This window comes from Salinicola avicenniae (assembly GCF_023736115.1).
Lineage (GTDB): Bacteria > Pseudomonadota > Gammaproteobacteria > Pseudomonadales > Halomonadaceae > Salinicola > Salinicola avicenniae.
The window spans coordinates 111335-168442 of sequence record NZ_JAKQZC010000006.1 but is presented as its reverse complement, the minus strand read 5'-3'; the positions used below and the strand labels follow the sequence as shown (position 1 = coordinate 168442).

Annotated in this window: 51 protein-coding genes (2 of these 51 only partly in view); 17 read left to right on the top strand and 34 right to left on the bottom strand. The window is 65.0% G+C overall.

What is annotated here, in order from left to right; translation table 11 throughout:
• From MC381_RS15445 to MC381_RS15425, 5 genes are all read right to left on the bottom strand, one after another.
• Positions 1-561, bottom strand: the 5' portion of a protein-coding gene (locus MC381_RS15445; protein ID WP_251978652.1) for a fumarylacetoacetate hydrolase family protein. It extends 615 nt beyond the left edge of the window; only the first 561 of its 1176 coding nucleotides appear in the window; it begins with the start codon at positions 559-561; its stop codon lies beyond the left edge, outside the window.
• A gap of 116 nt (positions 562-677) precedes the next feature.
• Positions 678-1733 carry an Ldh family oxidoreductase gene (locus MC381_RS15440; protein WP_251978651.1) on the bottom strand — a complete coding sequence of 352 codons (1056 nt, stop codon included), beginning with the start codon at positions 1731-1733 and terminating at the stop codon, positions 678-680.
• Complete coding sequence (locus tag MC381_RS15435) at positions 1730-3247, bottom strand: tripartite tricarboxylate transporter permease (protein WP_251978650.1); 1518 nt, start codon at positions 3245-3247, stop codon at positions 1730-1732. The genes MC381_RS15440 and MC381_RS15435 overlap by 4 nt, the downstream gene beginning before the upstream one ends.
• A gap of 6 nt (positions 3248-3253) precedes the next feature.
• Positions 3254-3733 (bottom strand): tripartite tricarboxylate transporter TctB family protein, encoded by a 480-nt coding sequence (locus tag MC381_RS15430; protein WP_251978649.1) that lies wholly within the window; start codon positions 3731-3733, stop codon positions 3254-3256.
• Positions 3734-3759: 26 nt separating this feature from the next.
• On the bottom strand, positions 3760-4737 hold the full coding sequence (locus tag MC381_RS15425) for a tripartite tricarboxylate transporter substrate binding protein (protein WP_251978648.1): 978 nt from the start codon (positions 4735-4737) through the stop codon (positions 3760-3762).
• Between the two features lie 496 nt (positions 4738-5233).
• Here MC381_RS15425 and MC381_RS15420 point away from each other — a divergent pair, with 496 nt between their 5' ends.
• The 3 genes from MC381_RS15420 (at position 5234) to MC381_RS15410 (ending at position 9267) form a co-directional block, all read left to right on the top strand.
• Complete coding sequence (locus MC381_RS15420) at positions 5234-6268, top strand: TRAP transporter substrate-binding protein (protein ID WP_251978647.1); 1035 nt, start codon at positions 5234-5236, stop codon at positions 6266-6268.
• A 138-nt stretch (positions 6269-6406) separates the two neighbouring features.
• On the top strand, positions 6407-7399 hold the full coding sequence (araD1, locus tag MC381_RS15415; protein WP_251978646.1) for an AraD1 family protein: 993 nt from the start codon (positions 6407-6409) through the stop codon (positions 7397-7399).
• Positions 7400-7467: 68 nt separating this feature from the next.
• Positions 7468-9267 (top strand): IlvD/Edd family dehydratase, encoded by a 1800-nt coding sequence (locus MC381_RS15410; protein WP_251978645.1) that lies wholly within the window; start codon positions 7468-7470, stop codon positions 9265-9267.
• 131 nt (positions 9268-9398) lie between these two features.
• Here the strand turns inward: MC381_RS15410 and MC381_RS15405 are convergent, their stop codons facing one another.
• The 10 genes from MC381_RS15405 to MC381_RS15360 all read right to left on the bottom strand — a co-directional run bounded on the left by MC381_RS15405 (position 9399) and on the right by MC381_RS15360 (position 19865).
• Positions 9399-10187 (bottom strand): SDR family oxidoreductase, encoded by a 789-nt coding sequence (locus tag MC381_RS15405; protein ID WP_251978644.1) that lies wholly within the window; start codon positions 10185-10187, stop codon positions 9399-9401.
• Positions 10188-10276: 89 nt separating this feature from the next.
• Complete coding sequence (locus tag MC381_RS15400; protein ID WP_251978643.1) at positions 10277-11032, bottom strand: FadR/GntR family transcriptional regulator; 756 nt, start codon at positions 11030-11032, stop codon at positions 10277-10279.
• A gap of 138 nt (positions 11033-11170) precedes the next feature.
• Positions 11171-12454: a TRAP transporter large permease gene (locus MC381_RS15395; protein ID WP_251978642.1), complete on the bottom strand. Its 1284-nt coding sequence runs from the start codon at positions 12452-12454 to the stop codon at positions 11171-11173.
• Between the two features lie 20 nt (positions 12455-12474).
• On the bottom strand, positions 12475-12996 hold the full coding sequence (locus MC381_RS15390) for a TRAP transporter small permease (RefSeq protein WP_251978641.1): 522 nt from the start codon (positions 12994-12996) through the stop codon (positions 12475-12477).
• 105 nt (positions 12997-13101) lie between these two features.
• Positions 13102-14091, bottom strand: coding sequence for a C4-dicarboxylate TRAP transporter substrate-binding protein (locus tag MC381_RS15385; RefSeq protein WP_251978640.1), 990 nt, complete (start codon positions 14089-14091; stop codon positions 13102-13104).
• 74 nt (positions 14092-14165) lie between these two features.
• Positions 14166-15341 carry a mannitol dehydrogenase family protein gene (locus tag MC381_RS15380; RefSeq protein WP_251978639.1) on the bottom strand — a complete coding sequence of 392 codons (1176 nt, stop codon included), beginning with the start codon at positions 15339-15341 and terminating at the stop codon, positions 14166-14168.
• A gap of 11 nt (positions 15342-15352) precedes the next feature.
• Positions 15353-17029, bottom strand: a complete 1677-nt coding sequence (locus MC381_RS15375) for a UxaA family hydrolase (protein ID WP_251978638.1) — start codon at positions 17027-17029, stop codon at positions 15353-15355.
• Complete coding sequence (locus MC381_RS15370) at positions 17026-18087, bottom strand: zinc-binding alcohol dehydrogenase family protein (RefSeq protein WP_251978637.1); 1062 nt, start codon at positions 18085-18087, stop codon at positions 17026-17028. Before MC381_RS15370 ends, MC381_RS15375 begins: the two co-directional genes overlap by 4 nt.
• A 129-nt stretch (positions 18088-18216) precedes the next feature.
• Complete coding sequence (locus tag MC381_RS15365) at positions 18217-19059, bottom strand: fumarylacetoacetate hydrolase family protein (protein WP_251978636.1); 843 nt, start codon at positions 19057-19059, stop codon at positions 18217-18219.
• A 65-nt stretch (positions 19060-19124) separates the two neighbouring features.
• Positions 19125-19865, bottom strand: coding sequence for an SDR family oxidoreductase (locus MC381_RS15360; RefSeq protein WP_251978635.1), 741 nt, complete (start codon positions 19863-19865; stop codon positions 19125-19127).
• A 208-nt stretch (positions 19866-20073) separates the two neighbouring features.
• Between MC381_RS15360 and MC381_RS15355 the strand changes: the two genes are divergently transcribed.
• A complete protein-coding gene (locus tag MC381_RS15355; protein ID WP_251978634.1) occupies positions 20074-20829 on the top strand; it encodes a FadR/GntR family transcriptional regulator in 756 nt (251 codons plus the stop codon).
• 126 nt (positions 20830-20955) lie between these two features.
• Here the strand turns inward: MC381_RS15355 and MC381_RS15350 are convergent, their stop codons facing one another.
• Positions 20956-22278, bottom strand: a complete 1323-nt coding sequence (locus tag MC381_RS15350; protein ID WP_251978633.1) for an aspartate aminotransferase family protein — start codon at positions 22276-22278, stop codon at positions 20956-20958.
• Between the two features lie 265 nt (positions 22279-22543).
• On the opposite strand from MC381_RS15350, the gene MC381_RS15345 reads away from it, so the two are divergent.
• Positions 22544-23602 carry a phosphotransferase enzyme family protein gene (locus MC381_RS15345; RefSeq protein WP_251978632.1) on the top strand — a complete coding sequence of 353 codons (1059 nt, stop codon included), beginning with the start codon at positions 22544-22546 and terminating at the stop codon, positions 23600-23602.
• Between the two features lie 251 nt (positions 23603-23853).
• On the top strand, positions 23854-24945 hold the full coding sequence (gene qhpR / locus MC381_RS15340) for an AraC-like transcriptional regulator QhpR (protein ID WP_251978631.1): 1092 nt from the start codon (positions 23854-23856) through the stop codon (positions 24943-24945).
• A gap of 16 nt (positions 24946-24961) precedes the next feature.
• Here qhpR and MC381_RS15335 read toward each other — a convergent pair whose 3' ends face one another.
• The gene (locus MC381_RS15335; protein WP_251978630.1) at positions 24962-25354 is read right to left on the bottom strand and encodes a gamma-glutamylcyclotransferase family protein; all 393 of its coding nucleotides are present in this window, start codon (positions 25352-25354) and stop codon (positions 24962-24964) included.
• A gap of 94 nt (positions 25355-25448) precedes the next feature.
• A complete protein-coding gene (gene argE / locus MC381_RS15330; RefSeq protein WP_251978629.1) occupies positions 25449-26606 on the bottom strand; it encodes an acetylornithine deacetylase in 1158 nt (385 codons plus the stop codon).
• A gap of 274 nt (positions 26607-26880) precedes the next feature.
• On the opposite strand from argE, the gene wrbA reads away from it, so the two are divergent.
• Entirely contained in the window at positions 26881-27486 is a 606-nt protein-coding gene (wrbA, locus tag MC381_RS15325; protein ID WP_251978628.1) for an NAD(P)H:quinone oxidoreductase, read from the top strand.
• A 202-nt stretch (positions 27487-27688) separates the two neighbouring features.
• Here wrbA and MC381_RS15320 read toward each other — a convergent pair whose 3' ends face one another.
• Positions 27689-29263 carry a sugar porter family MFS transporter gene (locus tag MC381_RS15320; RefSeq protein ID WP_264297449.1) on the bottom strand — a complete coding sequence of 525 codons (1575 nt, stop codon included), beginning with the start codon at positions 29261-29263 and terminating at the stop codon, positions 27689-27691.
• Complete coding sequence (xylB, locus tag MC381_RS15315) at positions 29221-29973, bottom strand: D-xylose 1-dehydrogenase (RefSeq protein ID WP_251978626.1); 753 nt, start codon at positions 29971-29973, stop codon at positions 29221-29223. The genes MC381_RS15320 and xylB overlap by 43 nt, the downstream gene beginning before the upstream one ends.
• Before the next feature lie 273 nt (positions 29974-30246).
• Here xylB and MC381_RS15310 point away from each other — a divergent pair, with 273 nt between their 5' ends.
• Positions 30247-31437 (top strand): ROK family transcriptional regulator, encoded by a 1191-nt coding sequence (locus MC381_RS15310; protein WP_251978625.1) that lies wholly within the window; start codon positions 30247-30249, stop codon positions 31435-31437.
• A gap of 37 nt (positions 31438-31474) precedes the next feature.
• Here the strand turns inward: MC381_RS15310 and MC381_RS15305 are convergent, their stop codons facing one another.
• From MC381_RS15305 to MC381_RS15295, 3 genes are all read right to left on the bottom strand, one after another.
• Positions 31475-32782: a CitMHS family transporter gene (locus tag MC381_RS15305; RefSeq protein ID WP_335342015.1), complete on the bottom strand. Its 1308-nt coding sequence runs from the start codon at positions 32780-32782 to the stop codon at positions 31475-31477.
• A gap of 323 nt (positions 32783-33105) precedes the next feature.
• Positions 33106-36435 carry an AAA family ATPase gene (locus MC381_RS15300; RefSeq protein WP_251978623.1) on the bottom strand — a complete coding sequence of 1110 codons (3330 nt, stop codon included), beginning with the start codon at positions 36433-36435 and terminating at the stop codon, positions 33106-33108.
• On the bottom strand, positions 36432-37673 hold the full coding sequence (locus tag MC381_RS15295) for an exonuclease SbcCD subunit D C-terminal domain-containing protein (protein WP_251978622.1): 1242 nt from the start codon (positions 37671-37673) through the stop codon (positions 36432-36434). The genes MC381_RS15300 and MC381_RS15295 overlap by 4 nt, the downstream gene beginning before the upstream one ends.
• 245 nt (positions 37674-37918) lie before the next feature.
• On the opposite strand from MC381_RS15295, the gene nfi reads away from it, so the two are divergent.
• Positions 37919-38668: a deoxyribonuclease V gene (gene nfi, locus MC381_RS15290; protein ID WP_251978621.1), complete on the top strand. Its 750-nt coding sequence runs from the start codon at positions 37919-37921 to the stop codon at positions 38666-38668.
• Positions 38669-38690: 22 nt separating this feature from the next.
• On the opposite strand, the gene MC381_RS15285 is transcribed toward nfi, so the two are convergent.
• Both MC381_RS15285 and MC381_RS15280 read right to left on the bottom strand, forming a co-directional pair.
• Entirely contained in the window at positions 38691-39758 is a 1068-nt protein-coding gene (locus tag MC381_RS15285) for an alpha/beta fold hydrolase (protein ID WP_251978620.1), read from the bottom strand.
• A gap of 84 nt (positions 39759-39842) precedes the next feature.
• Positions 39843-40742: an aldo/keto reductase gene (locus MC381_RS15280; RefSeq protein ID WP_251978619.1), complete on the bottom strand. Its 900-nt coding sequence runs from the start codon at positions 40740-40742 to the stop codon at positions 39843-39845.
• An 88-nt stretch (positions 40743-40830) separates the two neighbouring features.
• Here MC381_RS15280 and MC381_RS15275 point away from each other — a divergent pair, with 88 nt between their 5' ends.
• The 5 genes from MC381_RS15275 to MC381_RS15255 all read left to right on the top strand — a co-directional run bounded on the left by MC381_RS15275 (position 40831) and on the right by MC381_RS15255 (position 45672).
• The gene (locus tag MC381_RS15275) at positions 40831-41406 is read left to right on the top strand and encodes a DUF1415 domain-containing protein (protein WP_251978618.1); all 576 of its coding nucleotides are present in this window, start codon (positions 40831-40833) and stop codon (positions 41404-41406) included.
• 157 nt (positions 41407-41563) lie between these two features.
• Positions 41564-42076 (top strand): thiol peroxidase, encoded by a 513-nt coding sequence (gene tpx / locus MC381_RS15270; RefSeq protein ID WP_251978617.1) that lies wholly within the window; start codon positions 41564-41566, stop codon positions 42074-42076.
• A gap of 211 nt (positions 42077-42287) precedes the next feature.
• Entirely contained in the window at positions 42288-42719 is a 432-nt protein-coding gene (locus tag MC381_RS15265) for an OsmC family protein (RefSeq protein WP_251978616.1), read from the top strand.
• A gap of 238 nt (positions 42720-42957) precedes the next feature.
• Positions 42958-44265 (top strand): MFS transporter, encoded by a 1308-nt coding sequence (locus MC381_RS15260; RefSeq protein ID WP_251978615.1) that lies wholly within the window; start codon positions 42958-42960, stop codon positions 44263-44265.
• 105 nt (positions 44266-44370) lie between these two features.
• The gene (locus MC381_RS15255) at positions 44371-45672 is read left to right on the top strand and encodes an MFS transporter (protein WP_251978614.1); all 1302 of its coding nucleotides are present in this window, start codon (positions 44371-44373) and stop codon (positions 45670-45672) included.
• Positions 45673-45732: 60 nt separating this feature from the next.
• Here MC381_RS15255 and MC381_RS15250 read toward each other — a convergent pair whose 3' ends face one another.
• The 3 genes from MC381_RS15250 to MC381_RS15240 all read right to left on the bottom strand — a co-directional run bounded on the left by MC381_RS15250 (position 45733) and on the right by MC381_RS15240 (position 48516).
• Complete coding sequence (locus tag MC381_RS15250; protein ID WP_251978919.1) at positions 45733-46461, bottom strand: gamma-glutamyl-gamma-aminobutyrate hydrolase family protein; 729 nt, start codon at positions 46459-46461, stop codon at positions 45733-45735.
• Complete coding sequence (locus MC381_RS15245) at positions 46461-47465, bottom strand: amidoligase family protein (RefSeq protein WP_374708186.1); 1005 nt, start codon at positions 47463-47465, stop codon at positions 46461-46463. The genes MC381_RS15250 and MC381_RS15245 overlap by 1 nt, the downstream gene beginning before the upstream one ends.
• A 208-nt stretch (positions 47466-47673) precedes the next feature.
• Positions 47674-48516: an EamA family transporter gene (locus tag MC381_RS15240; RefSeq protein ID WP_251978612.1), complete on the bottom strand. Its 843-nt coding sequence runs from the start codon at positions 48514-48516 to the stop codon at positions 47674-47676.
• Positions 48517-48805: 289 nt separating this feature from the next.
• Between MC381_RS15240 and MC381_RS15235 the strand changes: the two genes are divergently transcribed.
• Positions 48806-49621: a creatininase family protein gene (locus tag MC381_RS15235; protein ID WP_251978611.1), complete on the top strand. Its 816-nt coding sequence runs from the start codon at positions 48806-48808 to the stop codon at positions 49619-49621.
• Between the two features lie 64 nt (positions 49622-49685).
• Here the strand turns inward: MC381_RS15235 and ribA are convergent, their stop codons facing one another.
• Positions 49686-50825, bottom strand: a complete 1140-nt coding sequence (ribA, locus tag MC381_RS15230) for a GTP cyclohydrolase II RibA (RefSeq protein ID WP_251978610.1) — start codon at positions 50823-50825, stop codon at positions 49686-49688.
• Positions 50826-51046: 221 nt separating this feature from the next.
• On the opposite strand from ribA, the gene MC381_RS15225 reads away from it, so the two are divergent.
• On the top strand, positions 51047-51937 hold the full coding sequence (locus MC381_RS15225) for a RibD family protein (protein ID WP_251978609.1): 891 nt from the start codon (positions 51047-51049) through the stop codon (positions 51935-51937).
• 47 nt (positions 51938-51984) lie between these two features.
• On the opposite strand, the gene MC381_RS15220 is transcribed toward MC381_RS15225, so the two are convergent.
• The 5 genes from MC381_RS15220 to MC381_RS15200 form a co-directional block, all read right to left on the bottom strand.
• The gene (locus tag MC381_RS15220) at positions 51985-53115 is read right to left on the bottom strand and encodes a lysylphosphatidylglycerol synthase transmembrane domain-containing protein (protein ID WP_251978608.1); all 1131 of its coding nucleotides are present in this window, start codon (positions 53113-53115) and stop codon (positions 51985-51987) included.
• Positions 53112-54002, bottom strand: a complete 891-nt coding sequence (locus tag MC381_RS15215; RefSeq protein ID WP_251978607.1) for a class I SAM-dependent methyltransferase — start codon at positions 54000-54002, stop codon at positions 53112-53114. Before MC381_RS15215 ends, MC381_RS15220 begins: the two co-directional genes overlap by 4 nt.
• Positions 53999-55066 carry a glycosyltransferase family 4 protein gene (locus MC381_RS15210; protein ID WP_251978606.1) on the bottom strand — a complete coding sequence of 356 codons (1068 nt, stop codon included), beginning with the start codon at positions 55064-55066 and terminating at the stop codon, positions 53999-54001. The genes MC381_RS15215 and MC381_RS15210 overlap by 4 nt, the downstream gene beginning before the upstream one ends.
• Positions 55063-55461, bottom strand: coding sequence for a 6-pyruvoyl trahydropterin synthase family protein (locus MC381_RS15205; RefSeq protein WP_251978605.1), 399 nt, complete (start codon positions 55459-55461; stop codon positions 55063-55065). Before MC381_RS15205 ends, MC381_RS15210 begins: the two co-directional genes overlap by 4 nt.
• A 140-nt stretch (positions 55462-55601) precedes the next feature.
• Positions 55602-56573, bottom strand: a complete 972-nt coding sequence (locus tag MC381_RS15200; RefSeq protein WP_251978604.1) for a zinc-dependent alcohol dehydrogenase — start codon at positions 56571-56573, stop codon at positions 55602-55604.
• Between the two features lie 337 nt (positions 56574-56910).
• On the opposite strand from MC381_RS15200, the gene MC381_RS15195 reads away from it, so the two are divergent.
• Positions 56911-57108: the 5' portion of a CDP-alcohol phosphatidyltransferase family protein gene (locus MC381_RS15195; protein WP_251978603.1), read on the top strand. Its footprint extends 570 nt past the window's final position; 198 of the gene's 768 nt are visible here — the first part of the coding sequence; its start codon is at positions 56911-56913; its stop codon lies beyond the right edge, outside the window.

The window sequence follows — 57108 nt, the reverse complement described above, 5'->3', positions numbered from 1 at the left end:
CGCCTTGGAGAACACCTCGGCGTCGGGGCCGATGCCCACTTCCATGTACTGCGACCAGCCACCACGCGCCTGTAGCTCCGCCTTGAGCGCCATGGCCTCCGACGAACCGGGCTGGATGCGCGACAGGTCGCCGCCGATCAGGGTCTGAATCTCCTCCCGCAGGGTCTGTGCGCGGTGCGGGTCACCGCCGGCCTGCTCCTCGATCACCCGCTCGAGCAGGCTGACGGCGAAGGTCACGCCACACGCCTTAATCGCCTGGACATCGCAAGGGGCGAGCAGGAAGGGCGCGACCGGCGCCGTCTGTCGGCCGTTGGCCAGTACGGCCTCAAGGCTACCGATTTCCGGCGCGGGGGCCTCCTGCACCAGCCAGGCGGCGTCCGGGCGTTCCAGCAGGTCGGCCATGGTGGCCACCTGCGCCGACAGGTCGACCAGCGCATGACCCCGCAGGGCGACAACCGCGGGGCCGGGAGCCTGGCCTTCGCGGGCTAGCCAGACTCTGCCGACGAGCAGGGCTCGCGCGGCGTCGACGGGTAGGCAATCGAGATCATCGGTTGGCGTCATGGACAACGAACTCCGAAGGAAGGAAAAAGAGCGTCGGCAGGCTGCCGAGAGCATGACGACGCGGTATGCGGTTCACTCGATTCGAGATTCAGGGAAAGGTCTCGATCGAAAGGGGGCTAGCCGAAGGGCGTCTTGCCGGCCAGCGAGGAGCCGGCGAGGGCCTCTTGCAGGCTCGCGACCACGTCATCCGGCAGCGCGAGTCCGCTGGCGAGCGCGTCGTCGCGGCGCTTCAAGCCCGACTGGCCGGGCAGGCGTACCGGCCGTGCCGGATCTCGCGGCTTGGCATCCAGGCATCGCCGGGCGACAAAATCGGTCTCGTCGAGGAACGCCTCGGTGCCGCCAAACTTGGCCGGGTCGATCACCATCACCATGACCGATGCGCCCCATCCCTCAGGGGCATCCTTGCGACCAAAGCCCGACAGCGCCGACGTCAGCGCCTCCACCATCAGGCCCAGCGCAAACCCCTTGTGGCCGAAGGCCAGTCCGCCCAGTGGCAGAATGCTGCCCGGCGGCTCGGCGAAGTAATCGGCCGGATCATCGCTAACGTCGCCCGTACCGGAGAGAATCGCCGGATGCGCGAGTTTGTCGCCGGCGGCATGGGCCTTGCCGACCGTGCCATTGGTAAGGGTCGACATGCTGACGTCGATCAGCTGCGGCTGTTCGCGACCGGGAATACCGATCGCCAGGGGGTTGGGTGTATAGACGCGGTCCAGGCCGCCGAACGGGGCTACCGAGGCGACCGCCGGGTCGGAACTCAGGATCATCGGCACCAGGTTGGCGTCGACCAGCGGCTGCAGATAGGCGGCCAGGCAGGCGATATGATGCGAGCGCTTCACGCAGACCATGCCGATGCCATAGTGCTTGGCGGCCTCGCGACCGTGATCCAACGCCCGCTGCACCACGTAGGGCCCCAGCAGATAGTGGCCGTCGAACAGCGCCGCCACCGGGCTGTTGCGGTGAATCTCGAGGAGCGCGTCGTCGCCCTTGGCATGGCCCGCGCGCAGGTCCTTGAGATAGCCGTTGGCGAGTTTGACGCCGTGGGTATGGTGGCCGAGCAGGTCGCCCTCGACCAGGATGCGGGCCGTGGTCTCGGCAACCGTGGGCGTGGCGCCGTTCTCGGTAAAGAGCGTCGTCAATGTCTCGCGTAGCGTGGCGGCATCAAAGTGTGTCATGGGGACCTCGGTGTCTGTTGGGGGGCGGGCCGACCGCGCAGGCGACGCATCAGCCGCAGCAGCAATGGCAGGAACCAGATCAGGATGACCAGCGCGCCCAGCGCGGCGCTGATCGGGCGCTCGAAGAAGGCGAGCAGGTCACCGTTCGACTTGAGCATCGAGCTCATGAAGCTGTTCTCCAGCGTACCGCCGAGCACCAGGCCGAGGATGGCCGGTGCCATCGGGAAGTCGTTGCGGGCGAGCACGAACGCGACCAGGCCGATGACCAGCATGATCCAGATATCGGTGACCGAGTTGTTGATCGCGAACGCGCCGACGATGCAGAAGCTCAGGATCACCGGCATCAGCATCTTGCGCGGGGTGAGGATGAAGACCTTCGAGGCGCGGATTGCCAGATAGCCGAGCGGCAGCATGATGAGGTTGGCGACGAAGAAGACCGTGAACAGGGCATAGACCTGACCGCCGCCCTCCATGAAGATCGTCGGTCCCGGATTCATGCCCTTCATGTACAGCACGCCGATCACGATGGCAGTGATGGTGTCGCCCGGAATCCCGAACACCAGCGCCGGCACCCAGGCGCCGCTGATACCGGAATTGTTGGCCGAGCTGGCATCGACGATGCCCTCGATGTGGCCGCTGCCGTACTTCTCCTTGTGTTTCGAACGGCTCTTGCCCAGGGCATAGGCGATCCAGGCGGCGATGTCCGCGCCGGCACCAGGCAGGGCACCGATCAGTGTGCCCAGCGAACTGCCACGCAGCACGTTGCGCCAATAGTGGCGCAGGTGGCCGGGTACGCTGGCGAAAACGCTGTCGCGGGCCGTGACCGGCACCTGGCGCGACTCGTTCTTCGTGCCGTAGAACATCATGATTTCGTTGAGCGCGAACATGCCGATCATTACCGGAATGAAATTGATGCCGGCCATCAGATCAGGGATGCCGAAGGTGAAGCGCGGGGCGCCGCTCATCATGTCCAGCCCCACGGTCGACAGCAGCAGGCCGACGGTCAACGACAGGAAGGCCTTGAGGCGCGAACCGATGGCGATGAAGATCGAGCTGCTGAGCCCCAGCAGGGCCAGCCAAAAGTACTCGAACGAGCTGAAATTGAGCGCGATCTCGGCCAGCGATGGCGAGACCAGCACCAGCACGAGGGTGCCGAAGAGGCCGCCGATCACCGAACAGATCAGGTTGGTGCCCAGCGTTTCCCGGGCGCGGCCAAGTTGTGCCAGGCGGTGTGACTCGCCGACATACGCGGCGGAGGCTGGCGTACCGGGAATATTGAGATAGGTGCCGGGGATATCACCGGCGAAGATCGCCATCGCCGAAGTGGCGACGATCGCTGCGATCGCTGGCGTCGAATCCATGTAGAAGGTGATCGGTACCAGCAGGGCGACCGCCATGGTGGCGGTCAGCCCCGGGATGGCGCCGACAAAGAGGCCGAACACGGCGGCAGCGAGGATGACCAGTAAGGTCTGGGCATTGAAGACCATCCCCAGACCCTGCAGAAACGGTTCCATGGGCAATCACCAGGCAAGGAGGCTTGGGGGAAGGAGGGTGCCTTCCGGCAGGGGAATCAGCAGGTAGCGCGAGAACAGCAGATAGATCACGACGGCGATGACGATCGATACCAGTAGTGCCAGCCACAGTTTCGCCCCGCGGATCAGCATCAGCAGCAGCATGCCGAGCGCCATGCAGAGCGGTGCGCCGAGGGTATCGCTGGCCAGAATGTAGAAGACGATCAGCGCACAGGGCACCAGTGAGATCGCCAGGCCGCGATAGTCGTAGGCCGAGAGGGCACCGCCAGCGCTACGCCAGGCCGTTTTCACCGATGCCAGCCTCGTCAGGGCCAGTATCGCGCCGCCCAGCACCATGCCGGCGCCGATCAATGACGGAAACAGTGAAGGGCCGAACTGCAAGGTGGGCATCGTGGGGTAGGTGCGGGCGACGGCAATCACCACGCCGCCGCCGATCACGAATGCCAGCCCGAGCAGGAAATCTCTCATCGGGTTTCTCCTGTCGGTGCCTGGCGTTACTTGGCCAGACCGACCTGGTCGACGATCTCGCCGAAGCGCTCATCCTGCTCGGCCATGAAGGTGCCGAAAGCCTCGGCGCCGCGCCATTCGGTGCCAAAGCCCTGCCGGGACATGAAGTCCTGATAGGTATCGCTCTCGTAGGCCGCTTCGATGGCGCTTTCCAGCGTTTCGACGATGGCCGGGTCCATCCCTTTCGGACCGGCGATGCCACGCCATTCGCCGATGGTGTAGTCGCTGCCGATCGCTTCATTCAGCGTGGGCACGTCGGGAAAGCTGTCGAGCCGATCCGGGGCCATGATGGCCAGACTCTGCACCTTGCCGGCATCGATCATCGAGCGACCTTCGGGTACCGAACTCGGCACGATATCGATGCTGCCCGCGGCCATCTCGGTCATGGCTGGCGCCGCGCCCTGGCTCGGAATCCACGACACGCGCTGCGGTTCCATGCCCTGATCGAGCAGGAAGCCGGCAAACGCCAGGTGCCAGACGCCGCCCTGGCCGGTGCCGGAAGCGTTGTAGGTGCCCGCCGGCTCTTCGCGAATCTGCTCGACCAGCGACTCGACCGAACTGAACGGGCCATCGGCGGCCACCTGTATGCCCGCGTAGTCGTAGTTGATCTGGGCGATCGGGGTGTAGTCCTCGTAGGTCAGCTGGGTCAGCCCCTGCCAGTGCATCATGTTGATCTCGCCCGTGATCAGGCCAAGCGTGTAACCGTCCGGCTTGGCCATCGCCATCGCGGTATGACCCACCACGCCGCTACCACCGGTGCGGTTGACCACGTTGACGGTTTGGCCCAGCTCTTCCTCCAGGGCTGCGGCGATGGTGCGAGCCGTGGCATCGGTGCCGCCGCCGGCTGCCCAGGGCACGATCAGCGTGATCGGTTTTTCCGGATAGTCGGCCAGCGCCGGTAGCGGCAACAGCAGTGTCAGGCCCAGCAGACCGGCGAGATGTCGGCGTGGTATCGAAAACGTCATGGCGTATCTCCAGAGCAATGAGTCGGGTGCGATCCGGCTTTTCTTGTCTTGCTTCCGCTCCCTGAAGCTATGTTTTATGACCATTGAGTGCAATATTCGTATTGTCTAGACATTGGTCTAGTCTGTGCTGGATTTTCGCGATTAATGGCGCGAAATATGATGGTTTAAACCGCAAATTAATGACGGTTAATATCATCGATATCAGCAACTTCAGGTTTCGCTTGCCTTAAATTTCGCGATTTCCGACCACGTCTTCTTTGTCAGCCTACGCCGCTTCTCGAAGCACGTATTTGCGCCAAAAGTCTATGTTGTACTTATTGGTCATATGTTCAACATAGGTGATGGCGTTTAATGGAGCGCGCTGCCGGTGATCGCGCCGCCAGGTCGTGCCCTTGGCCCGTTTCGATACGCGAGCGGACGATAACGCGCCGAGCGATCGATACCGGTAGCGAACTTTTACAACGATATTCCTAGCGAGAGGTGGGGGATGAACGCCATGACACGCACGACCGGAATCGCCGCCGCGACGGCAGCCTGCGCACTGATGCTAGCCACGCTCAGTGCACAGGCTGCCGAGTACGAATGGACCTTTCAGGCGTCCGAGACCTCGGGCGAGCCGAGCTTCAAGATCAAGCAGGCGTGGCTCGAACGTATCGAGACCATGACTGGCGGGCGTGTCTCGATCGAGCTGCTGCCGATCAATGCCGTCGTCGGCCCCACGGAAACGCTGCAGGCGGTTTCATCCGGCATCCTGCAGGGACATATGACCGATCCGAGCTACTTTTCGGGCCAGAATCCTGCCTACGGCATGATGGGCAATCTCGTTGGTGCCTGGAGTGATCCCTACGACTTTCTCGAGTACATGAATCAGGGCGGTGGGGAGGCGATCTACAACGAGATCACCGAACCCTACGGTGCCCACCTGATCGCCGCCGGGACGTTCCCGCTGGAGTCGATTCCCTCGACGCGCGAGATCGACTCGATGGAGGACTTTCAGGGGCTCAAGATCCGCGCGCCGCAGGGCATGGTCTACAACATCTTCGAACGGCTGGGTGCCTCCCCGGTCAACCTGCCGGGCTCGGAAGTCTATACCGCGCTGGAAAAGGGCGTGATCGACGCGGCCGACTCCACCGTGCTTTCCAACAACGATGCCATGGGCCTGCACGCCTTCGCCCCGTATCCGCTCTATCCCGGCTTCCATTCGATGCCGATGATCGCGATCTCGCTCAACAAGCAGATCTGGGACGGCCTGCCGGAAGATCTCAAGAGCATCCTCGAGACCGGCTTCGATGCCATGGCTTACGACCTGGTGGCGCGTCTGAAGGTCCAGGATCTCGAGACCTTGGCCAAGCTGCAGGCAGACCCGGACGTGCATCCGATCGACCTCTCGCCCGAGGAGCGCAAGCGCTTCCGTGAAGCGGCGCGTCAGGAGTGGCAGGAGTGGGCCGGTCGCAACGCCCAGACGCAGCAGGTCTACGACTCCGCGGTCGCGTTTCTGCAATCGCGCGGCCTGCTGGACGCCGGCGAATGATCGAGGCGCCCGGCCTCAGGTCGGGCGAGCGTGAACCGTACTGGAGATCCGGCCAGCGGCACCGGCACTCGAACCGCTCGGTGCCGAATTGGCTCACAAAATCGCAGTGAAAACCCGATACAGAGAAAGGAGAGAGGCATGCGCCTGATTCAATGCCTGAACGACGACAGGCTGACCGTCGCCCGTGTCGTGAGCGATACCGAAGTCCAGGTCGTCGAAGGCGACGAGGGCGTCTATGGCCTGGCCAGACGTGCCATCGCCGAGGGCACATCGTTAACGGCCGTTGTCGAGGCGGCGCTGACCGAGACGCGTCTCGATTACGCGCAGCTCGTCGAAGAACGCCGCCTGCTACCGCCGATGACGCATCCCGATCCCGCGCACTGTCTGGTCACCGGCACCGGGCTGACGCACCTCGGCAGCGCCGATACGCGATCTGCCATGCATGCCACCGACAAGATCGACGAGAGCGAGTTGACCGATTCGATGCGCATGTTCCGCATGGGCGTGGAAGCCGGCAAGCCGAAGGCGGGCGAGGTCGGGCCACAGCCGGAATGGTTCTACAAGGGGGACGGCGACTGCGTGGTCGCGCCGGAAACCGAGATCCCGTCTCCAACCTTTGCGCAGGACGCCGGCGAAGAGCCGGAGCTGGCCGGGCTCTACGTGATCGGCGGAGACGGCACGCCGTGGCGGGTCGGTTACGCGATCGGCAACGAGTTTTCCGACCACGTTACCGAACGCTTCAACTACCTGTGGCTGGCGCACTCCAAACTGCGCGCCTGCAGCTTCGGGCCGGAACTGTTCGTCGGCGAGCTGCCCGCGAACCTCGAAGGTACCAGTCGAATCGTGCGCGATGGCCGTACGTTGTGGGAGAAGCCGTTCCTGACCGGCGAGGCCAACATGGCACATAGCCTGGCGAACCTCGAGCATCACCACTTCAAGTACCGCAACTTTCGTCGCCCCGGTGATGTGCACGTCCATTTCTTCGGCACCGCCACCCTGAGTTTCGCCGACAAGATCGTCGTCGAACCGGGCGACCGCTACGAGATCGACCTGCCAGCGTTGGGGCGGCCGCTGCGCAACCCGCTGGGGAGCGAGTCGGACTTCGGCTATTCGGCGGCCACGGCGCTCTAGAGCGGCGCTGTCGCCCATCTGGCCCCCGTATTCGACGACGACACGTGAAAGCAATCCGGAAGCGCATCATGAGCGATCATCCCCGCGTCACGCCCGAGCGCCTGCGCTCGCGCTGGTGGTTCGACAATCCCGAGCATGCCGGCACCACGGCGCTCTGCCTCGAGCGCTACATGAACTACGGCATCACGCTAGAGGAGCTCTCTTCCGGCAAGCCGATCATCGGTATCGCCCAGTCCGGCTCGGATCTGACGCCGTGCAACCGGCATCACCTCGACCTGGTCGAACGGACCAAGGCGGGGATTCGTGCCGCCGGTGGCGTGCCTTTCGAATTTCCGCTGCACCCGATCCACGAGAACGTGCGCCGGCCGACGGCCGCACTGGATCGCAATCTGGCCTATCTGGGCCTGGTCGAGGTGCTGCACGGCTATCCGCTCGACGGCGTCGTGTTGACCACCGGCTGCGACAAGACCACACCGGCGTGTCTGATGGCCGCCGCGACGGCGGATATTCCCGCGATCGTGCTCTCCGGCGGGCCGATGCTCAACGGTTGGCGCGGCAAGGAGCGGGTCGGCTCCGGCACTATCGTCTGGGAGCTGCGCAAGCGCCTGGCCACCGGCGAGATCGACTACCCCACCTTCCTGGCACGGATCGCCGATTCGGCGCCCTCGGTGGGGCACTGCAACACCATGGGCACGGCCTCGACGATGAATTCGATGGCCGAAGCATTGGGCATGAGCCTGCCCGGCTCGGCGATGATTCCGGCGCCCTACAAGGAGCGACCGATGGTCGCCTACGCCACCGGTGCGCGCATCGTCGAGATGGTCTGGGAAGATATTCGTCCGAGCCGCATTTTGACCCGGGAAGCGTTCGAGAACGCGGTCGTCGTCTGCTCCGCCCTGGGTGGCTCGAGCAATGCGCCGGTGCATATCAATGCGATCGCGCGCCACGCCGGCATCGAACTCACCAACGACGACTGGCAGCGCCTTGGCCACGACATTCCGCTGCTGGCCAACGTGATGCCGGCGGGTGCCTATCTCGGCGAGGAGTTTTTCCGTGCCGGCGGTGTCCCGGCAGTGGTCCATGAACTGCTGGCGGCCGGACGACTTCACGGCGATGCGCTGACCGTCAACGGACGCTCGCTGCAGGACAACTGCTTTGGCCGGGAAACCCAGGATGACGACGTCATTCGCCGCTATGCCGACCCGCTGGTCGAGTCGGCGGGTTTTCTCAACCTGAAGGGTAACCTGTTCGATTCAGCGCTGATGAAGACCAGCGTGATCTCGGAGGATTTCCGACGTCGCTATCTCTCCAATCCGGATGATCCGGAGGCGTTCGAAGGCAAGGTTGCCGTGTTCGATGGTTCGGAGGATTACCACGCTCGCATCGACGATCCAGCGCTCGAGATCGACGAGAACACGATTCTGGTCATGCGTGGCGCCGGGCCGGTGGGGCATCCGGGCGGGGCGGAAGTGGTCAATATGCAGCCGCCGGAGGCGCTGCTCAAACGCGGCATCGAGTCACTGCCGTGTCTGGGTGACGGGCGTCAGTCGGGCACTTCCGGTTCGCCGTCGATCCTCAACGCCTCGCCGGAAGCAGCAACCGGCGGCACACTGGCGCTGCTCGAGACCGGCGATCGTCTTCGTATCGATCTCAAACGCGGCGAAGCCAAACTGCTGATCGATGACGAGGAACTGGCGGCAAGACGCGCCAAGCTCGAAGCCAACGGGGGCTATCCCTACCGCGATCACCAGACACCGTGGCAGGAGATTCAGCGCTTGATGGTCGAACAGCTGGACCGCGGCATGACGCTGGCGCCGGCGACCAAGTACCGTGCCATCGCCTGGGATCTGCCGCGGGACAATCACTGAGCCACGAGAACGCCGTCACCAAAGCCCAAGGGCGGCATCAGGCGCCTGGGACAGCATAACGGCGTAGTTTCGGACGCCCTGGTATAGACAGCGCCGTGGCTTCGGGCGTCCTAAACGCGGCTTTGGGCGTCCTAAAAAGTCCCCGGGTAGGCGCCCCCATCAAGCAGCACGTTCTGTCCGGTCAGGTAGCCGGCCTGCTGGCTGCAGAGAAAGGCGCAGAAGGCCCCGAACTCTTCGGATGTGCCGAAGCGGCCGGCGGGTATCGCCGCCGCACGGGCTTGAGCCAAATCGTCGGCGTCTAGCCCGCGCTGGCTGGCCGCCCGTTCGATATTGCCGCGCAGGCGTTGGGTATCGAAGCTACCTGGCAGCAGATTGTTGAGGGTGACGTTGCGGCTGGCCAGGCTCGACTGGCGGGCAGTGCCGGCGACGAAGCCGGTCAGCCCGCTGCGGGCGCCGTTGGAGAGCCCGAGCACGTCGATCGGTGCCTTGACGGCGGAAGAAGTGATATTGACGATGCGGCCGAAGCCGCGTTCGGCCATGCCGTCGACGCAGGCCTGAATCAGGGCGATCGGCGTGAGCATATTGCCGTCCACGGCGGCGATCCAGTGCTCGCGTGACCAGTCGCGAAAATCGCCCGGCGGTGGCCCGCCGTTGTTGTTGACGAGAATATCGACCTGCGGCGCTGCGGCCAGCACCGCTTTCTGCACCACGGGGTCGCCGATATCACCGGCCACCGTACGAACCTCGATCCCGGTATTCAACTCACGCAGCTCGGTGGCGACGGCGTCCAGGGACTCGGCCCGCCGCGAGTTGATGACCAGGTTGACGCCCTCTTGCGCCAGCGCTATTGCGCATCCCTTGCCCAGGCCTTGGCTGGCCGCGCAGACGACGGCCCAGCGGCCGCGAATTCCCAGATCCATGACGCTCTCCTTGGTGGATGTTCGTATCGCCTTGGTCGATATTCGTGTCGCCTTGGTCGATGATCGTCTAGCCTCGCCGGCGCCTGGGGTCAGCCGCGTGCCGTTTCCGGTATCTCGCCCAATAGCGTTTCCGGCATCTCGAGGCCCAGCGCAGCGGCCGTGCCCTCGAGTACCGCGACCGAGGCGAAGAAGGCGTCTCGTGGCCGACGGGTGCGGATGCACTCCATCAGCTGCCGGTGACGCTCCAGGCTCTCTTCCGGGTCGCTGGCGCTGACATTGGATGTCTCGACCAGTAGGTGAATCGACGGCTGCAGGATATGCGAAAGCTGGGTCCAGACGATGTTGTGGGTGGCCTTGAAGATGGCGACGTGAAAGGCGACATCGTGCTCGCTGTGCAGGCGGCCGCCCGGGTCGCGCAGTTCCTGGCCCATGCCGTCGAAGGCTTCCTCGATAGCGACCAGGTCGTGTGCCGTGGCGCGTTTGGCCGCGGTCATCGCCACGTAGGGCTCGACGTCCAGGCGGAAGGCGAGAATCTCGCGCTGGATGCCGGGATTCGGCGTGGCGAAACGGGTCATCCAGGCGGTGACCTGCGGATCGAGGATGTTCCACTCGGCGTAGTCCCGCACGCGCGATCCATAGCCGGAGATGCGCTCGATGATGCCGGCATCCACCAATCGACGCAGGTCGCTGCGCACCGCCGAGCGATTGAGCGAGAACTGCTCGCACAGGTCGATCTCGCGAGGGACAAAGGCCCCCGGCGGATAGCGTCCGGCGAAGATATCACTGGCCAGTGCCTCGGCGACGCTAATGCGTTGTCGGGAATGCGGTGGCGGTGCGTCCTTCACGAAAATCGGGTCCCGGCGGTCGAAGAAAGGCGCGGCGTATGGTCAACATAGCCGCGTTCAATCTCATCTTACCCGTCTCGCCGCGTCGGTGGCGACCGTGAAAGATCGACATACGGCGATGGTCTTAGCCTTGCTTGCCTAGAACACCCAGCCGGGCAGCGTCAGTGACAGTGCCGGTACGAAGGTCACTACCAGCAACAGCGCGACGAGCAGCAGCCAGTAAGGCATGACCGCGCGAATGAAATCCGGTATCGAGACGCCGGTGATTGAACAGGTCGTAAACATGACCGTGCCCAGCGGGGGCGTCACGGTGCCGGTGGAGGCATTGAGGATGAAGATGATGCCGAAATGCACCGGATCGATGCCGAACTGTGCGGCGACCGGGGCTAACAGCGGCGAAAGCACGATCAGGATGGCGTTGCCCTCGAGGAACATCCCCAAAACCAGCAGCAGCAGATTGGCGATCAGCAGAAACGCCACGGCGCTGCCGACCTCCGACGACAGCAGCAGGGCGATCTGTTGGGGAATCTGCTCCCAGGTCAGCACGCGCGCGAAGCCCGATGCGACGGCGATGATGAAGAGCACGTTGACCGAGGCCATGAGGGACTCCCGCGTAGCGATGGCAACGCTGCCGAGTCCCATTTCTCGGTAGACGAACAGCCCCACGATCAGCGCATAGAGCACGGCCATCGCGCCCGCTTCGGTCGGCGTGAAGATACCGATACGGATACCGCCGATCACCACCACCGGCAGCAGCAGGGCGATGATTCCGGCACGGGTCACGCTGATCCACTCGTGGCGGGTCACGCGCTCGCGGCGCGGGGGCTGGTAGCCGCGACGGCGACACTGGCGCGAGACCATGATCATCAGCGCCACGGCCATCAGCACGCCGGGGACGACGCCGGCCAGGAACAGCCGGCCGATGGAGACATTGTTGACGTAGCCATAGACGATCAGCGCGATGCCGGGGGGGATGGTCGAGGTGATCAGCGACGACGAGGCGGTGATCGCGCTGGAAAAGGCCTTGGGGTAGCCGGCGCGACTCATGCTCGGCACCAGCAACTTGGCATTCATGGCGGCGTCGGCGATGTTGGAACCGGAAAGCCCGCCCATGAAGGTGCTCAGCAGGACATTGGCCTGGGCAAGCCCGCCGTGCAGGCGGCGAGTCATCAATTCGGCGAGCTTGAGCAGTTGCTCGGTGATGCCGGAGTGATTCATGAAGACACCGGCCATGATGAAGAACGGAATCGCCAGTAGCGAGATCGACTCCAGACCGCCGGCGAGGCGCTGGATCAGCATCACCATCGGTTGGTCGGCGCCAACCAGGAAATAGACCAGGCTGGAGGCGAACAGGGCGAAGGCGACCGGCGTGCCAAGGCAGAAAAGAATGAAGAGGGCGGCGAGCGCGAATCCGACAGCCATTCAGGTCACTCCTGTTGAGGTCACTCGCTGGCCTTGGCGGCGGAAGTCTCCGCGGCCGGCGGGGAGAGAGCGCGGTCGCCGTCGATCAGACGCACCAGCCCGTGATAGAGCATGATGACGGCGCTGATCGGAATAGCGACGTGAATCCAGTAATAAGGGATCTGCAGCATCGGTGTGCTGCGAAAGCGCGAGAACGGCAGCAGTTCCAGGCCCCAGACGAGCATGGCCGAGGCACACAGCATGACGATGCCGACGTTGAAAATTCGGGTGTTCCAGCGTGCCAGCCTCGGTGGCAGCCGGTCGCCAAGCAGGCCGATCAACACGTGCTCATTGCGGCGCACCAGCGCACTGGCGCCGAGGAATGTCGCCCAGACCAGCAGCAGCTGCAGTATCTCCTCGCTCCACGCGAGCGGTGAGGCAAACAGGTAGCGCATGATGACGTTGGCGATGGCGACCACGAACAGACCGAACAGCGCCAGGCTGGCGACTGCCTCATCGAGCCGCATCAGTCGGTCGAGTGTCTTGAACAGCGTTTTCTTCATGGGCAATCCTTTGACGTGGACGCGATGCCGCTGCCCCGACAGCGCGAGTCGTTGCCGCCGGGAGCGCGATAGAAGCCTGCGCGAGCGTGTCGCGCAGGCACGTCATCACGGCGTCATGATCTGGCTGACCTGCTCGTAGAGACCGTCGCTCCACTGCGGGAAGGCTGCCGGAATCTGGGCGGCGGCGCGTTCGCGAAACGGCGCGGTATCGACCTCGTTGACCTCGACACCGGCATCCTTGAGCTGCTGCAGCGAGGTTTCCGTCGCCTGTTCGACAAGCCCGCGCAGGTTATCGGCCATCTCTTCGCCGGTCTCGGTCAGGATCTGTTGCTCCGCCGGGCTCAACTGCGACCAGAACGTTTCGCCGGTCACGAACGGAGCCACCGTATGCATGTGCGCGGTCAGGTTGAGCTGTTTCACGACCTCTTGGAACTTGCCGCCGTAGAGTACCGGCAGCGGATTCTCGACGCCGTCGACCAGGCCTTGGGCCAGCGCCGGATAGACATCGCCCAGCGACATGGGGGTCGGTACGGCACCCATGGCTTCGATGGCGGCGACGTACATCGGCGAGTTCTGCACGCGTATCTTGACGCCCGCGAGATCGTCGGGCGTGGTGACCGGGTCGCGGGAAAGCAGATGGCGAACGCCGTAGACCGTATCGGGTATCACGATGTGATAGCCGGACGCCTCGACCTTGCTCTCCTGTTCAGCGAACCAGTCGGAATCGAAGACCTTGAGCTTGCTGTCGAAGTCATCGGCGAGATAGGGCGCGTCGAGCACCGCCAGGTCCGGCACCGAACTCATGAAGTTGGAGTAGGCGGTGATGGTGATCAGCGGCGAACCGAAGCGGGCCTGCTCCATCACCTCGGTCTCCCCGCCGAGCTGGCTGGCGGGAAAGGCCTTGAGTGTCAATTCGCCGTCGCTTTCTTCGGCCACGCGGTCTGCCCAGGCCTTGACGGCCACGTCGACCGGTTCACTCGGCTGGTTGCCGTAGGCGACTCGAATCTCGGTGGCGGCCTGCGCGCTGCCGGCCAGGGCGCTCAAGCTCGCCAGGGTGAGAGAGGCGGTCACTTGGATCCATCGTTGGGTTGTCATGGGCGTGCTCCTGTTTCGTCCTGATTATCGTGTGGCGTGTGAACAGCATCGATCTGTCGTTTGCGTCTCTGCCATCAGTTCGATGAGCTCGAGCCGTCGAGTGCGGCCTGGAGCGCCGGCGTGGCGCGGTCCAGCAGACGCGCTTTTTCCACCACTGGGCGCAGGCGGCGTATCAGCTTGGCGTCGTGGTTCTGGGCGATATCGGCGATGCGGTGGTCCAGATACGGGTTGGCGAAACGTTCGAGTGTCGCGGCCAGATAGGTTTCGAGCTGTGTCTGCGGCAGCTCGGCGGCCAGCGTCGGCAGCACCTCCGTCTCGAGTACCGCTGTCAGCGGGTCGCGCAGCGACGGCGTCTCCATGGCCTCACGGACCAGCGCGACGGGGTGCCCCTGCTGCTGCCAGAGATGCACCAGGAAGGTATGTGCCAGATTGAGGATGTGCAGCTTGCAGGTCGCCATCGGCGTGAGGTCGTCGACAACCTGAACGTCGGGATGAACGCACGGCACGGCCATCCCGGGGCGTTGCTCGATTGCCCATAGGGCGTAGGGTTCGGCCACGGCTCCCAAAGGGTCGAGCGGTGCCGAAACGATGCGGTCGACCAGCGTGCTGGCCCAGACGCATCGCTGTTCCAGCCAGGCGACGAAGTCGGCGGTCTCGGCTGTTTCCCCGCCGTCGCGACGGGCCATGGCGACAACCAGTGAGCGCAGCTGATCGGCGTTGCGGTCGATCAGCTCGCACGGCAGGATCGTGAGGCCATCCTTGCCGGCCGTGAAGCGCGCACGAAGCAGCCGCGTCAGCTTGCCCGGGAAGCTCGCCGGCACCGCGGCCAGACTGGAGTCATCGCCGATCTCATAGCCATTGTCCGCGGTATTGGAGACCACGATTCGCGCCCGCTCGACTACGTGTCGCTCCAGCGTGCGCCACTGCTCGTCGGCGATCAGGCAGCCGGCAATGCTGGCGATCGTTTCCTCCCGGTCGATTGTCACGCCGTCGCGCCGACCGCGAACACGCACCGGATAGCGACACTGTCGGGCCAGCGCGCGCGCCTTGCGCTTACCTTCCTCGCGCGGCGAGGTCTGGACCACCAGAATGCGCTGATCGCTGGTGCCGGCCTCGAGCGAGGCCGACACCAGTGCGTCGACGTGGGCGAGCAGAAAGCGGCCGGTGCCGAACTGGATGATCGATGCGCCCGACGGGAAGTCGGAAAGGTCAGATGTCATGGTGGCGCTCGTCATGGCGACGTTCTTCATGGCGGCGTTCTTCATAGAGAGACCCCACGTTTCCAGGGGATGAAGTCGTGTTGCGAGAGTCGCTGGGCGCATGATCGATAGCGCCCGGACGCGGTCTCGAGACACAGCATCAGCAGGTCATCGGCCAGCTCGCCGATGGCGCGCTCGCCGCGCACGATGGGGCCAGCATCGAAGTCGATGATGTCTCGCATGCGGTTCGCCAACTCGCTATTGCTGGCGATCTTGAGCACCGGCGCCACCGGGTTGCCGGTCGGCGTGCCCAGCCCGGTCGTGAAGAGGATCAGATTGGCGCCGGATCCGGCCAGGGCGGTGGTCGATTCGACATCGTTGCCGGGCGTGCAGAGCAGGCTCAGGCCCAGGCGACGCTGTGGTTCGGTGTAGTCGAGCACGTCGACGACCGGGCTATCGCCGCCTTTCTTGGCGGCCCCGGCGGATTTCATCGCATCGGTGATCAGGCCATCGCGGATATTGCCGGGCGAGGGGTTCATGGCGAAGTCGGCGCCTACCGCCTCGGCATGACGCTGATACGATTCGATCAACTGGCTGAAGCGCTCGGCGATCGCGGTCTCGGTGCAGCGGGCAATCAGCTCGTGCTCGACGCCGCAGAGCTCGGGGAATTCCGCGAGGATACCGCTGCCGCCAAGGGCTACCAGACGGTCGACGACCGCACCGACCAGCGGATTGGCCGAGATCCCCGAAAAGCCGTCCGAGCCGCCGCATTCGACGCCAAGGATGAGCTTCGACAGCGGTGCCGGCTGGCGGGTGATCCGATCGGCGGCCGCCAGACCGTCGAAGATCGAGCGCAGGGCGCCTCGTATCAGTGCCTCTTCGCTGGGCGAGGACTGTTGGTCGAAATAGTCCACCGTTTTCAGCGCGTGGGGATCGCGTTCGGCAATGGCCGACTTGAGCATGCGAATCTGCGCTTTCTGACACCCTAGGCTCAACACCGTCGCGCCGGCGACATTGGGATGACAGACATAGCCCGCGAGCAACTGACACAGCGCCTGGGCGTCGTCGTCGGTGCCGCCGCAACCGAGGGTGTGATTGAGAAAGCGCACGCCGTCGACGTTGGGGAAGCGCCGCGGGACGTCAGACGGTGCCTCGTCGCCGTCACTTGCCGGGTTATCGGTGCCATCCAGCATCTGCCGCGCCATGCGTTTGTAGTCGCGATAAGGGTCATCGCCTAGGGCATCGCTGACACACTGGCGCAGCACCTCGATATTGCGGTTCTCACAGAAGACCAGCGGAATCACCAGCCAGACGTTGGCGGTGCCAACGCTGCCATCGGGGCGGTGGAACCCTTCGAAGGTCGTCGCCTGAAAGCGCGACGTCTCCGGCGGCGTCCAGTCCTTGGTGCCAGGCATGGCTTTGTCGCCACCCGTGGCATGGGCCAGGTTGTCCGTGGTGAGGGCGCCGCCGGCGACGATCGGCTGTGTCGCTTTACCGACCACCACGCCATACATGGTGACGGTGTCGCCCGGCGCGAAGTCGACCAGCGCGAACTTGTGCTTGGCACGCACGTTATCGACCAGCGTGAACGTCTGTCGGTCGACCGCCACCTCGCGGCCGGCGGGCAGGTCGGTCAGGGCAACCGCCACGTCGTCGTCGGGGTGGATGCGCAGGGCGGCGCGTGCGAGGCCATCGGTCGCGATAGCGTCGTTGCCGGTAGGGGAGGTCGTGCCGCTCATGCGCCGGCTCCCGCGGGTTCCCCTTCGAATGTGTCTGTGCCGTCGAGTGTCACCATGGCCTTGACCACGCCGCTGGCGGGGTCGCACCACTGGGGCATCAAGGTCGGCAGGTCCGCGAGCGTGCCGCGGTGGGTGATAAGCGGGGTAGTCTGCAGTTCGCCACTTGCCATCAGCCGTGTCACCGTCTCGAAATCCTCCTTGGTGGCGTTGCGGCTGCCGAGCAGGGTGAGCTCCTTCTTGTGGAAGTCCGGGTCATTGAAGGTGATATCCGCCTTGACCACGCTCACCAGCACATAGCGACCGCCGTGACCGGCAAAGTCGAAGCCACGATTCATCGCCTCGGGATTGCCGGTGGCGTCGAAGACGACGTCGGCGAGAGCGCCATCGTTCATCGCCACAATCTCGGCGACCACGTCTTCCTCGACGGCGTGCCATACCGCATCCGCGCCGAAGGCATCGCGACACAGCGCCAGGCGTTCACGGTTGGTGTCGACCATCGCCACCCGCGCGCCGCGGCTTTTCGCCACCTGCAGCACGCCCATGCCGATCGGCCCGGCGCCGACCACGACCACCAGTTCGGCCGCGGCAACCTGGGCGCGACGAACCGCGTGGGCGCCGATCGCTTGACATTCGACCAGCGCCAGCTGATCCGGTGACAGCGCCGGTACCGGGATCAGATGCGTGGCGGGCACGTTCAGCGTCTCTGCCATGCCGCCGTCGCGATGTACGCCGATCACCTCGAGCGACTGGCAGCAGTTGGTACGGCCCTGGCGGCAGGCGCGGCACTCGCCGCAGTGCAGGTAGGGAATGACGTAGACCGACTGGCCAACAAGACCGGAGTCGACATCGTCAGCCGTGGCGACCACCTCGCCGCCGAGCTCATGCCCCAGTACCCGCGGGTAAACGAAGTAGGGCTGGTTGCCACCGAAGGCATGGATATCGGTGCCGCAGATGCCGATGCGGCGAATGGCGACGCGGGCTTCACCCGGCGCACAGTCGGGCGTCGGCCGCTCGATGAGATTCATCTCGCCGGGCTGGGAACAGACGACGACTTGCATATTGGCTTCTCCTGGGGCCGGCGTACGGCGCTATCGGTTCAAAGGCCTGACCAATTGGCGGAGGCCTCGCCCCGCCGATCCGCTTCGGCAGGGGGGCTGGATTCCGCCTGTCGCTGGGAGGTCTCCGCTTCAGCTCTCGATGCAGCGCTGCTGCTGTTCGCCGAGCCCCTCGATACCCAGGCGCATGACCTGTCCCGGCTTGAGGAAGATTTTCGGGTTCTGCCCCATGCCGACGCCCGGTGGTGTACCGGTGGAGATGACGTCGCCCGGCTGCAGGCTCATGAACTGGCTCAGGTACGAGACGAGATGGGGAACCTGGTACACCATGGTGCGCGTGGAGCCGTCCTGATAGCGCTTGCCGTCGACCTCGAGCCACATGTCCAGATCGTGCGGGTCCTCGATCTCGTCGCGGGTGACCAGCCATGGGCCGAGCGGGCCGAAGGTGTCGCAGCCCTTGCCCTTGTCCCAGGTGCCACTGCGTTCGAGCTGGAACTCGCGTTCGGAGACGTCGTTGACCACGCAGAAGCCGGCCACATGGCTCATGGCATCGGCTTCCTCGATATAGCGCCCGCCCTTGCCGATGACCACGCCCAGTTCGACTTCCCAGTCGGTCTTGGTCGAGCCGCGCGGGATCTCGATATCGTCGTCGGGGCCGCAGATGGCGCTGGTCCACTTGTTGAAGATGACCGGCTCGGCCGGCACGTCCGAGCCGGTCTCTGCGGCGTGATCGGAGTAGTTGAGGCCAATGCAGATGAACTTGCCGACGCGACCGACGCAGGGGCCGAGGCGGGTATCGGAAGCGACTGCCGGCAGGTTGGCGAGATCGACCTGGGCCAGCGCGGCGAGGTGCTCGTCCGACAGTGTCTCACCGGCGATATCGTCGATTTCACCGGAGAGGTCACGGACGACACCGTTGGCATCGACAATGCCGGGTTTTTCCTGCCCCTTGGGGCCATGGCGCAGCAGTTTCATGCGATTTCCTTTCCTGTAGCAGTAAGTGAGGGGGGATGACGCGCAATCGGCGCTCGTGATGGGGATCAGTTGGACCAGCCGCCATCGATCATCTGCACGGTCCCCGTGATAAAACCGGCGTCGTCGCTGGCCAGATGCGCGGCCAGTGCAGCGATCTCTTCTACCTTGCCGAGCCGCCCCATCGGTTGTCGGGCGACAAAATCGGCGAAGACGTCGTCGGCGGTACGCCCCTGTTGTCGCGCCTGTTCCGCGACCCGCTCGCGCAGGGAGGGGGAGTCGACGGTGCCGGGACAGATCGCGTTGCAGCGAATGCCCCGGGTCATGAAGTCGGCGGCGACGGATTTGGTCAGGCCGATGACGGCAGCCTTGGAGGTGCCGTAGGCGCAGCGGTTGACCACGCCTTTGACGCTCGAGGCGAGTGAAGACATGTTGATGATGTTGCCGCCGCTGTTGGCCAGCATGGCCGGCAGGGCGGCGCGAATGGTGTAGAACATGGCATCGACGTTGAGGCGGTGCGCAAAGGTCCACTGTGCATCGTCGCAGTCGAGAATCGACCCGGCGGGCACCGTACCGGCACAGTTGAACAGAATGTCCAGCGGCGGCAGCGATTCGATCAGCGAGGCGACGGCTGCGGCATCGGTGACATCCAGGGCATAGCACTCGGCGTCTTTCAGACCCGCCAGCTTGTCAGGGTCGACATCGGTGGCGATGACTCGAGCGCCCTCCGCCAGGAACCGCTCGGCGGAAGCGCGACCGATCCCCTGTCCGGCGGCGGTGATCAGCGCGGTCTTGTCGGCGAGTCGCATGAGCAGTCGTCTCCTGAATCGCGGCATGCTGGCAAGGCACCCCGGTTTTTGGTTCTAATGTCTAAAGGCCTGACCTTTGGTCCGAGTATTAGGCTTCGCCGTAGCGGGCCGCAAATCGCCAAACGTCTAATATCGTGACGAAATCCCATGAATTCGCCGATTTTTTCGACTTATGTCTAATCTTTGACTCGTATCAGGAGGTCGATAGATGCCGATTCAGTCCATTCGTGCCCAGCGGCTCTATCGCCAGATTGCCGATCAGTTGCTGGTCTTGATCCAGCAGGGAGAATTCCCGCCCGGTACGCTGTTGCCACCCGAGCGCGATCTGGCGCAGCAGCTCGGTGTCAGCCGTGCCTCGGTGCGGGAAGCCCTGATCGCGCTGGAAGTGGTGGGGCAGGTGGAGGTGCGTGTCGGACACGGCGTGCTGGTGCTGGAACGCGACGAAGCCGTCGGCAGCTCGGTGATGAGCGAAGCGCGTCGCAAGGCGCCGTGGTCGCTCGACCCCGAATTCGATAGTGAGATCGAGCTCGATCTGGACCAGGAAATTCCGCCGTTTTCGCTGCTGCAGGCACGGCGCTATCTGGAGCCGGAAACGGCAGCCCTGGCGGCGACCAATGCCAGTGAAGCGGATCTCGTTGCCATGCGCGCCGCCTATGCGCGTAACGTCGAGGACAATCTGCAGGGCGGGCGCAACCAGGCCGGCGACCGGCTACTGCACATTCGCATTGCCGAAGCCTCGGGTAACGCGGCCTACGCCATGACGATCAAGCATCTGCTTGGCCATCAGTACGGCATGATGTTTCGCCGGCTGCAGGAGCTGTTCATGGAAACCGACATGCCGCGCCAGTCACAGCATGATCACCAGCGCATTCTCGACGCGATCGAGCGCCGCGACCCGGATGCCGCGCGGCACGCCATGGAGGTCCACCTGGATCATGTGCTGCGGGTGTTTTTCGATGCGTGACGCCTACGGCAATGATGTGCGAAATCCCGCGGGGCGCCTCGTTCGCGTCGCTCGACAGCGGCGCTGATCCCTGCCCTGATGGCCGCGGTGGCTATCCGTGGCCGCTGCTTGGCCAGAATCGCGCCGTCAGGCGTGCGACATCAGCTTTGTCAGTGCTTTTTCCAGCCCTTCCACCAGCATCCTGCTATGCGTTGCCTGAAACACCAGCGGCGGGCGGATCTTGAGGATGTTGGCATGCGGGCCGATGGCGCCGATCAGTATGCCTTCATCACGTAAGCCATTGACGATGGCCAGTGCCATGGCGGCATCGGGTTTGCCCTTCGAGTCGATGATCTCGACGCTCGCGTAGAGTCCTGCACCGCGGACGTTGGCGAGAACGGGATAGCGTGGCACCAGCGCCGAGATGCCCTCGACGATCGCCTTGCCGGCCCGTTGGATCGAGGGCAGCAGATTCTCCTGTTCGATCACTTCGAGCACGGCCAGACCCACGGCGGCAGAGACGGTATTACCGCCGAACGTATTGAAATAGCTCGATTCGCTGCCGAAACGCTCAAGGATATGCGGCTTGACCACGGTCGCGGCCATCGGATGCCCGTTGCCCATCGGCTTGCCCAGCGTGACCAGGTCCGGGACCAGGGCGTGACGCTCGAAGCCCCACATGTGCTCACCGCTGCGGCCGTAGCCCGGTTGCACCTCGTCGGCAATGTAGAGACCGCCGGCCTCGCGGATGGCCGCTACCGCTTCCTGAAGGAAGCCGGGGGGATCGAAGAAGCCGCCGTCGCTGGTGAAGAAGGTATCGATCAACAGGGCCGCCGGCCGGATGCCGTGGCGTCGCATGTCGGCGACCGCGGCGCGCACATCGGCGGCGAAGCGCTTGCCGACCGCCGCCGGATTGGCCGGGTCGTGGATTGGCGCGGGAATCGCGCGGGCGTCGCGGTCGAGCTTGACGTAGGGGCCCATCGACGCCGATAGCGCCGCTATCGACTTGGTCATCCCGTGATAGCTGTAGTCAGTGACGATCACGCCGGTGCCGCCGGTATAGTCCTCGGCAATACGTAACGCCAGGTCGTTGGCCTCGCTACCGGTACAGGTAAACATCACCTGACTGAGCGCTTCGGGCATGGTCCCGATCAGTTTCTCGGCGAAGTCGAGCACGTTGTCGTGCAGATAGCGGGTGTGCGTGTTGAGTTCGCTCGCCTGACGCGTGAGCGCCTCGAGGACATGCGGATGGCAATGCCCGACCGACGGCACGTTGTTGTAGACGTCGAGATAGCGATTGCCATCGGCATCGAATACCCAGACGCCCTCACCGCGGACGAGATGGAGCGGGTCCTGATAGAACAGCTGATAGGCGGGGCCGAGCAGGCGTCGACGACGCTCGATCATGTCCCGCTTTGCCGCCGAGAGGGTATCGCCGGTGCTGGCGTCGAAGGCGTTGGTCTTGAGCATCGTTCTCTCCTGGGCAGGGCTGGACAGCCCTTGTGTCTCGAATCGGCGTGATGACGCGGATGATGCCTCGAGCAGCGAGACGACGACTTGACCGTGAGGCAGCGATGGCTGTGTCCGGCGGTCAACTGCCTGCCGAGGCCCTATTTCCTGTCATCCCCGGTCAAGGACGTGTGACGCCGGGTCAAGCCGGCGTGGACTTGCGCGCTCCATGCTGTGAATCGCGATGAGAAGTCGCGCCAACGTTCACGGCTGACAGGAGATTTCCATGGCTTATCCATCGACGCTCGAGACGGATTCGAGGGCGAATGCACCGCAGGCGGATGATCTCGACGACGATACGCTGACACGTCTCGCAGAGGCGGCCGTCGCGCGCTATCCGGTGCCGGTACGCGGCACGGTCAGGCTGTTGTGCCGCTCGGAGAACGCGACCTTTGTCGTCGAGAGGGTGGATGGCGTGCGCCACGCGCTGCGTCTGCATCGCGGCGGTTACCATGAACGGGAGGATATCGTCAGTGAATTGGCGTGGCTGGCGGCGCTACGCGAGGCGGGCCATCAAGTGCCCGAGCCGGTGGCCGATGCCGCCGGCGAGACGGTGCTGACCTTGCCGCTGGCTGGGTCGGCAAGCGAGACACGGGAGGTGCGTCACGCTGTGATGTTCGGCTGGATGGCGGGCGATATGCCGACCAATGCTGTCGATCCCCGGGCATTTCGGCGTCTTGGCGAAACCACCGCGCATCTGCATCGTCACAGTCGCCACTGGCAACGGCCGCCGGGGTTCCGGCGCCTGCTTTGGAATCACGACACCATGGTCGGTGAGCGCGGCCACTGGGGCGACTGGCGAGACGCGCCCAACCTGCAGACCCGCGACTGGCCGACGATTGAAACGGCGATCTCGCGGATCGGCGCCGAGCTCGAAGCCTATGGCCAGGCCCCCGAGCGCTTCGGCTTGATTCATGCCGACCTACGCCTGACCAACCTGCTGCTGGAAGGCGACGAAACCCGCGTGATCGACTTCGACGACTGCGGTTTCGGCTGGTACCTGCACGACCTCGCGGCGGCGTTGAGCTTCGAGGAACACCATCCGCGCGCCGGGGAGTGGCTGTTACAGTGGCTCGCGGGCTACCGCGAGGTGGCAACGCTCGATCCGGCCGATCTCGCCATTATCCCGGCCATGATCGCGCAGCGACGCATCCAGCTGCTCGCCTGGACCGGCTCCCATGCCCGGACACAACAGGTCGCCGACCTCGGTGCGGATTGGGCGGATCACTCGGTGCGGTTGGTGAGCCGTTATCTGGACGGCAGGCTGCCGCTCGGCGCCGACTGATACCGTGGCGCGAAGAGCGGACCCGTGGCGCGAAGAAAGAAGAGCGGACTCGTGACACGACCGGGTGCAGTCGCGTCTCTGTCCGCACCAATCCGAAGCGGTCGGGCTGTCTCGTTTTGGCAAGGCGCGATCGCGCGGCCAATCGGGCTGGCCGGCAGGCGCGTGAATTCAAACGGTGGAGGGGCAGGGAGGCTGCTGCTGGTATGAAATTTGCTGCCTGACCATGAACTCGCATCAGCGGATAGACGCTCATGAACCTATCGCTTCTCTCGGGCGGGATATCGCTTCTCCCGGACGGGACCGAGACCGCCTTCGGCGCCATGACCGGCGAGCCCACGGCGGGTAACCGGGGCGTGCTGTCCGCTGCGGCCAGCGGTCTGTGCGATTTCATCGGCCATCAGGGTGGCGATGCCGACCGGATTCTTGGCACCAGCGGGGTCGACCCGGAACTGCTCGCCCAGCCGACGCTCAGCCTCGGCCTCGACGACTACTGTCAGGTCATGGAAAACGCGGCGCGTGACTCTCGATGCGACAACTTCGGCCTCTACTATGGCCAGCAGTTCAAGCCGCAGGCACTGGGGCTGATCGGTTATATCGGGCTCTGCTCGTCGACCCTCGAGGCGGCGTTGCACAACTGGGTGGCGGCCTTCCCCTACCACCAGCACGACACGCTCATCCGGTTGGTGGAGGCCGACGACTGCTGGCGGCTGGACTATCAGGTGCGTCATGGCCGCATTCTGTGTCGGCGTCAGGATGCCGAGCTGACCATGGGGATGGCGCTCAATCTGATCCGTCACGCTGCCGGGCCGCACTGGGCGCCGCGTGCCGTCATGTTCGAGCATCCGCGCCCGGAGCAGTGGCATGACCACTGTAAATCCTTCGATTCGCCGGTCTATTTCGATCAGCCACTCAACGCGATGTTGATCCCCAAGCGCGACCTGAATCGACCGATGCCGGAGCGTGACCCGCTGCTGCTCGGGGTGATTGTCGATGCGATACGTCGGCTCGACGGACAGCGCCGGCCACAGGGGCTCATCGATCACGTGCGGGATCAGGTACGCCAGACGCTGTCGAACGAGGAACCGACGCTGGAAAGCGTCGCCCATCGCCTCGACCTGTCGAGCTGGACGCTGCAACGGCGCCTGCATCATGAGGGCGCGAGCTTCAGCGGGCTGATCGACGGCGTACGTCGTGAGATGGCCGACCACTATCTCCGCCAGCCACACCTGTCGATCTCGGAAATCGCGCTCTTGCTGGGCTTTTCGGAGGCGAGCGCGTTCTCACGTGCGTTTCGTCGCTGGCAGGGTGTCAGCCCGCGCCAGTGGCGAAGCGACAGCCAGTAGCCACTGGCGATCCCGCCTAGGCCGCGGCCGGCCAGCCGCCTTCTCGAATCACCGGACAGCCACTGACATCCCGGTTGTAGAGATAGAGCCACGCCGGGCCGAAGACGGTGCGGTGCACGGCGCGGTTGTAGTCACCCGACAACGGCGCTCGCACGCGGTAGTCCTCCAGGCGATCCAGCGCTTGCAGGCCGGCAGCATCGACACGATAGACCTCGATCTCGATGCCGCGCGACGGCTCCGCGCGAGCCCCCGGGTAGGGACCGATATCGTAAAGCGTCGCGCTGGTGATGATGTCGGGGCCAACGAACGCGGCGCCTTGCAGCCAGTGGTGATTGCGCAGCCCGCGTTTCAAGGTGCCATAGACGGCGACCAGCGAAGTGCGGCGAATGGCGAGAGCGGGAGAGTACATGGGCTGGGGGTGTCCTGTCGTGTGGGCGGGCGAGGTTAGCCGCGATGCGGAGCCCTCGCGTGTCGTTCGTGAAACGGCGGCGCGGCCTGCCGCATCAGCCGGCGAGTCTCTCGCCGAGTCGACGCATGAAGCGGTCGCCGGCCTCGAGCTCGCGGATTTCGATATATTCGTCCGGTTGGTGCGCCTGCGCGATGCTGCCCGGGCCGCAGATCACCGTCGGCAGGCCGACACGCTGAAACTGGCCACCTTCGGTGGCGTAGGCGACGCCACCGGTGTCGGTATTGGCATCGTCGAGCAGAGCCCGGCACAGCGACAGGGCGGGTGCGTTGTCCCGGTCGGCGAGAGCCGGCACCGTCTCGACCAGTTTTTCGGTCACGATCGAGACCTCCGGGGCGCGCTCGCGAAGCGTCGCCTGCAGTGCGTCGGCGTACTGCGCAAAGCGTTGGTAGACGGCCTCGAAACCGTCGTTCGGCAGGTGCCGAATCTCCCACTCGAAGTGACACTCGCGCGCCATGATGTTGATCGCGGTACCGCCCTCGATGCGCCCGACATGCAGGCTCGAGTGGGGCACGTTGAACACGTTCTCGACGGCGCCCTCGGCGACCAGCTCGGCCATGATCTCCTCGATGCGGGTAATCAGCCGAGCGGCCACGTGGATCGCCGAGACGCCCTGATTGACCTGGCTCGAGTGAGACTCGCGACCGGTCACGGTGGTACGCAGTGTGGTGATCCCTTTCTGCGCCACGACCGGCTGCATCAGCGTCGGTTCACCGATGATCACGGCGGCGGGGCGCGGTTCGTCCGCCATCAGTCGCTCGATCATCGACGGCGCACCGAGACAGCCGATCTCCTCGTCATAGGAGAAGGCCAGATAGATCGGACGCCTCAGGTCGAGCGCGCGCCACCTTGGCACCTGGGCCAGGGCGCAGGCGATAAAGCCCTTCATGTCGCAGCTGCCGCGCGCGTAGAGTCGGCCATCGCCGATGTCGGTCAGCGAGAACGGCGCGCTCGACCAGGGTTGGCCGTCGACCGGCACCACGTCCGTATGACCGGAAAGCACGACGCCGCCCTCGACCGCCGGGCCGATGCGTGCCAGCAGGTTGGCCTTGCTGCCGTCAGTATTGGCGATGCGCTGGGCCGGTACGCGGTGCTTGGCCAGATAACGCTCGACGAAGTCGATCAGCGCGAGATTCGAATGACGAGAGACAGTGTCGAAGCCGACGAGCGCTGTCAGCAGTTCACGAGTATCCATGCGGCATCCAGGCCTGAGGGTTCACAAGCGGTGTGGCTTCAGAGTAACGGCCCGTGAGCGCCGGGCCAAGCGCGAAACCGGTGACGGATCTCGATGATTCGACCGACTGCATCGAATGGCCGCAAATTATGCGTCGATGTCGCCTTGCCGGGATTTTCCAACAGCGGCTAGCCTGTGCGGGCAGGTTCGCGTTTCCGACAGTCGGGCGAAGGCCTTCAGTCTCAAGCCATAACCCGATTCTCAAGTTGTTACCCCGATTCCAGGAGTCTCACCCATGAGCAAGGTGCTGGTGCTGTACTACTCGAGCTACGGCCATGTCGAAACCATGGCGAATGCGGTCGCGGAAGGCGCCGGCAGCGTCGCCGGGACCGAGGTCGATATCCGTCGCGTGCCCGAGCTGGTACCCGAGGACGTGGCAGAGAAGTCCGGCTACAAGACCGATCAGGGCGCGCCGCTGATCGAGAGCCCGGATGTGCTCGCCGCCTACGATGCGATCATCGTCGGTACGCCGACACGCTTCGGCAACATGGCCTCCCAGATGCGCAACTTCTGGGACATGACCGGTGGCCCCTGGGCGCAGGGCAAGTTGATCGGCAAGGTCGGCAGCGCCTTCACCTCGACGGCGACTCAGCATGGCGGGCAGGAGACCACACTGACCTCGATTCACACCACGCTGCTCCATCACGGTATGGTGATCGCCGGTGTCCCGTACAGCTGCGCCGAGCTTGCCAACATGGATGAAATCACGGGTGGTACGCCCTACGGCGCTTCGACGCTGGCGGAGGCGGACGGTGCGCGCACGCCGAGCGAGAACGAGCTGGCCATCGCGCGCTTTCAGGGCAAGCATGTTGCCGAGCTGGCCGCGAAGCTCGCCAGCTGACCGCGCGGGTGGCCCGGTAGTGACGCCGCCTTGAAGGCCACCCCGGAGATGACGGCCGCTAGAAATGATGGCCGTTAGAGGTGACGGTCGTTAGAGAGGAAGGACCCGCGCCATCGGTGCGGGTCCTGGCGTTTGCCGGGCGGGCACCCGATCTCGCCGGCGATGGCCGATGACGTTTCGGCTCGCCGGCGAGAGATACGGCTTACTCGTAGACCATCTCCTCGAGTTCGCGCCCGTTGGTTTCACCGACGAAGCGGATCACGAAGATGACCGACAGTACCGCGCAGACCGCGTAAAAACCGTAGGCGCCGGTCAGGCCGATAGACGCGAGCATGATCGGGAAGGTCATGGTGATCGCGAAGTTGGCCACCCACTGGAACAGGCCTGCGATCGCCAGGCCCGAGCCGCGAACCTGGTTGGGGAACATCTCGCCGAGCATGACCCACATGACCGGCCCCCAGGAGACATTGAAGAAGAAGACATAGGTGTTGGCCGCGAGTAGTGCCAGGACGCCGTTGCCGGAGGAGAGCGCCAGGCGACCCTCGACGATCTCCGCCGTGGAGAAGGCATAGACCAGGATGGCCAGCGTGACGGCCATCCCCAGCGAGCCCGCCCAGAGCAGCGGCTTGCGGCCGATACGGTCGATCAGGCCGATGGTGATCAGGCACGCGGCAATACTCACGGCGCCACTGATGACATTGATCATCAGCGCATCGTTTTCGGAAAAGCCGACGGCCTGCCACAGTACCGCCCCGTAGTAGAACACCACGTTGATGCCGACCAGCTGCTGGAAGACCGCCAGGCCGATCCCCACCCAGACGAGTTTGAGCACCTTGCCGGTGGCCGGGTTGATCAGGTCGGAAAGACGCGGTTTGTGGCGGCTGGAGAGCGACTCGCGAATCTCTTCCAGACGCTGGCGCGTGCCGGCCTCGTCATAGACCAGTCGCAGCACGCGCTGGGCCTGGGTCGTCCGGCCGGCGCTCACCAGAAAGCGAGGGCTTTCGGGAATGAACAACAGCGCGATCAGGAAGATCCCGGCTGGCAGCATCTCCATCCAGAACATGCAGCGCCACGCCTCGAAGCCGAACCACAGTGTCGACATCGACCCGCCGGCGATATTGGCCAGGGCATAGTTGTTGAGAAACGAGCAGAACAGGCCGGCGATGATCGCGACCTGCTGGATGGTGGCCAGCCGACCGCGCAGGTGTGAAGGCGCAATTTCACTGATATAGGCCGGCGACATGACGCTGGCGGCACCGACCGCCAGCCCGCCGAGCACCCGGTAGAGCACGAACTCCAGTGAGCCACCGGCGATGCCGGAACCCCAGGCGCTGATCAGGAAGAAAACCGCCGCGATCAGCAGCAACGTGCGGCGGCCCAGCCTGTCCGCCAGGCGGCCGGCGAAGAAGGCACCGACGGCGCAGCCGAGCAGCATCGAGGCCACATTGAAGCCGGTGCCGACGCTCTGCGACTCGAAGGCCTGCTGCAGGCCGTCGACCGTGCCATTGATGACGCCGCTGTCGAAGCCGAACAGGAAGCCGCCGATGGCGGCGACGCAGCAGGTGAGCAGTACCACAAAGGGGCGCTGCGAGTTCACTTGGGTTGGCATGACGTGCTCCCTTGAAGGTGGATTATCGTTGTGGGAATCCTTGGGGGTATGACGTTGGGTTTGCGATCGTTTCTGTGAAGGCTCGGCGCCTTCGAGTTTCAAGGCGACAAGCGCGCGACGGCGCGTTATCGCCAGCCTGCATCGATCCAGTAGCTGTGACCGGTGCACAGCGCGGCGTCGTCCGCGGCCAGGAACAGCACCAACCCGGCCACGTGGTGCGGCTGCAGCCGATGCTTGAGTGCCTGGGCGTCGAGGATTTCCTGCTCGCCTTCCGGGCTGTACCACCGCTTCTGGCGCGGGGTCTCGACGTTGCCCGGCAGCACGCAGGTGACGCGGATATCGTCGCCGCCCAGTTCCCGGGCGAGGGCTCGCGTCATGCCCTCGATGCCGGCCTTGGCCGTCTCGTAGAGCGACAGGTTCTCGAGTCCCAGATGCCAGCTGATCGAGCCGAAATTGATGATCGCGCCGCCGCCGGCCTCGGCCATGCCGGGCGCCACGGCCTGGGTCGCGAACAGGAGATGGCGCAGGTTGGTATCCAGGCTGCGCGAGAAATAGTCGGTATCGATCTCTGCCAGGGAATGGCGGTCATCGTTGGCGGCATTGTTGACCAGCACGTCGACCTGGCCGATATCGGCCAGCGCCGCTTGCAGGGCGGTCACGTCGGTCAGGTCGCAGTGGTGGAAGCGCGGCAGGCCGTGACACTGCTCGACCAACGCACGCGAGGGCGCCTCGACAATGTCCAGGAAGTGCACGTCGGCTCCCTGATCGACAAAGGCTTCGACCAGTCCGGCGCCGATGCCGGAGCCGCCGCCGGTAATGACCACGCGCTTGCCTTCCAGGCTGGGGTAGCGGGCCGAGCGGCCCTTGGCGAGTGTCATGGCTTTAGTAATTTCTCTTAACTAATGGTCGCTCCAGCATGCGGCCGCCACGTGACGGTCGCCATTGACCATTGGTGTTAAGACTTTGTGCTGTTAAGGCTTTTCGATAGCCCGTCTGTCGTTGTCTCGGCCGTTGTCGTGTCGGGCCGGATTTCCGGAGCGGAGCATGGCGCCGACAGGTGGCTCTACGGTACAGGGTCGTCTGATATAGTCATCGACACCGCCACTACTCCTATTCACTACCACTATCACTACCACGAAGGTGACCGCCGCATGCCCAATGCCTTCACCCCTCAGGCCGCCGGTGATCTCAACTATCTGAAAAGCCTCAATCGCAGCACGATTCTCGCCACGGTCAGGCGTCATCCCGGCCTGTCACGGGCCGATATTGCCACGCATACCGGGCTGACCAAGGCGACCGTGGGTGGGGTGGTCCAGGTGCTGCTGGCGCGCGGCTGGCTGCGCGAGGGCGAACTACATGCGCGCGGTGGCGGCCGGCCGGGGCGGGCACTCTATCTCGATGGCAGCCGCCACTTCATGCTGGGCACCGAGGTCGGGGTGAAGGGGCTACGGCTGGTCGCCTGCAATCTGCAGGGGGATGTACTCGCCCAGCAGCAGAGCGAACAGGCGCCGACTTCGCCCGAGGCGACCGCAGCGCGGTTGGCCGGCATGCTCACCGACCTGTGCCGCTCACCGGATCTGCAGTCGCGAACCTGCCTGGGGCTAGGCGTGGCGCTGCCCGGGCCGGTGAAGCCCGATGCCCCGGTGCTGCGACTGGCGCCCAACCTTGGCTGGGTGGATGTCGAGTTTCTCGACCTGCTGCGCCAGCAGTCGCTGGAGATCGCCGGCAGCTGGCTGCTCGACAATGAAGCCAACGCCGCCGCCTTCGGCGAGTTCTACTTCTTCGACGGCACGCCGCCGGAGTCGATCGCCTATCTGTGTGCCAGCAGCGGTATCGGCTGCGGCGTGGTCAGCGGCGACAATTTTCCCTTCATCTCGCGCGGCGCGCAGGGGCTGTTCGGCGAGATCGGGCATACCGTGCTGCAGCCCGGCGGGGCGCCCTGTCACTGCGGCAATCGGGGCTGCGCGGAGACGTTGGTCAGCGGCTGGAAACTGCGTGAACAGCTGGATGTCGCGGCCGATGCCAGCCTCAGCGAGGCGCTGGCTCGGCGCGGCGATGAACCCCGGGTGAAGGCATCGCTGGCGCAGGCGGGAGAGGCGCTGGGCTGGCTGCTGCTCAATCTCCATCACACGCTCAACCCGGCCATGCTGATACTCGGCGGGTCGCTGACGCGACTCGGCGAGCCTTTGATCGCGCCGGCGCTGGCCTATTTCGAGGCGCACCAGAATGGGTTGCTGCGACAGCCGCTGTCGATTCCGGTGAAGGTCATTGGCGACAGCACCTTTACGGCGGCGCGAGGGGCCGCCGCGGAGGTCATGGCTCGCGCGGCGGTAGAACTCTAGGCTTGGTAGAACTCTAGACGTGGCATGGCGGCCGGGCCTACAGCAGGCCGATCAAGAAGGCGAAGGCGAGCATCACCAGGCTGAACAGCCACAACAGCAGGAACGAATAACGGATGTGGCGACCCATCTCGGCACCGGCCAGCCCCAGAGCCAGCCACATGGCGGGCGAGAAGGGGCTGATCATCTTGCCCACGTTGTTGCCGATCGTCATGGCGTAGATCACGCTCTCCGGGGCAATGCCCTGGGTCGAGGCGACGTGCTCGACGACCGGCAATAGCGCGAAGTAGTAGGCGTCAGTGCTGGTCAGCATGTCCAGCGGCACGCCGAAGGCACCGATCACCAGGTGCAGATAGGGCACCAGTGGCTGCGGCAGGACCTGGGCCAGATCGGTGGCGATCGACTCCAGCATGCCGGTTCCCGAGAGAATCCCGAGAAAGGCGCCGGCGGCGCTGATGATCGATGCCATCATCAGGGCGCCGGCGGCGTGTGCCTTGATGCGTTCCATCTGCTCGCTGGGTTTGGGGTAGTTGGCCAGCAGCACGACGCCGAGCGCGATCATGAAGATATAGGCCGGTGGCAGCAGCCCCGAGGCAAGCACGCCGATCGTCGCGATCGCAATTGCCAGGTTGAGCCAAAAGCGCTTTGGCAGTGCCTTGCCGTTCTCCGCGTCGGCGACGACTTCCGAGCTGTCCGGGCGGCTCGTGTCCGCCGGTAGTTTGGCGATACGGCGCTGCTCGCGTAGCCCCAGCAACGCGGCGAAGATCATCAGCAGCACGAACCCCGCGATCTGGACCGGCAACAGATCGCGCCAGAGATCGGTAGGGTTCAGGTTGGTGACGGCGGCGGCGCGCCCGATCGGCCCGGCCCAGGGCACCAGGTTCATGATGCCGATGCTGGCCGACACGATCAGCAGCAGCAGATAGGGGCTCATGCGCAGACGCTGATAAAGCGGCAGCAGCGCGGGTACCGAGATCAGAAAGGTCGAGGCGCCGGAGCCATCCAGGTGGCCGATGGTGCCGATCACACCGGTGCCCATGGTGACGGCGACGACGTTGCCGCGGGTCAGCGCGACCACGCGGTTGATCAGTGGATCGAACAGACCGACGTCCTGCAGCACGCCGAAGAAGAGAATCGCGAAGATGAACATCACCGCGACATCGGTGACATCCTGCAGCCCGCTTTCGAAGAAGCCAGCGATATCGCCGATGCCGAAGCCGGCGATGAAGGCGCCGATCAGCGGCACCATCGATAGCGCAATGATAGGTGTGACACGCTCGGTCAAAAGCAGCGCCACGATGGCAACGATGATGCCAAGGCCAATGAACGTCAGCAAAACACCCTCCATAATCAGGCGGGTTCGTGCCGAATTAGCAGCGATATCAGAACCCGAGTGAGCGGATGTTAGGGCGCGTGAAATTGACTTAGCAACTCTTACAAAATTGTAAAAATTACTGATTTGAAAGGTTTTTTACTGGTTTTTGTCATAACCATTTGGCGTGTTTTTTATCGATTGATCGTTGTATTTTCAGGCTTTTACGGGGAAGTGGAAGACGGTTGTGGGCATCCAATCCTTGCGGTTATGAAAGGATTGGATGCCGGCAAAGTGGGCATTCGATAGACCAAAGTCTAAGCGAAATGGGCGATAAAATGGATCGTCATCGGCGGTTGTCAGCGCTGAACCGTCGTCACGCTGCTGGCGCCGTTGCCGCTCGGCTCGACGCGAATCTGCAGCGGAATTCTTTCGTGCATCTCCTGCACGTGAGAGATGACGCCGACGCGCCGACCCTGCGCTTGTAGCCCGTCCAGTGCGTCCATGGCGAGTGCCAGCGACTGGGGATCGAGACTGCCGAACCCCTCGTCGATGAACAGCGATTCGATCGCCAGCTGACGCGAGGCCATCGAGGCCAGGCCTAGCGCCAGTGCCAGTGAGACCAGAAAGGTTTCACCGCCGGAGAGCGAATGGACCGAGCGCTGTTCATCCGCCATATCGCCGTCGATGACCAGAATCCCCAGATCGCTGCCGCCACGTCGCAGGCGGTAGCGCGGGGTCAACGACTTGAGGTGCTGGTTGGCGTGTAGCAACAGACGATCCAGATTGTAGGCCTGAGCGATACGCCGGAAGCGCTTGCCGTCGGCGCTGCCGATCAGCCCATTGAGGCGTTCCCAGCGGTTGACTTCCTGTCGTGCCGACTCGCGTTTGCGAGCGCCTTCCTGCTGCGCCTGCCGGCGCCGGTCATCCTCGCGCAGGTGCTGCTGGGCGACATCGCGGCGTTCCTGCAGGTCGTGGCGCTGCTGCTCGAGTTCGAGTGCTTGCTGGCGCCGGGCCTCGAGCCGCTCGGCCAGGTGCCGGCTCGTGGCATCGTCGAGTCGTGGATTGCCGATATCGGATGGCGCGTCCGGCAGCAGCGCCTGACGCTGGGCGAGCAGGGCGCGACGACGTTCGTCGCGTGTGATGCGAGCGGTGTCGCGCTCACGCGCCAGCGCGTCCAGCGTGTCGCCCAGTTCACGGATATCGGCCTCGTTCCAGGCAAGCAACTGATCGATGCGCGCGTCGCTCAGGGCCGGTTGATCCGCTCGCCAGGCCCGCCACCCGGCGTCCAACCTCTCGAACTCCTGCTGCTCTTCCTGTTGCCGCTGGCGCAGGTAAGTGAGCTGCTGCGCCTGCTGTGTCTGCGCCTGACTGGCGCTCTGCCAGCGTGTCTGAAGCGACTCGAGCTGTTGTTGCGCCTGCTGTCGGCGCTGCTCCAGCGCCGCCTGCCAGGCCGTGGCGGAAGCGTGCTCACCGAGGCACGCTCGCAACGCGGCCTCGGTGTCGTCGCGGGACCGGGCGAGCGTGGGCAGGCTGTCGTCGAGTGCCGCCAGACGCTGGCGAGACAGCGCCTGGCGTGCTTCGAGCTTACCGAGCGACAGCGCGTTGCGCTGGCGTTCGGCCTCCCGCGGGCGCTGCTGCCTCTCGATGGTATCCAGCCGCGCCAGACGCTCGCCGTGACGATCGTAGTCGCGCTGTGACTGTTCGCGTCGGGCTGCCAGCCAGGTCCGGGCGTCCTCGGCCCGAAGCAGCGCGGCGGCCTCCTCGTAGGCATCCAGTGCCCGGTCGGCGGCTTGCCGACGGGGGAGCAGCGAGGCGAGCTGCTGCTCAAGCGCCTTGAGGCCGTCTCGACAGGCGCGCCATTCGGCACCGAGCCGATGATGGCGCTCCCGTGCCGCCTCGAGCTGACGCGTCTCGGTTTCGAGCTGCTCGCGTTCCTGCGCTTCGATCGCCTCGAGCATGGCCTCGCCGGGATGCGTCGGCGGCGTGGCGTGCGGGTCGTTGAGATAGGGGTGATCCGTTCCGCCGCAGACCGGGCAGGGTTCGTCGTTGCGCAGCCACTGCCGCAGCTGCTCGACGCTGTCGCTGCGCGCGATGCGGGCGCGCTCGACCTGTTCGGTGACGTGGCGAGCTTGTGTCTCCTGTGCCGCAAGTGTCGATTTCGCTTGCTGGCCGTCGCGTTCGAGCTGGTGCAGGCGTGCGTGTTCGCTCTCCTGCTGCCGCGTGACCGAGGCTGATTCCTGCGCCAGTCGCTCGGCTTCCTGCCACGCCTGCGTCAGCGTCTGCAGAGCGCCGAGCGACGCCTGGGCCGCGTCACGGTGTCGGTTGAGATCGCTGCGCAAGGTCTCCAGTGTCGCTTTCGGCACCGCATCGGCGCTCTCCGCCAGCAGGTGTTCGAGCGCCTGGCGCTGCGCTTCCAGATCGTGATCGATGCGCTGACGTTCCTCGGTCAGCACCTCGGCCTGGCGTTGGTCGGTCTCGATACGGGCGGCCAGCTGACGCCGCTCTTCGCTCTCCTGCTCGAACTGCTGCTGCTGGCGTTCTAGGGCGGCCCCCAATCGGCGAGCCTCCTCCAGCGTCGGCTGCGCCGCCTGATAATCCGCGTCAGCGCGGTCGCGGTCTGCCTCGGCGGCTTGTCGCTGCGTGTCGAGAGTGTGCGCTTCCTGCTCACGATCGCGAAGCGTTTCCTGCGCCTGGCTCAGCTCCCGGGCCCGGTTTGCGAGGTTGCGTTCCAGCGTCCGGTGACGTTGGGCGCGCTCCCGCCAGGGGGCCAGCGATTGCAGCTGCTCGAAGGTCCGGCGATCGTCGTCGCGGTCACGACAGGCCGACTCGGCCTGCTGCAGTCCGTTCTCGGCTTCCCGCCAGGCATTGGCCATCTCGGCCTCGCGTTCCAGCTCGGCCTGCTCGCGCTGCTGCGTGGCGATGTGCGCCTGCAGCTCGGCCAAGGCCTTTTCCTCGACGCTGGCCTCCTGCTCGAGCTGCTTGCGTGTTTCCGCGTCTGCCGGTACGGCATCGGCGAGCCGCGCGTCGATTGCCTCGAGCACGCTTTTCGCGGTGCGTACGCGTTGATAAGCCGCGCGTGAAATGGCCGAGTAGTGCTGGGTATCGGTCAGTCGTTCGAGCAGCTCGCTGCGGTCGTTGTCGTCGGCCTTGAGAAAGGCCGCGAACTCGCTCTGCGCCAGCAGCACTGCTCGGGTGAACTGATCGAAGGTGAGGCCGAGCCGCTGTGGCAGGAGCTGTTTGAACTCGTTTTTCTGCGCGGTCAGCAACTGATTCGACTCGAGGTCGGTCAGCGACTGTTCGATTTTCTGCAGGCTGCCGTCGATCCTGTCGCGTGCGCGGCGTACCGACCAGCGCGCACGATAACGGCGGCCATCCCGGCCGACGAAATCGACCTCGGCGAAACCGCTGGCCGAGCCTCGCCGCAAGAGCGTTCGGGCATCGGCGGTCGTCAGCGTATCGCTGCCGATATCGGCGATCTGCGAGTCGCGTGCCGGTGCCTGGCGCAGTCTCGGCGTGTTGCCATAGAGCGCTAGGCAGAGCGCATCGAGCAGGGTGCTCTTGCCGGCACCGGTGGGCCCGGTAATCGCGAAAAGGCCCTGATCGGCCAGCGGCGGCGTGGTGAAATCGAGCTCGTGGCGTCCAGCGAGCGAGGCGAGGTTCTCGAGACGAATGGCCAGAATCTTCATGCGTCGTGCTGCTCCTCGTCTTCTTGGGTGTCCTGTACCTGTTGCAGCAGGCTGGCGAAGTCGCGCATCACCGCATCAGGCGGATTTTCACCGTACTGGGACTGCCAGGTTCGCGTGAACACCTCCTGTGGCGTCAGCGTGTCGAGATCCGCATCGGTGTGCTCGGTATCCGTGGTGTCGGCGTTGGGATAGCGGCTATGGATGCGCAATAGACGCAGGGGCTTGTCGGCAATGGCGGCTTCGATACGCGCGCGCAGGTCGGGGCGCGGCGTCTCGAGCTCGACCCGGACTTCCAGCCAGGGCCAGCGTTCGCGCGGCAGCTCGGGGTCGATCTCGAGCGTGGCGATGGTGGCTTCGACCGCCTCGAGATCGCCAGGGCCGACGCGCGTCAGCGCGACGTGACGCGGGATCGCCAGCGATTCGATGTGCTCGACCTGCGCTTCGGCCAGCGTGACTTCGAGCACCTGGTGCGGATAGTGGCTCTCGCTGAAGTCCAGCGGCAAGGGGGAGCCGCTGTAGCGGATGCGTGGTTCGCCGACCTGCTGTGGTCGATGCAGGTGCCCCAGCGCGACATAGGCGATCGCCGGCGGGAAGAGGGAGGCGGGGATCGACTCCTCGCCGCCGATGACGATAGGTCGCTCGCTCGCCTCCGATACGGCGGCGCCGGTGAGGTGGGCGTGGCTCATCGCCACGAGCGCCTGACCCGGCTGGCGGCGCGCCTCGGCGGCCGCGATCAGCTCACGGTGAACGCGGGCGATGCCGTCACGGTAGTCCGTGACGTCGCCGCCGGTCACCTCCGCCGGGCGCAGAAAGGGGAGCGCCAGGCACCAGGCTCGCACATCGCCGTGGTGATCGGGCAACGGTACCAGCAGGTGGTCGCAGTCGAGGCGGCCGTCGTCGAGCCAGTGCACTCGTCCCAGAGCATGCGTTCGCAAGCGGCGCATCAGCGGTGCCGGCAGCTCGATGCGCGAACCGCTGTCGTGGTTGCCGGCGATCATCACGATTGTCAGCTCGGGCAGTGCCGCATGGGCGCTGACGATGAAGTCGTAGAGCAGCTCCTGGGCGCGCAGCGACGGATTGACCACGTCGAAGACGTCGCCGGCGATCAGCAGCGCATCTGGCTGGCGCGCCTGAAGCGTCACCAGCAGCCAGTCGAGAAAGGCGCGATGTTCGGCGTGGCGCTCCTGACCGTGGAAGGATTGACCGAGGTGCCAGTCGGCGGTGTGGATCAGTTTCACGGCGAGGCCTGTTGCAGCTGACGACGGATAAACGAGCGCCACAGTGTAACGCGCGGTAGCGTAACTGGCAGTCGTGACCGGCCGAGCGATTGGTGTTTGGGGTGGTCGGCGCCTACGCTGGAAATCGGTCACCTTGAGGGCATGCCAACCATCGTCTCTCTGCCTGGCGCCTTGACCAGCTCGTTAGCCACCTCTGCCAAGTCACTGCCACCAGCCACAATTGCCAGCCACCATGGGAGCCTTGAATGCCGACTTTAGCGCGTATGCCACTGCACGACTGGAACCTGAGCCCGGAAGCGGCCATTGCGCTGCAGAAGCGTCTGGCGCCCTCGCTGGTGCGCGAGGATCGAATCGGCGAGGTGGCGACGGTCGCGGGCATGGATATCGGCTTCGAGAATGGCGGCGAGACGACGCGGGCGGCCCTGGTGCTGCTCGAGTGGCCGTCGCTGGTGCTGCGGGAGCAGGTGGTCCATCGCGAGCCGACGCGGATGCCCTATGTGCCGGGACTCTTGTCGTTTCGCGAGATACCGGCGGCGCTTGGCGCATTCGAGCGTCTTTCGACCTTGCCGGATCTGGTCATGGTCGACGGGCAGGGGATCGCGCACCCGCGGCGACTGGGCATCGCCTCGCATCTGGGGTTGTGGCTCGACCTGCCGACCATCGGCGTCGGCAAGAGCCGGCTCTGCGGCCGCTTCGGTGAGGTGCCAACGGCCAAGGGCGCCTGGACGCCATTAACCGACCGCCGGCGCGAGGAGGACCCGAAGGACGTCGCGCTGGACGCGGAAGGCCGCGTGACGATTGGCGCCGTGCTGCGCTCGCGGGAGAACGTCAAGCCGCTGTTCGTCTCTCCCGGCCACCGGCTGTCACTGCTGACGGCGGTCGATTGGGTGACGGCGTGTCTGGGCACGACCAAACTGCCGGAACCGACCCGGCTGGCGGATCGGCTGGCCTCGCGGCGCGGCGAGGTGGCAGGGAGCGGACAGCTCTCGTTTTGAAGAGCGGTGCCGTGCGGCTGTCTTAGCTGTCGTCGAGACCTTCCAGGCCGTCCAGCAGCACTTTGTGAAAGCGATCCGGCTGCTGGATATGCGGTGAGTGTCCCAGCTCGGGAAACTCGATCAACTCGGCATCCGGAATGCGCTCGGCGGCGCGTTCGCCGAGTACGTCGTAGTGCCCCAACGTCTGCTGTACGGCCTCGGAGGCCCGCCCCTTGCCAATGGCGGTGTTGTCCTGCTCGCCGATCAGCAGCAGTGTCGGAACCTCAATCTCGCCGAATTCGTGGATGACCGGCTGGGTAAAGACCATGTCCGAGGTCAACGCCTGGTTCCAGGCGACACGTTCGCCGTCACGCCCTGCATACATGCCGGCCAGCATATTCACCCAGCGGTCGTAGCGCGGCTCCCAGTCGCCGACATAGTAGGTCGACTGCTGGTAGGCACGGATCGACTCGGCGTCCTTCTGCCGTTCGCTGGCGAAGCCCTCATCCACGGGCTGATAGGGTACGCCCATCGCTTTCCAGTCCTCGAGGCCGATCGGGTTGACCAGTACCAGTTGTTCGGTCTGCTCCGGATACATGAGCGCATAGCGACTGGCGAGCATGCCGCCCATGGAGTGGCCCATGACGGTTACGTCGCCTAGATCGAGGCTCTCCAGCAGGGCGTGAGTATTGCTGGCCAATTGATGGAAACTGAACTGATAAGCCTCCGGCTTGCTCGACTTGCAGAAGCCGACCTGGTCTGGCGCGATGACGCGATACCCGGCGGCGGTCAGCCGGTCGATCGAGTCCTCCCAGGTGGCGGCACAGAAATTCTTGCCGTGCAGCAGCACCACGGTGCGGCCGTTGGGAGTGTCGGCGGGTACGTCCAGGTAGGCCATCTGCAGATCCTGGCGCTGTGAGGTAAAGCGGAAGCGTTCCACGGGATAGGGGTAGTCGAACCCTTGCAGTTCACCGCCATAGCGCGGCGTCTCGCTCTCCTCGGCCACGGCGGGCGCCGCAAGACCGATCAGCGCGGCACCGAGTACGAGGCCCAGCGCAGGCCGGCGCGGGCGTGCCGAGAGGAAAGCGGATATCGGGCTACGGTCCTGCATGTCGAACTCCTTCGAGGGCGTGCGGGATGAGTCAGCGGGTCATGCTTGTCAGATCTGGTCGTAAGGAAGAGGCGCCTGACGAGATTAGACGATATCCAGCGGTACCGGCTCTCGGGGGGCGGGGAAGGCGTTGTCGAGTCGTGCCAAGTCCTCGTCGTCGAGGTCCAGCTCGAGCGCGGCGGCGTTGGCGCGGACGTGCTCGAGACTGGCCGCCTTGGGAATCGCGATGATGGGGCGGGGCGCTTCCGGGTTGCCGTTGGCCGGGCGAATGCACCAGGCGAGCAGGACCTGGGCCGCATCGGCCTGATGCTTGGCGGCGATGTCGTTGACGACGGCGGACGTGAGCAGTTTGGCCCGCAGGCGCCCGCCTTGGGCGAGCGGGCAGTAGGCCATGATCGGCAGATGCTGATCGTGCATCCAGTCCTTGACGTCGACCTCGAGCCCGCGGGAACCGAGATGGTAGAGCACTTGGTTGGTGGCGCAGTCGGCGGCGGCCGGAATCGATGCCATCGCACGCAGGTTGTCGATATCGAAGTTGGAAACGCCGAAACGGCGGATCTTGCCCTGATCACGCAGCCGCTCGAAGGCTTCGAACGTCTCGTCGAGCGGGATGCCCCCGGGCCAGTGCAGCAGGTAGAGATCGAGCGTTTCGATACCGAGCCTCGAGAGGCTGCGTTCGCAGGCGGCGATGGCGCTATCGCGTCCGGCATTCCAGGGGTAGACCTTGGAGACGATAAAGGCGTCGTCGCGCCTTCCCCGTACCGCCTCGCCGACGACGGCCTCGGCCTCTCCATCACCGTACATCTCGGCGGTATCGATCAGGCGCAGGCCGAGATCCAGGCCATGGCGGAGCGCGTCGATCTCCTGTTGTCGCGGTGCGATGTTTTCGCCCATATACCAGGTTCCCTGGCCGATGGCCGGCAGGGCCATCGTCGCTTCGCGGTCGTCGGCGGGGAAGACGATCTGAGGAGTCGTATAGGCCATCGAAATACCTTCTTCGGGAAATCGGTACTGTTATGCTGGTCGTCACTCGCCGGGTTCGCAACTTTACTTAGCTCGGCTATCGGTTCCCATGCCTGCTTACGAGACCACCATCATCGATTTTTCAGCCGACAGCGCCATTGTTCCTGCCACGCAGCAATGGCTCGAGACCTTCGTGGTCGCCCACGATATCTGCCCCTTCGCCGGTCGAGAGGTGCGCCGCCGGGCCGTGCGTTACGCCATCGCCGAGTCGAACGCCGTCGAGGGCTGGCTGCACGAGCTGGCCGATGAGTGTCGCCTGCTGGATCGCGACGCCGATATCGCCACCACGCTTTTCATCCTGCCTCAGGGGCTGGAGGATTTCGACGACTACCTGACATTGCTGTCGCTGGCCGAGGCGCTGCTGGCATCGCTGGGCTATGAGGGTGTCTACCAGCTGGCGAGCTTTCACCCTGACTATTTATTCGATGGCGTCGAGGCAGATGACCCGGCCAATGCGACCAATCGCTCGCCTTACCCGATGCTGCATCTGCTGCGCGAAGCGTCGCTTGAGCGGGCGCTGGCGAGTCATGCGGACCCCGAGGGGATCCCCGAACGTAACGTGGAGCGGCTGCGAGCGCCCGATTCTCAGGCCCTGGCAGCAGCTCGGGCCTGTGAGCGTGGCTGACAGCCGAGTGTGATGCGCTATGCTGGCGACGGAAGATCGCGTCACGGTTCGCCGTTCTCGATAGGGTGGCAGCGCGGCGTGCGAGGCGAACCTGTTATTCACGCGTTGTCATTCACGCATTCAACTTCGAAGCCTGCTATTCAGAGGGAGTCCTGCCATGCAAACCGTGACCCGAGGCGGTGTGACTGTGGAGGTCAGCGGCCGCTTTCCCGAGGAGGGCGAATCGCTGCCGTCGTTCACGCTGACGGATAGTCAAATGAACGATGTCTCGCTGGATACCTACGCCGGCAAGCGCAAGGTGCTCAATATCATCCCCAGTGTGGATACGCCGACCTGTGCCCTGTCGACGCGCAAGTTCAATGCCTATGCCAGCGAGCTGGAGAACACGGTGGTGCTGGTGATTTCCGCCGATCTGCCATTCGCGCAAACCCGTTTCTGCGGTGCCGAAGGGCTGGATAGTGTGACCACGCTGTCCTGCTTTCGCCATCCTGAATTTCGCGAACGTTACGGCGTGGCGCTGGACAGTGGCTCGATGGCAGGGCTCTGTGCTCGCGCGGTGATCGTGGCCGATGCCAACGACGAGATTGTGCATGCCGAGCTGGTCAGCGAGATCAAGAACGAGCCCGACTATGACGCGGCGACAGCCGCACTGAATCGTCGCGCGGGATGACGCCTGCGTACCTTGGTCTACACTGACGGGCACGCCATCCGACGCGATGGGCGATGTCTGCCGTCGTAATCCGGCAGGTAGTACAAGGTAGGGCTTCCCCGGTCGAGGGACCAGCGATGCCCGCCGCCACGATAGTGGCGCCTCAACAAATAGTTGCGTCTCAATAAATAGTGGTGTCCCAACAGTCGCATCACATCAGAAGGAGTTGACGATGACGATCAAGAAATCCGGTTCCGCCGAATGGACAGGTAGTCTGAAGCAGGGCAAGGGCGTGGTTTCCACCGAAAGCGGTGCGCTCCAGGCCAACCCTTACGGTTTCAACACGCGCTTCGAGGGACAGCCCGGAACCAACCCCGAGGAGCTGATCGCATCAGCGCATGCCAGCTGTTTTTCCATGGCACTCTCGATGATGCTGGGCGAAGAAGGCGTCGAGGCGGATAGCATCAAGACCGACGCCACGGTGATCATGGAGCAGGACGACAGCGGTTTCACCATCACCGAAGTGCAGCTCAAAACGGTTGCCAAGATTCCTGGCGGTGATCAGGCGACTTTCGACAGCGCCGCGCAGAAGGCGAAGGAAGGCTGCCCGATTTCCAAGCTGTTGAACGCGAAGATTTCGCTGGACGCTACGTTGCAGAGCTGAGCTGCGACATCGTCTCGGCGTATCGAGGAGCCGGCCCAAGTGGCCGGCTCTGTTGTTGGCACTCCCATCGACCTTTCCCCTGAATCGCCCGCCAGCCGCCATGACGCGGCGTTGTAAAGTCTGGTAATGTACACGCCCCCTCGTGCTGCGGGCGGCACCCTCTGTCGCGTCTCCGACAGGTGCGAAGGGCCACTGGACACAAGCAAGACTCAACGCCTCAGATAAAAGAAACAGGGCTATGGCTAACGCACCTCAATACGATGCGGCTCCGTCGCGTCCCTTGTCACGCGGTGACATCAAGGTTCTCTCGCTTTCCGCCCTGGGCGGTGCGCTGGAATTCTACGACTTCATCATTTTCGTCTACTTTGCCACGGTGATCGGCCACCTGTTCTTCCCGGCCGACATGCCGGAGTGGCTGCGCATGGTGCAGACCTACGGCATCTTCGCCGCCGGCTACCTGGCGCGTCCGCTCGGTGGCATCATCATGGCGCACTTCGGTGACCTGCTGGGTCGCAAGCGCATGTTTACGCTGTCGATCTTCATGATGTCGTTGCCGACACTGCTGATCGGCTGTCTGCCGACCTACGACACCATCGGCTACCTGGCGCCGTTGCTACTAGTGTTGATGCGTATCCTGCAGGGCGCTGCCGTGGGCGGCGAGGTCCCCGGCGCCTGGGTCTTCGTCACCGAGCACGTGTCGCGCAAGCATGTCGGACTGGCCTGCGGCACGCTGGCTTCTGGTCTGGTGGCGGGTATCCTGATCGGCTCGATCATCTCCGCGGCACTGAAATCGTCGTACAGCGCCGAGGCGATGAACGCCTACGCCTGGCGCATTCCGTTCATTATCGGCGGCGTCTTCGGCTTTCTCTCTGTCTACCTGCGGCGTTATCTGGAAGAGACGCCGGTCTTCGCCGAGCTGCGTGCCAAGAAGGCACTCAACGACGGCCTGCCGGTCAAGCGCGTGCTCAGCCGTCATCTGGACAGCGTTGCGCTCTCAATGGGCGTGACCTGGATTCTGACCGGGGCGATCGTGGTGTCGATCCTGATGACGCCGAGCCTGCTGCAGTCGCTCTACGGGATCGATGCCTCGCTGGCCAATGTCTGGGCGATCGTCTTCGTGGTGCTGGGCTGCGTCGTCTCCGGCTGGTGCTGCGACAAGCTGGGCAGCGGCGTGACGCTGATGATCTGGAGCGTCCTGCTGGGCATCAGCTACTGGGTCATGATGCACACCGTGCCCGAGAACCCTGACATGCTGATGCCGCTCTACTGCCTGGTCGGCTTCGGCGTCGGGATCGTCGGCGTGGTGCCGACCGTCGCGGTCAAGTCTTTCCCGGCTGCGGTGCGCTTCACGGGGCTCTCGTTCTCCTACAACGTGGCTTACGCCATCTTCGGCGGTTTCACGCCGATCGCGGTCTCCTCGCTGATCGCCACGTATCCTGGGTCGCCGGCGTATTACATCGCCGGGCTGGCACTGCTCGGCGTATTGATCGGCCTGTTCCTGCTGCGCGCGCCAAGCGGCCAGCGGCTTGCCATCATGCAACACTGATTTGCCCGCCGGTCCGGCCCCGGCCGATCGCGATGTGCGCCTGTCATCGCGATCGGCCTGCCGGTAAGGGCCGGCATCTCGACGTTGACGTCTCCGGAAGATCTCATGTCCCAGCCAGCCTCCGCCGTGCCCTCGCGCCGGCTCTCTCGCGGTGATACGCGCACGCTCTCTCTCTCGGCCCTGGGCGGGGCACTGGAGTTCTACGACTTCATCATCTTCGTCTACTTCGCGACGGTGATCGGCCAGCTCTTCTTTCCGCCGGACATGCCGGCGTGGCTGCGTCAGGTCCAGACGTTCGGCATCTTTGCCGCCGGCTATCTGGTGCGACCGCTCGGCGGCATCGTGATGGCGCACTTCGGCGATCTGCTGGGGCGCAAGCGCATGTTCACGCTGTCGATCCTGATGATGGCGCTACCGACACTGGCGATCGGCTGCCTGCCGACCTATGCCACGCTCGGCTATGCGGCCCCGATCGTGCTGGTTCTGCTGCGCATGCTGCAGGGCGCGGCCGTCGGCGGCGAGGTGCCCGGGGCCTGGGTCTTCGTGGCGGAGCACGTGCCGCGGCGCCATGTCGGCTTCGCCTGCGGGGCGCTCTCCGCCGGGCTCGCTGCCGGTATCCTGATCGGGTCGCTGGTCGCCGCGGTGATGAAGTCGCACTTCTCGAACGAAGCGCTCGCCGCAGGGGCCTGGCGGATTCCTTTCCTGCTCGGCGGCGTGTTTGGCCTGATTGCGGTCTATCTGCGGCGCTGGTTGCACGAGACGCCGGTCTTCGCCGAAATGCGCGAACGTCGCGCGCTGGCGGCGGAGCTGCCGGTCAAGACCGTCCTGCGGGATCATCTCGGCGGGGTCATGCTGGCAATGGCGGTCAGCTGGATTCTGACCGCCGCGATTGTGGTCGTCATGTTGATGACGCCGCCGCTGCTGGCGGCACAGCATGGGCTCGATGCCTCGCTGGCCAACGTCGTGGCGATTCTTTGCCTGATCGTCGGCTGTATGCTGGCCGGCTGGTGCGTGGATCGTTTCGGCGGCGGTGCCACGCTGCTGGGCTGGAGCGTGCTGCTTGGCGCTAGCTACTGGCTGATGATGAGCGTGGTCGGCTCGAATCCCGAGGCGCTGATGCCGCTCTACGCCCTGGCCGGCTTCGCTGTCGGTATCACCGGCGCGATTCCCGCTATCGCGGTCAAGGCGTTTCCCGCCACCGTCCGCTTCACCGGGCTCTCGTTCTCCTACAACGTAGCCTACGCGCTGTTTGGCGGCTTCACGCCGATTCTGGTGACTACGCTGATGCGCCTCGATCCGATGTCGCCAGCAATCTACGTCGGTGCGCTGGCTATCATGGGTATGGTCATCGGCGTGCTGCTGATGCGCACCCGCGCCGGCCGCCGTCTGGCGGCGATGCCTACCTGAAACCGCCGCTGTTCGCGTCTCGATGTCATTGGCCGCCGAGGGCGGTGTCGAGGATGGCGGTCACGATGGCTTGGCGCGGGCGTTGCGAGCCGCCGTCACCAGCGCGCGGATCAGGCGCTGCTGCGAGCGGCTGAAGAGCAGGAACTCCGGATGCCACTGCACACCGATCAAGAACGGGTGGCTGGCACTCTCGATGGCTTGAACCAACTGGTCCCGGTCGCGGGCGACGACGTCGAGGCCCTCGCCGGTGTGATCCACGGCCTGGTGATGCAGGCTGTTGACCTGGCAGTAGCGGCGGTTGAGGATCTCGGCCAGGCGGCTGTAGGGGGCGATCTCGACGCGCTTGCGCGGCAGTACCGTGCGCCGATTGCGAATATGGCTATAGGTCGTGCGGATATCGCCGATCAGCGTGCCTCCATAGTGGATGTTGATCATCTGTGCACCGCGGCAGATACCCAGAATCGGAATGTCGCGAGGCAGGTTATCGGCCAGCAGGCTCAGCTCCAGCTCGTCGCGGGCGGGATCGAGTCGGACATCGAGCTGTACCTCGCCACCGTAGCGATGGGCGCCGATATCGTCGCCGCCGCCAATGATCAGAGCATCCAACTGACGGTTTGGTGGGCGTGACGGTGAAATGCGCAGCGGCCGCCCGCCAGCACGCCAGACCGACAGCCAGTCACACCACCAGGCCAGTCGGCTCTTGTGATCCGAGGTGGTGATGCCGATCAGTGGCCGGGGTGCTCGGGCGGTGTCACCGGGCGCGTCGCCGGTTGCTGCTGTCTTGCCCATCAATGGCGCATCCAGTGGCGCAACGAGTCGAGCCATCGGCTCAGCGTCGGCTGGGCGAGATGCTGGCGATAGGCAGCGCTGCGCTCCGCGAGGCGATCCGGATCGGCGGCAAGCTTCTCCACTTCGGCCCAACGATTCCATTCCACGCTGACGCCCCATGCGGAGTCGGACAGCGCGGCGTTGGGCAATCGATAGTGGTAGGTCGGGCGAGGGCTGACCAGGGCTTCCTTGAGCAGCGGACTCGGGTGGTCCGGCATCAACCAGGCGAACAGTGGCAGCAGATCGAGTTCGCGGTTGCGCGTCGGGTTGGCCGCGAGATAGTCGTCGATCAGCGTGACCATGTCGGGCCGGTAGTCCGGTGCCAGTACCTGGCAGGCGTAGTCGCTGTGAAAAGGGCGCGTATGCGGCAGCACATCTCGCGTGACGTCCACGGCGATCTGATCGCGCAGCCAGTCGGCGAGAATGAGATAGGCACGTAGATGAGCCAGTACGCTGTCGACCGTCGGCGCCGGTATCTCCGGGTTGAGATGCAGGCCGAAGCCATAGAGCAGGCTGGCATCGGTGCCTTCGGCGCCGTGTACGCGGAGCGCCTGGAGCAGCGTATCGAAGCGCTCGAGCTGTGGCCATGGCAGCGGTGGACTGACGATCTCGGTGGGTACCAAGCCGGCGACCATGTCGCCCAGCCACTCCCGGGTACGTGAATGAAGGCTGGCGCGCAGATGTTCGCCGAGGCCGGGTGGATCGCCATCGAGTGCCCGCGCCCGGTCGAGCAGCCGTTCGTCCGGGTGTACGTACTTGCTGTCCAGCTCGATGCGGAAGTCGCCCCAGGGCGTACCGCTGACCCGCGCGCGATGCGCGCTCAGCTGCTCCAGTTTGCCACCGAAGGTGCGCTGCGTCAGTTCGGCGGCGGCGATCGGTCCGATGCCGGCGAACTCGATCTCGACGCCGATGCAGCGGTCGCGACCGTCGGTGTCGGTGGGGCAGGGCGGGGCGGTCAGCGCCAAGGTGGGCTCCTTGTCGACGTCGGTGTGAGTGGCGGTGAGCTTGCTTGTGCCGGTCAGGTCGGCAGCGGGCGCATCGCCAGCAATCGGCTCGGTCGGCGTGTCGACGTTGTCAGAGCGAACAGTCATGTCGCTAAGCCTAGCATTCATGTCCCGGTATGACAGTCGGAAGACGTGTCCCAGGTATCGATTCGGCGCGTTCCGGTGCGACTCAGCCCCAGTGTGTCAGGATGACCCCGCCGAGGATCAGGCCGCCGGCCAGAATACGCTCGCGCCGTAGCGGCTCCTTGAGCCAGACGATGCCGATGGCGATGGCGAACAGCACGCTGGTTTCGCGAAGCGCCGCGACCAGCGCGATCGGCGCCTGGGTCATGGCCCAGATGGTGATGCCGTAGGCACCGAGAGAGAGGGCACCCCCCACGAGCCCGATGGGCCAGTGGCGAGCCAGCTGCGATAGCGCGCCGACACCGCGCAGGGCGACCAGCACTGCAAGCATGCCGAAGCCGTCCAGCAGGAACAGCCATATCACGTAGCTGGCGACATCGCCGTTGGCCCGGGCGCCGCTGCCGTCGGCGAGGGTATAGCCGGCGATAAAGACCGAGGTGAGCAGGGCATTGACCAGCGAGGCACGCCCCAGCCGCTGATGCCGGCCACCGCGGAAGGCCATGCAGAAGATGCCGAGAATCAGTACGCCGATGCCCAGGTAGCCGAGCCAGGTCGGATGCTCGGCCAGGGCGAAGACACCGATCAGCGTCACCAGTAGTGGCGCGCAGCCCCGTGCAATGGGATAGACCTGACCGAGATCGCCAACGCGATAGGCGCGGACCAGAAAGACGTTGTAGCCGATGTGCAGCACCGTGGAGACTGCGAGCCATGGCCAGGCCGCGGCGACCGGTAAGGGCACGAACGCTACGCTGGCAAGCGCGAGCACGCCGCAGGCCCCTTGGATCAGCGACATGCTGAGTAGACGATCGAGTCCGACCTTGACCAGGGCATTCCAGCTAGCGTGCATCAGGGCGCCGGCGAGTACCGCGAGAAAGACGGGCGTGGTCACCGAATCTCCTTATCGGGCCCCGTTTTGAGCGCCCTTGTCGATAGTGTTTTATCGGATGACGTGGCGGCCGGGAAGCCGAGGGTCATCTTATTGTCATATCATCTTGCCGCAGGCCGGCGATGGCGTCGATCACGGATGAACGCGGCGAGGTCGCACGGTAGGATGAGCGTATCTTGCAGGATTCGCCGCTCGGTAGCGTCCAGGGAGGCGCGCAAAGAGGGATGAGGCTACCGTGGGGCGAGAGGCAGGCGTTTAAAGCCGCGGGTGGTCCATACAGCAGGGAGCAAAGATGAATCAGTCCGACAACGTGTACGCGTGGGACGCACTGACCAGCCCGGAACTGGCGGCACTGGGCGGGGACGCCACGGTAGCTGTGCTGCCACTGGCGGCGATCGAACAGCACGGCGCGCACCTCCCTCTCTCGACCGATCTGGATATCGGGGTTGGCCTGCTCGAGGTCGCCACCGGCCGGCTCACCGGCTCGGCGCCAGTGATCGTGCTGCCGCCGCTGGCGCTGGGGTCGAGTCTGGAGCACCGCGATTTTGCCGGTACGCTGAGCCTGGCACCGGAGGCGGCGATCGGCGTGATCGAGGCACTCGGCGAGGCGGTGGCAAGAGCCGGCATTCGTCGGCTAATACTCTTCAACAGCCACGGTGGCAACAAGGCGGTGATCGACCTGGCTGCGCTGAAGCTGCGCGCGACGCATGGCCTGCTGGTCGTCAAGGCCAATTACTTTCGCTTTGCGCCACCGATGGATGCCTTGCCGGCGGCCGAGCTGCGTCATGGCTTGCACGGCGGGGCACTGGAGACCGCAATGATGCTGCATCTCGCCCCAGCCAAAGTGCGCGTTGCCCGGCTGGCCAACGCGCCCTCGGAAGGCGCGCGGCGAGAGAGTGCCGGTTCGACACTGGGGCCGGAGGGTGATGCCGGCTATGCCTGGATGGCGCAGGATTTGAACGCCGGCGGCGTGACCGGCGACGCCACGCTAGCCAGTGCCCAGCTCGGGGCGCGGCTGGTAGACCATTTCGCACAGCGTCTGGCAGAGATCATCGACGAGACCGGGCGGTTCGACCTCGCCACGCTGCGCGACGCCGACGGCGCTTGAAACCGGCCGGCGTCGATTGGGCCGGCCGGGAAGAGGCGCCATTGATGGTCGGCGGTGATCGATATCAGCGAGCCAGCGGGCGCTGGAACGGCGTCACGTGCTCCTCCTCGTTTTCTCCCAGCACTTCCTCCAGCCAATGGCCCGCGCGTTTGGCCTTGGCATCCAGGTAGCGGCGGTTTTGCTGGGTGAGTTTGCCGTAAACGCCACGTCGATTGACCACCTCGACACCGCCCTGATCCATGGCGGCGATCTTTTCCGGGTTGTTGGTCAACAGCTCGATCCGTTTGATGTCGAGCTGCTGCAGCATCTCCAGCGCAACGCCGTAGGTGCGCTCATCGTTGCCGAAGCCGAGCACCTGATCGGCGTCCACGGTATCCAGCCCGCGGTCCTGCAGGGTGTAAGCTCGCAGCTTGTTGGCCAGGCCGATGCCGCGTCCTTCCTGGGCGAGATAGAGCAGCACGCCGCCACCGCGTTCGTCGATGGTCCGCACGCTCTCGCGTAGCTGTTCGCCGCAGTCGCAGCGCAGGCTGCCGAACAGGTCGCCGGTCAGGCAGGCGGAGTGCAGGCGCACCGGCACGGCTTCGTTCCACTGCTCGGGATCGCCGATGACGATGGCGATGTGTTCGCGCATGCCGTCGGCTTCACGAAACATCACGAATGTTGCCTGCTCGGCGTGAGAGAGCGGGATCTCCGCTTCGCTGGTGCGCCGCAGGAAGTGGGAGCGGGTCTCGGCATAGGCCTGGATCTGCTCGGCGAGCACCGCCAGGACCGAGCCCTCGGCGACCAGCGCTTCGATCTGCGCGCGATGGGCGTCATGGATGTCGGCGATCACGGCTGCCGGAATCAGCAGGCCGATGCGCATCAGGTCCAGCGCGGCGGTACAGCCTTCGCCGGCCGTATCCGGCCGTGTGTCTGGCGGCAGCCGGCTATCCTCGTCGCTGGCCCAGGCGATGACCTCCTCGGCGGTATCGGCAGCGTCCAATGGCAGACGCGCGGCTGGCGCTTCCACGTCGATGCCGAGACGGCCCAGCCGGTGGCTTGTCAGGGCCAGGGCGGGTTGGGTGCCGGCCAGCGCCTGAAGCGCGGCCATCGCCTCGTCATCGCAGCCCTCCAGCGGGTGCACCAGCACATCGCCCTGAGCCGCGCGTACGAGGACCGGCAGTCCCCGGCGCAGATCGAAAATCGCACGTTCTACCTGTCGCATGCTCATCTCCTTTCTTTTCATCCGTGATTCGTGTGACGTCCGTGATCGATACGGTCCGTGATCGCGCTATTGTCGGGTCGACCTCGGCTGCCCGGCCGAGAGCGAGTGGCGGTCACGATTCTCGTGTCTCCGCTGTCGTGACGGCCGATGGCTCGGCGGCGCGTCTGCGTCCGGCGATGATCTTTTGCTACGCTGTGAGCTCCCCCGACCAGAGATCGACGATGCGTATCTCCTCTGCTTCTTCTCCGCTCGATCCCGCGCAGGCGTGGTCCTGGATTCGCCAGATCGCGAAAGCGGCGCGCGATGGCGAGTTCGAGGGCACGTTTTACGAGGGCGGCCGGCGGCTCGAGGTCGACCCCGACGGCCAATGGCGCTGCAGCGTGACCGTCGATGCCGAGGCCGCGCAGCTCTTCTCTATCTGGCTGCCGTGGAGCGTCGCCGACACCGTGCGGGCCCCGCGGGTCATCGCGCAGATCGGTCAGAGTCTGGATGGCCGTATTGCGACCGCAAGCGGCGCCTCGCACTACGTCACCGGGGCCGCGAGTCTGGTGCATCTGCATCGGCTGCGGGCGCTGGTGGACGCGGTGGTCGTCGGCGCGGGCACGGTCGAGGCGGATGATCCCCAGTTGACGGTGCGTCACGTCGAGGGGGACAACCCGCTGCGCGTGGTGCTCGACCCGCGAGGTCGCGTGAATCCGCAGCGCGGCGTCTTTCACCGGGCAGATGCGCCGGCCTGGCATCTGATCGCTCACGGTTCGTCGGTCGCGACGGCCACTGCCGAACATGTGCGTGTCGTCTCCCTGGAAGGCGGTGAACAGGGTATCGAGCCTGCCGCGATTATCGCGGCACTGGCCGAGGCCGGGCATCGTCGCATTCTGGTCGAGGGCGGCGGGTTGACCATTTCGCGCTTCCTGGAAGCGGGTTGCCTGGACCGGTTGCATAGCGTCGTCGCGCCGATGCTGATCGGTTCCGGGCGCCCGGCGATCACGCTGCCCGAGATCGATACGCTGGCGCAGGCGTTGCGCCCCGCCTGCCGGCACTTCTCGCTGGGCAGCGATGTGCTGTTCGATCTTGACTTGCGCCAGCGCGCGGATGAAATGGGCACCGCCTGAAAGACTCCTGTCGCCGCCTGGCGTCTCGTTGATCATCACTATCGGCGTCATCCGGTCTCCCCCTCGAGTGATGCCCGCGTGGCGAGACCTTCCACGGCTGGGCTCGGCGTCGCGACAGGGTGCGCATTGCCTGTTGCATGCGCCGATGAACGGCGCCCTAGCGCGAATATCACTAGCCCCGGCAGGCTGCCCAGTAGAATCAGCACGCCATAGGTGATCGAGAGCGTGACACCCTCCTGCGCGGGCCAGCCGACCAGTGGCCATAGCAGGGCGGCGGCGCCTTCGCGCAGCCCCCAGCCGGCGATGCTCAGCGGAATGGCCATTGCCATCAGCAGGGGCGGGATCAGTGGCAGCAGGTCAACTAGCGGTCGGGAGAGATCCAGGGCGCGGGCTGCGCAGAGAAAGACGGCGACGTAGGTGGCGACGACCAGCAGCGAACTTGATAGCTGACGCAGCCAGTTGCCCCGATCGAACAGGGCGCGACGGGCGTCGCCGAGCACGCGCAGGCTTCCACGACGATGTCGCCACCGATATCCGAGCGCCACCACCACGAGTGAGCCGGCGACGAGCCACGCCCAGAAAACGCCGGACAGCGGCGCTGCGGCCTCCGCGATACCGCTGCGCAGGGTGGGCGAGGCCAACAGCGTGACAAGGGCCACGCCAATCAGTGCCAACTGCCCCGAAGCGCGTTCGATGATGACCGCGCGTACGGCGGTGCCACGGGAGATTCGTTCGTTCTTGCCGTGCGTATTGTCGCATTCTGTGTCGCGTGTGATGTCGCTTATTGCCTCGCGTCGTCCATCGCCAAGGTCGTTGCCAAGGTCATTGCGAAGATCGTCGCGAAGGCCGGCACGGGTGCGATTGCCGTGGCGCCAGGCCCGGGTGGCATCGCCCAGGACGCCACCAGGCAGAATCTGGTTGAGAAAGGTCGCGAGATAGTACTCGGCAATCGCCGTACGCCAGGGCAGGGCAAGCCCGACGGCTTGCGTGGTCAGGCGCCAGCGCCAAGCCGACAGCACGACCTGAGGGAGCGCGATCCCCAGCGCCAGTAGCACCCAGACGGGCTCGAGAGTGGCGAGCTGGCGCAGCAGTTCAGTGGTGTCCAGCCGCCAGGCGAGCACACCGAACAGGCCGAGCGTGATACCCAGCCGCAGCCCCGACGCCAGATGACGCTTCACCGAGGCGGCTCCGGTATGGCGAGAAGATCGCGATGGCCGACGGTCAGACTCAGTTGACCGCGCATGAGCTCACCGAGACGCTGCTCGTGCCAGCGATCGATGCGTGCCACCTGTGTCGGTACCTGCTCGTGAAGCGCGTTGCGCCAGCCGGCCATCAGGGCTTCGGCCAGCGGCAGCGATTCGGGGCCCAGCCGCCAGGGGGTGATCGCCTCGCGTATCCGAAATCCGTGACGATGGAAGTTTTCACGCAGCACGGCCGGCGCACGTGTGCCAAGCGCCGGGCCGCTGCCCTTGTCGCACTGCTGGTGGTCCGCCAACGCGTGAAAGGCGAACTGGTCGTCATCGCTCGTGACAGGGCGGCCACCGGCGTCATCAAAGCGGATATGACCGTCGACGCTCAGGGCGAAGAGGGCCGCACAGCCGGCGCGCTGGCAGGCCTTGGCGAGGTGCTCGATATCGGCTGCCGTCAGCAGGTCGAAGAGCGCCGAAGCCGTGACCAGGTCCGCCTCCGGCCATCCCCGATTCCAGGCCTCGGCAAGCGTGGACTGCCGCGTCTCGAGATGAATCGGCTGGCCGTCGGCGCTTGCCACGCATTCGCAGCGCAGCCGTGCCTGGGCCAGCAGGTCGGCATCGTGATCGATCAGTCGCCAATGCTGTGCGCCGGCAAGACGGGGGGCCAGATAGCGCAAGTTGGAACCGCTGCCGCTGCCCAGATCGACGACTTGCCCCGTGTGCGCGAAAGGTCCGGCATCGCGGTGGCGCTGGGCTAGCCAGCGATCCGCGGCATGGGTGAGCTGGGCATCCCGCGCGCGATGGTCGGCGGGCTCACGCAGGCTGAGCCACGGGTCGCTGAAGACGGCGTGCGGTGAGCGGTCAGCGTGCGTCATGCGGGCTCCCCCTCCTCGGCGGGGGCCCGATGCAGGGCGTTGGCAAAGGCGCGACCGGCCGCGTGCCAGTCATTGAGCGCGTCGCGCACCCGAAGCGCGCCATCGCGATAGCGCTGGCGAGTGGCCGGTTCGCTCAACATCCGCCGTAAGGCGTCGCGTAGCGCCTCGACATCGCCTGGCGGCACCTTGAGCCCGGCGCTGTCCGGCAGGGTGTGCGCCAGCGCGCCGCCGGTGGTGGTCACGACCGGCAGGGCATGGGCCAGTGCCTCGGTGATGACCATGCCATAACCCTCGTAATGGGAGGGCAGCACGAAGAGATCGGCCTGGCGATAGTGCGACGAGAGCTGCGCGGTAGGCTGCGAGCCGAGCAACCGGATCCGCGATTGCAAGCCGTGATGGGCGATACGCTCGCGAACCCGAGAAACGAACGCGTCGGCACGATCGAGCGCCCCGATCAGCTCGCACTGCCAGGGCAGATCGACAAGACCGCTCAGCGCATCGACCAGTATGTCCTGTCCCTTGCGCGGCGTGACCGTCGCGATGCAGAGCAGACGCGGTATGCCGCTGCCATCGCCGGTGGCCGGCTCGCCAATATCGACGCCCGGTTCGATCACGGCCAGCCTGTGGGCGGGGACCTGAAAGTCGGCGAGACGGCGCGCGGTATAGACACTGGTGACGATGACGCGCTCGACCGCAGCCAGCGCCCGCGTCTCGCTGATACGAAAACGTTGCTGCTCGGATTCGCCGAGCCCGGTTTCATCGGCCAGCGGGTGATGGACCAGCGCGGTGATCGACAGGCGCGAGGCGTGGCGCTCGATGATGGCCGGCAGTCCGCCCATGGCCAGCCCGTCGATGACCGCACGGCTGCCATCCGGCAGCGCGGTCAGGGCGCTATCGAGCGCGTGAGAGGCAACCGCATCCGGTTCGGGAAAGCGACCGTCGAGGCCGACGACGTCGACCGTCCATCCCTGTTCGCGCAGCGCCTCGGTGATGTGTGCATCGTAGACGTAGCCGCCGGTGAGCTGGCCCGGGTCGCCGGCAACGATCAGTGTGACCTCGCTCATAGCCCGCCCTCGTAGCTTGCCCAGGCGATATGCGATTCGTGCAGGGTGACACCCAGCGCGGTCAGATGGCGTCCGCCTTCACCCAGCGCGCCCTCGCGAATGGCGTGCGACAGGCGCTCGAAAACCACCCAGGCCATGAACTCGGTCGTGGTATTGCGGCCTTTGAACTCGGCGATCTCGTCGAGATTGTTGAGTGTGAACTCGCTCAATACCTGCTTGAGCGTCTCGCCGGCCAGGCCGATATCCACGACGAGGTCGTCCTGGTCCAGCTCCGGACGCTTGAAGGTCACGTCGACGACATAGGTGGCGCCGTGCAGCTTCTGGGCCGGGCCGAAGGTCTCGCTGTTGAAACTGTGGGCGATCATCATGTGATCGCGGACGGTCAGGCTGAACATTCCCTGTCTCCTTGCGGTGTAGGCGGCGCGTCGGTCGCCAGGGGGTGCTGTCTCGTACCTTGGCGCGATCGCATTCGCCCCCGAGGCACGGTCGCTATCGTCTGTTTATCTTGCCGGTCTCTACTCGCATCTACGCTCGCTCAGGCGTAGCAGATGCGCTGGCAGAGAGTATTGTCGTCGCGCTGGCTCAGCCGTTGTAGCGTGGCCGGCAGATCGCGAAAGTGGCTCTCGCCGCTGATCAAGACATCCAGACGGTCGTCGTTCAGCAACGACAGGGCCAGCGATAGCCGACGCCGATGATCCCAGCGTGGACGATGGCCGGGCGAGACGCTGCCGACCTGGCTCGAGCGCAGCGTCAGGCGTCGTGCGTGGAAGGCTTCGCCCAGTGGCAGATTGACCTCGCGGCTGCCATACCAGCTCATCTCGAGCACGGTGGCTTCGAAACCGGCCAGCGACAGTGCCGTCTGCAGGCCGGCATCGGAGGCGCTGGCATGAATCACCAGATCCTGCTCGCTGGCGGCGTTGTCGGGGGTACGGAATTCGACGCCCAGCGCCTCGCCAAGAAAGCGCTTGCGTTCGTCGATGTCGATCAGCTGGACGCGAGCGCCGGGCAAGCGCGCGCAGAGCCAGGCGACGAGGGCGCCAACCACGCCGGCTCCGACGATGCTGATGCGGTCGCCGACGCCGGGAGCGGCGTCCCACATCGCGTTGAGCGCGGTTTCCATGTTGGCGGCAAGCACGGCGCGTTCCGGCGGTACATCGGTGGGCAATGGCACGACATCGTCGACGGCCGCACGGTAGTGCGTCTGGTGCGGGTAGAGACAGTAGACGTGGCGTCCATGCCAGTCATGGGCGCCCTGTTCGACAACCCCGACGTTGGAATAGCCGTACTTTACCGGTCCGGGGAAATCGCCACTCTGAAATGGTGCCCGCATGCGCTGAAACTCGCTGGCTGGTACCTGGCCGTTGAATACGAGCGTCTCGCTGCCGCGACTGACGGCGCTGTAGCAGGTGCGTACCATCAGCTCGCCGCTGTCGCCGAGGTCTGCCTGGCGAATTTCGCCGCTGCCGTCGCCGAGCGACCAGAAGGCGTGAGCATAGGGACCTGTCATGAACGGAACCTTCCCTGTTGGTTTGGACCTCGTTGGCGGCCCTGATCACGTAGTAAAGCAGTATGGCAGAGCTGACAGTTTTAGCGTTATGCAAAAGCTGTACGAATTGGTATTTGTTGTATCATTATTGGGTTCGACGCATCGGGGGTAGGACGTCTGATGCCGAGTCGCACGTGCTGTCCGTCAGCAGCGGCGCGCCCCTCATAGCGACGTTCTTCGTGGTTTGGCGTCTCACGTGACGGTGAGCAGGCATCGCCAAAAGGTGACTCGCGATCCTGCGCGTTTGCATCCAATATTGTACGCAGCGCGTAGATCCCGTCAGTCAGGGAGGCCAATGATGCGAGATTCGACAGTGAAGATCTGGGAGCCTGGCCATCGCGCCGGAATCCGGCGTCGCGGCTGGGGAGAGCTGGCGGCGGGACTGGTGTTGGTCGCGGTGCTGGTTGAGTGGGTGCACTGGGCATTTTCGGCACCACAGGGTCTGCGCTTTACGGCGGGCGGAACCTATCTCGTGATCGCCACGCTGTTCCTCTGG

Coding starts and splice junctions, on each gene's coding strand:
- MC381_RS15440 (WP_251978651.1), bottom strand. CDS start 1,733: ATGACACACTTTGATGCCGCCACGCTACGCGAGACATTGACGACGCTC.
- MC381_RS15435 (WP_251978650.1), bottom strand. CDS start 3,247: ATGGAACCGTTTCTGCAGGGTCTGGGGATGGTCTTCAATGCCCAGACC.
- MC381_RS15430 (WP_251978649.1), bottom strand. CDS start 3,733: ATGAGAGATTTCCTGCTCGGGCTGGCATTCGTGATCGGCGGCGGCGTG.
- MC381_RS15425 (WP_251978648.1), bottom strand. CDS start 4,737: ATGACGTTTTCGATACCACGCCGACATCTCGCCGGTCTGCTGGGCCTG.
- MC381_RS15420 (WP_251978647.1), top strand. CDS start 5,234: ATGACACGCACGACCGGAATCGCCGCCGCGACGGCAGCCTGCGCACTG.
- araD1 (WP_251978646.1), top strand. CDS start 6,407: ATGCGCCTGATTCAATGCCTGAACGACGACAGGCTGACCGTCGCCCGT.
- MC381_RS15410 (WP_251978645.1), top strand. CDS start 7,468: ATGAGCGATCATCCCCGCGTCACGCCCGAGCGCCTGCGCTCGCGCTGG.
- MC381_RS15405 (WP_251978644.1), bottom strand. CDS start 10,187: ATGGATCTGGGAATTCGCGGCCGCTGGGCCGTCGTCTGCGCGGCCAGC.
- MC381_RS15395 (WP_251978642.1), bottom strand. CDS start 12,454: ATGGCTGTCGGATTCGCGCTCGCCGCCCTCTTCATTCTTTTCTGCCTT.
- MC381_RS15390 (WP_251978641.1), bottom strand. CDS start 12,996: ATGAAGAAAACGCTGTTCAAGACACTCGACCGACTGATGCGGCTCGAT.
- MC381_RS15385 (WP_251978640.1), bottom strand. CDS start 14,091: ATGACAACCCAACGATGGATCCAAGTGACCGCCTCTCTCACCCTGGCG.
- MC381_RS15380 (WP_251978639.1), bottom strand. CDS start 15,341: ATGAAGAACGTCGCCATGACGAGCGCCACCATGACATCTGACCTTTCC.
- MC381_RS15375 (WP_251978638.1), bottom strand. CDS start 17,029: ATGAGCGGCACGACCTCCCCTACCGGCAACGACGCTATCGCGACCGAT.
- MC381_RS15370 (WP_251978637.1), bottom strand. CDS start 18,087: ATGCAAGTCGTCGTCTGTTCCCAGCCCGGCGAGATGAATCTCATCGAG.
- MC381_RS15365 (WP_251978636.1), bottom strand. CDS start 19,059: ATGAAACTGCTGCGCCATGGCCCCAAGGGGCAGGAAAAACCCGGCATT.
- MC381_RS15360 (WP_251978635.1), bottom strand. CDS start 19,865: ATGCGACTCGCCGACAAGACCGCGCTGATCACCGCCGCCGGACAGGGG.
- MC381_RS15355 (WP_251978634.1), top strand. CDS start 20,074: ATGCCGATTCAGTCCATTCGTGCCCAGCGGCTCTATCGCCAGATTGCC.
- MC381_RS15350 (WP_251978633.1), bottom strand. CDS start 22,278: ATGCTCAAGACCAACGCCTTCGACGCCAGCACCGGCGATACCCTCTCG.
- MC381_RS15345 (WP_251978632.1), top strand. CDS start 22,544: ATGGCTTATCCATCGACGCTCGAGACGGATTCGAGGGCGAATGCACCG.
- qhpR (WP_251978631.1), top strand. CDS start 23,854: ATGAACCTATCGCTTCTCTCGGGCGGGATATCGCTTCTCCCGGACGGG.
- MC381_RS15335 (WP_251978630.1), bottom strand. CDS start 25,354: ATGTACTCTCCCGCTCTCGCCATTCGCCGCACTTCGCTGGTCGCCGTC.
- argE (WP_251978629.1), bottom strand. CDS start 26,606: ATGGATACTCGTGAACTGCTGACAGCGCTCGTCGGCTTCGACACTGTC.
- wrbA (WP_251978628.1), top strand. CDS start 26,881: ATGAGCAAGGTGCTGGTGCTGTACTACTCGAGCTACGGCCATGTCGAA.
- xylB (WP_251978626.1), bottom strand. CDS start 29,973: ATGACACTCGCCAAGGGCCGCTCGGCCCGCTACCCCAGCCTGGAAGGC.
- MC381_RS15310 (WP_251978625.1), top strand. CDS start 30,247: ATGCCCAATGCCTTCACCCCTCAGGCCGCCGGTGATCTCAACTATCTG.
- MC381_RS15305 (WP_335342015.1), bottom strand. CDS start 32,782: ATGGAGGGTGTTTTGCTGACGTTCATTGGCCTTGGCATCATCGTTGCC.
- MC381_RS15300 (WP_251978623.1), bottom strand. CDS start 36,435: ATGAAGATTCTGGCCATTCGTCTCGAGAACCTCGCCTCGCTCGCTGGA.
- nfi (WP_251978621.1), top strand. CDS start 37,919: ATGCCGACTTTAGCGCGTATGCCACTGCACGACTGGAACCTGAGCCCG.
- MC381_RS15285 (WP_251978620.1), bottom strand. CDS start 39,758: ATGCAGGACCGTAGCCCGATATCCGCTTTCCTCTCGGCACGCCCGCGC.
- MC381_RS15280 (WP_251978619.1), bottom strand. CDS start 40,742: ATGGCCTATACGACTCCTCAGATCGTCTTCCCCGCCGACGACCGCGAA.
- MC381_RS15275 (WP_251978618.1), top strand. CDS start 40,831: ATGCCTGCTTACGAGACCACCATCATCGATTTTTCAGCCGACAGCGCC.
- tpx (WP_251978617.1), top strand. CDS start 41,564: ATGCAAACCGTGACCCGAGGCGGTGTGACTGTGGAGGTCAGCGGCCGC.
- MC381_RS15265 (WP_251978616.1), top strand. CDS start 42,288: ATGACGATCAAGAAATCCGGTTCCGCCGAATGGACAGGTAGTCTGAAG.
- MC381_RS15260 (WP_251978615.1), top strand. CDS start 42,958: ATGGCTAACGCACCTCAATACGATGCGGCTCCGTCGCGTCCCTTGTCA.
- MC381_RS15255 (WP_251978614.1), top strand. CDS start 44,371: ATGTCCCAGCCAGCCTCCGCCGTGCCCTCGCGCCGGCTCTCTCGCGGT.
- MC381_RS15250 (WP_251978919.1), bottom strand. CDS start 46,461: ATGGGCAAGACAGCAGCAACCGGCGACGCGCCCGGTGACACCGCCCGA.
- MC381_RS15235 (WP_251978611.1), top strand. CDS start 48,806: ATGAATCAGTCCGACAACGTGTACGCGTGGGACGCACTGACCAGCCCG.
- ribA (WP_251978610.1), bottom strand. CDS start 50,825: ATGCGACAGGTAGAACGTGCGATTTTCGATCTGCGCCGGGGACTGCCG.
- MC381_RS15225 (WP_251978609.1), top strand. CDS start 51,047: ATGCGTATCTCCTCTGCTTCTTCTCCGCTCGATCCCGCGCAGGCGTGG.
- MC381_RS15215 (WP_251978607.1), bottom strand. CDS start 54,002: ATGACGCACGCTGACCGCTCACCGCACGCCGTCTTCAGCGACCCGTGG.
- MC381_RS15210 (WP_251978606.1), bottom strand. CDS start 55,066: ATGAGCGAGGTCACACTGATCGTTGCCGGCGACCCGGGCCAGCTCACC.
- MC381_RS15205 (WP_251978605.1), bottom strand. CDS start 55,461: ATGTTCAGCCTGACCGTCCGCGATCACATGATGATCGCCCACAGTTTC.
- MC381_RS15200 (WP_251978604.1), bottom strand. CDS start 56,573: ATGACAGGTCCCTATGCTCACGCCTTCTGGTCGCTCGGCGACGGCAGC.